We start from the raw sequence: 52407 nt of genomic DNA, 5'->3' as shown, positions 1-52407 counted from the left end.
GGACACGAATGCATATCGCAGCCACTTATGGCTACCTGTATGACTGGGTGTCGGGCAGAGATTATCGCCTGCTAGATGCCTCTATCACCGAGAACCTTGACGCCGCCAATCTGTTTGGGCTGACTTTCAGTTACCGCCGCGGCCAGCTTGAAACTACCGGCGCGAATGTCGACATTTTCAAGATTTCGCTTTCTGGCAAGTTCGGTGAAGACGCAAAGTAAGCGGCGAACTAGACGGCATCCAAATTCCAATGCAGGATTCCATGCCGTGAGGGACGGTAGAAACATCTTTACGCGCGCGCAAACTCCAACAACGGGCGGAAGTCGTGAGCGTCGGCAGATCGCAGCGCGCCGATGTAAGCGTTACGCAACGTACCTGTGTCTTGAATGCTCCCGTTGCCCCAAGCGAAGGGTTCGCACTCAAACTTTTCAATCAAGAGATCCGCCATCATACGAGAGTGCCGTCCGTTACCGTTGGGAAAGCCATGGATTTGCGTGAGGCGATGATGAAGCCGAACCGCAATTTCGTCGGGCGGGAAAGTCTTGTTCTCCACCCAGAATCGCGCGTTGTCGAATAGCGCCGGAACTTCCGCAGCAACCAGATGAGGCTCAATGCCAATATTGAGCTCGTTCTGCCGGTACACGCCAGCCCATTTCCAAACCTCTCCGAACATTCGCTTGTGCAACGACTTCGAAAAATCCTCGGTCAGCAACGTGTTTATGCCGCCTCGCCGACCGCGAGCCCAGGCATAACCGCTCAGGATATTTTCCTCTTCAACGGTGTTCAGGTCGGCGCGAGTTGTAACCCATGTTGGAATCAAGTCGCCACGTAACGCTGGATCAAGCGGTGTTGCATCAGGTGGATCTTGGAATAAGTCCGTCATGGCTTTTCCCAAATATCCCGCTCTCTGATCTTGTCCCGAATATACGTTTCGAGACGGTCATCGCCGCTGCCATCGGGCGTTTCTTGCGCCTCGAGCTTCATCGTATGTGAAACTCGCCCGAGATCACGCAAAGCGAGAGCGCGCGCGCGCGCGTGTACTGCGCCTTGAAGGGTGTCATTAGGTACGAGCGCATAAACCAAGGTGCAGTCGAGCGCCTCGGCTGCGCGACGCAGGGTTTTGAGTTGGATCGTCCCGTTTTCCTCGGAAGCCTCGAGCGACGCAACACTTGGCGGCCGCACGTTGAGCCGGCGCGCGAATTGAACTCCGCTCATGCCTAGCGCATCGCGGATCGCGCGAACCCATCCTTTGGCGGGGGCGCGGAAGCGCTCTTCAGGCTTTAGGAGCGCAAGGCGCTCATCAAGGCGCTCGCGCGCACGTCTCCGAGCTTCTGTTTTCATAGCGTGACCTAATCTTAGCTTTCAAGAACTAGTCCATAGACTAATTTTATCAACAAAATATAAGGCTACAGAATAATTATTGCACGATAAATTTAGGCCATAGCCTTATAAACTAAACATCGAACGCGAAAGATAAAATTATGAAAGCGATAAGCGGGAACAATGAAGAATATATAAGTATTTAGATACCGTCATTCTAGTCGATCCATCTCTTAACTTACTGATTTCATTTAATAAAATAAGATTTTCTACTAGAGGTCAGCCGAAATTTGGAATTATGAAAATCTTGGTCGATCCCGTTCACGAGCCGGCGCCGCTTCCTGCCAAGAGCGTTTGAAAGTCGCCAGCCGCGCATCGAGGCTCCAAGAGCCTTTATATTCACGGCGCAGCTCCTCCTCGAGCGCAATCCGCAGGCTCTTTATCTTCCGACGGTATTGATATTCCTCCAGCTCCCAACCGCTGTGAAATGCACCTAGCTTGCCGCTTTTAAACGCGGAGAGCACTGACAGGTCCGAGGCAGCCAAGCGTCGGGCACCCACATCAATTCCGCGAGATACACCGCGCTGTTGCGCCGTTACCTTGCTCCCAATGGAATGACTGAACCGCCTATTACCGAGTAGCCCCAACAAACGCGCTCCTTCAGGGTCAGATTTGTCCAGCGATCCGCAAAGCAACCGAATTAAAGTGAGATGGCGTTTCCAGGCCTGATTGCGACTTGGATTCTCGCGCACAAAACGCGAAACCTCTACTGCGGACCTTGCCACCTCTCGCCCAATTACGCGCCTCGCCAGAAATTTGTCTCGAATCCACGAATCGACATCCGTTCGATAATCCGGGAGATGCGCTACTATGTCAGTGATCGGACCATCTACCTGACTATATCCATGCACGTATAACCAATGGGCTTGATCTTCCGCACCACTCGATCGGATTCGCAATTCCCGAAAAAGATCGGTTATGAACGCCGCAGGCGCTTTCTCATTCTTCAAGGCGAAATCATCATGTCGAATGACAATTCTCGAATTTAAGAGGACGCCATAATTCTGAACCATGAAGGACGCCGCATTCCATAGCTTAACGACATCTTCGACCCCTAGAAATCCGGCTTCTGCGTGCGCTACGACCCTCTGCGGTTCGCTTCGGGTCGGCGCAATCCTTGCTGCAGCGTCAGCTGAACGTCTTCTCTTTGCGGCCCACCCCCTCACCAGCGTTTCGGGGGCAGCCCCCTCGGATACGCCCGCACTTAATAGCTCTTCAAACTGGGACGCACGAAGCAAGAGGCTTGCACGCGTCTCGATCAGTTCAGGGCGCCAGATTTCCAACATCGAAGCGAGTAACTTTGCTCGGGACGCCTCCTCAAATTGAGAGATGCGCAAATATTCAGAAATTACACGTCGATCTTAGAGCCGGTCCCGGTTGTCTGAACAGAATCTCCGCCTCGATAAGTGGAGCGTCTGCCGGGTTTAGGCCGCCAAGCGGAATGGCGGCTGGTTGAAGTAGGCTTGATCGGGTGTGGCGTCGTCAAGGCTTTGGTGCGGTCGGCGACCATTGTAGAAGTCGAGGTATCGGCCGATCGAGTCGCGCGCCTCGCCGACGCTTTCGTAGGCCCGCAGGTACACCTCCTCGTATTTGACGCTGCGCCACAGCCGTTCGACGAAGACGTTGTCGCGCCATGCGCCCTTGCCGTCCATGCTGATGGCAATGCCGTTGCTGGCGAGCAGGCCGGTGAAGGCCGAGCCGGTGAACTGCGAGCCTTGGTCCGTGTTGAATATCTCCGGCTTGCCGTGACGAGCCAGAGCATCCTCCAGGGTCTCTACGCAGAAGGCCGCCTCCATCGTGATCGACAGCCGCCAGGACAGAACCCGGCGGGTCGCCCAGTCCAGCACGACGGCGAGATAGACGAAGCCACGCGCCATCGGGATGTAGGTGATGTCCATCGCCCAGACCTGGTTCGGCCGCGTGATCTGCATGCCGCGCAGCAGATACGGATAGATCTTGTGGCTCGGCTCGGGCTTCGTGGTGCGCGGACGGCGATAGAGCGCCTCTATCCCCATCCGCTTCATTAGCGTCTTCACATGCCGGCGGCCGATCTTGCACCCCTGCAAAGCCAGCAGGCCTCGCAACATACGCGAACCGGCGAAGGGATACTCCAGGTGCAGCCGATCGAGACGCTGCATGATCGCGAGATCGGCGTCCGGCACCGGACGCGGCAGGTAATAGACGCTGCCGCGGCTGATCCGCAGAACCTCAGCCTGCCTGGTGATCGACAGATCGTGCTCACGGTCGATCATCGCTTTGCGCTCAGCAATCCCGCCTTGGTGAGCGCTCCTTCTAAAAAATCGTTCTCCAGCGTCAGCTCCCCGATCTTGGCGTGCAGCGACTTCACGTCGATAGCAGGCGCGGCCGCCGCCATGTTCCCCGATCCGAAAACTCCGGAAGCACCGCCCTCCAACTGGGCCTTCCAGGCGGTAATCTGATTGGGGTGGACGTCAAAATGCTCGGCCAGTTGGGCTATCGTCCGGTCACCCTTGACGGCGGCAAGTGCCACCTTCGCCTTGAAGGCCGGGGTGTGGTTCCGGCGCGGTCGTCTGTTCATGGTCTCTCCTGATTCGCAGGCTCAGCGTGCCCGCTGTCAGGCAGAAATTCCACTTATCGACCTGTTCAAATTTGCGGAGCCGGCTCTGAATTACCAAACTGGCCGAAAACTATGCAACGCGACCTAGTTTTCGATCTCGGCCTTTTCGAGGGACAAGATTCTCGGTTTTACTTGGATAAGGGCTTCCGCGTTGAAATTCACGGGGCGAATGTGGTTAGTGGCGCAGGGCTGGACCGACACTCACGCCTGCCACCACACCTCGCTGAGTTGATCCGAACCTCAGAAAACGCTGAGTAACAACCTTGCCGCGACGATCGTGCTCGTTGCAGGATTGGTCTGGCACATGCGCAATCCGCCAGCCCCGGTCCGTTCGTCTCAGGTGCTCAGCAATCCAGGCCTCGCTTAAGGGACATCCCATGACCAGCACGTCGCAGCTCCAGCCGGATCCGCCTGCCATGATTGACGGTAACTTCTACTGTATAGAGAGTTCTTCGGAATCCAGTTACAGAGAGTGATGATGATTTTAGTAACGGGCGGAGCAGGATATATCGGGTCTCATGTTTGTTTGGAGCTTTTGAACGCAGGCAATGAGGTTGTCGTTCTGGATAATTTTTGCACCAGCAGCAAACTTTCGATTTTGAGAGTGCAAGAAATATCTGGCAAACCTGTCTTGGTCGAAGAAGGCGATATTCGCGATCGAGCGATGCTTGAGCGCCTCTTCCAGCTACACAATGTGACCGCCGTCATTCATCTGGCGGGCCTCAAAAGTATCAAAGAGTCGCATGCCAATCCGCTGAGCTACTACGATTGCAATGTCAACGGCACGATGCAGTTGCTGATTGCGATGGGCAACGCGGGCGTCAAAAAAATTGTCTTCAGTTCGTCCGCTACCGTTTATGGTTCTCCCCGCTCACTACCCTTGTCGGAAACCCATGCTCTTGCGCCTATCAATCCATACGGACGAACCAAACTTTTTGTGGAACAAATTCTAGCCGACCTGTCGTTGGCCAATCCAGATTGGCGTGTCGGTATTTTACGGTATTTTAATCCCGTCGGCGCGCACGAAAGTGGATTGATCGGTGAAGATCCAATTGGCAGCCCAAACAACCTAATGCCTTATGTTGCACAGGTCGCAGTTGGACGAAGAGATCATTTGAATATTTGGGGAAACAACCATCCGACGAGCGATGGCACGGGCGTGCGAGACTACGTTCACGTTGTCGACATAGCAGCGGGCCATGTCAGTGCGATCAATTATCTCGACCACGGACAATCTTTCGAGGTCAACCTCGGGACGGGAAACGGCTTTAGCGTGCTCGATGTGGTGCGTGCCTTCGAATCCGCCAGCGGCAAAAAAATACCCTATATTTTTGGACCTCGGCGAGAGGGTGATGTTTCCTCATGTTACGCCGATGCGAGCGCCGCCAAAAAGCTTTTGGGTTGGAAAGCTCATCGAGACCTTTCCGCGATGTGCTTAGATCATTGGCGGTGGCAGAAAGCGAACCCTGACGGGTATTCCGGCCGTGCCATTTCGGAATAGAATTCAAATTTTTCAGTGCAGTTATTCGCACGGTCCAGATTGAGCTGGCATTACAGGATTGCACGCTTTTGATTAGACACAGAACTTGCTTCTACGGTGTGTCAGCGATGGATGGCGCATGACCGATAATCCTCGCATAATCACTGAGGGCGTTGAACGATCGTGGGCTCTTCTTCGGCGCGTGATCAAGGAACAGGCTGCCGTCTTTTGGCGGCGCTATCTGCTGGCGTTCGCGTTGATGGCGGTGTCGGCGGCAACCACAGCCGGATCGGCCTATCTGCTCGGCGAAGTGATCAACCAGGCCTATGTCGACAAGAATGTGCGCGGCATCGTGGTGCTATCGCTGCTCACGATCGTGCTGTTCGCGCTGAAAGGTGCGGCGACCTATGGCCATTCCGTCATTCTTTCCCAGATTAGCAACGCGATTCTCGCCAATAACCAGCGCCGGCTATTCGCCAAGCTGATGAGTGAAAGCGTCGGTTTCCTTTCCGAGCGCCCCTCGTCAGAATTTCTGACGCGGCTCACCGTCGGCGCCGCGTCGGTGACGCAAGTGCTCAGCCTCCTTGTCAACGCGGTGGGCCGCGATCTGCTGTTGCTGATCGCGCTAATGGGCGTCATGCTGATGCAGGACCCGTATATGGCGCTATTCGGGTTGCTGGTTGCCCCGCCGGCGATGCTGGTTCTGCGCAAGCTGGTGCGCCGCATCAGGGGGCTCGCCGGCAATCAATTCACCGGCAACGCCGACATCATGGAAGTGATGCAGGAATCGCTGCAGGGCATTCGCACCGTGAAGGCGTTCACGCTCGAACAGACCATGCGCGATCGCATCGACGCCAGCGTTGCCGCCGTCGAGCGCAACGCCAACAAGATGGCGCGGGTGTCCAATCGCGCGAGCCCGCTGATGGAAACGCTGGGAGGTATCGCGATCGCGGCATCGTTGATGTACGGTGGCTACCGCGTGGTGGCGATGGGCGCGACGCCCGGCCAGTTCTTTTCGTTCCTTACCGCGTTTCTGTTGGCCTATGAGCCGGCTAAGCGTCTGGCGCGCCTCAACATCGAGTTGAACTCAAGCCTGATCGGCGCGCGGATGCTGCTTGAGATCGTCGAAAGTCCGGCCAGCGAGCCCGATGACGACCACAAGCCGTCGCTGCAACTGACCGAGGCGCGGGTCGAACTTCGCGATGTCAGCTTTAGCTATCGCGACAACGAACCCGTTCTCAATCATATGAGCTTCATCGCAGAACCCGGACGGGTCACCGCGCTGATCGGGCCATCCGGCGGCGGAAAATCCACCGTGCTGGCGCTGCTACTGCGGCTCTATGAGATTCGCGCTGGCGAAATCCTCATCGACGGCCAGACTATCTGGGCCGTCTCGCGCCGCTCGCTTAGGCAGCAGACCGCCTATGTCGGACAGGACGTCTATCTGTTTCGCGGCAGCATTCGCGACAACATCGCTTTCGGGAAGGACGGCGCCTCCGACGCAGAAATCGTCGCGGCGGCCAGGGCGGCCTACGCCCATGACTTCATCATGGCGTTTCCGCAGGGTTACGCCACGCCGGTCGGCGAGCACGGCGCGCAACTGTCCGGCGGCCAGCGCCAGCGTGTCGCGATCGCCCGGGCGCTAGTGAAGGACGCGCCGATCATTCTGCTCGACGAGGCGACCGCGGCGCTCGATTCTGAATCGGAAAAGCTGGTGCAGGAAGCGATCGAGCACCTATGCCGCGGCCGTACCACCATTGTCATCGCCCACCGCCTACATACGGTGATGCACGCTGACGCTATTCTCGTGGTCGAAGGCGGCGAGATTGTCGAACGCGGTCGTCATGACGACCTTCTGCGCCGCGCCGGCCGCTACGCCTCGTTCTTCCGTCTGCAGCATCGCGACGCCGGCTCGCCTATTGGCTCGTCGCTAGTGGGTGCCGATCTCCTTATTTCTGCGTCCGACAATGCGACGCCTGCAATGCACCCGAGAGGCAGCAGAAAATAGAGCCATTGCCAATTGGTGAGCTCTACAAGAAGAATGCCCTCGAAGAGCCCATGCACAAAAAGAAAACATACGAGGCTGAGCGCGAGGACATCGGCGCTGTCTCGCGCGCGAAAATATGCGACCCATGTCATCACCGCAAACAACGTGATCCAGGCCAAAAGCGAAAGGATACCGCCGTAGAGAAGGGAGACTAGGAACATGTTGTGCGGATTGTCGATGCGCATTCCACCAATGTTGAAGCTGTATGCAAATTGCACGTCGATGCCTACGCCGGACCAGATGTTTTCCAAGATTAAGTGCGAAAATGAATACCAGACGGCGAATCGCGTCGAATCGCCTCTCGCGAGCAACTGGAGGGGTTCAATCGCCCCTGTGACTGTTCCGGCTGCGCCCACGACGGTAACCACCGTCGCAAATGTCCAGAGACCCTTCCACGACCGTTGGGCTGCAACGCACGCAACTAGGCTGACTAACACCGCAGCGAGAGTAGCTCTGCTTTCGGACAGAATCATCGCGACAACGAGTACGGCGAATATCGCGGTGATAGCGACGCGGAGAGCAAACTGCCTGCACTGAAACCAACTATTCACCAGCAGCATCGCAGCCGCGCCGGCCACCGCAGCGCCCGTGTTCGGGTTTGACCACGTCATCAGGGACATCCTCTGTCCTGCAATTCCGATCTGAGATCGGAAATGCCAAAGCGCCAGGACGCACGCCACGAACGCGACTATTCCAAACGATAGTCCGATCTTGACTTCATTGTCCCGTCGATTCCGCGACAGATGCCAGGCAACAAAACTCACGAACGAAAGCTCGACCAGCAAATGGCGGGCGAAATAGGCCAGTGTTCCCACGGACGAATGTCCGTTCCAGACTAGCGATAGCCAGAGCGACGCCAGATACGCCGCAAATGCCCGCAGCACCCAATTCTCAGTAAGCCGTTTCCATTCCGATGGACTAACCGCCAGCAGGAAAGGCAACAACACGAAAAGATATTGAAAATTTTGCGTTATCGTCCGACCGTAAAAAACGATCAACCCGATCAGACCCGCTAAGGCTAGAGAGAACGGATACTTTTCTCTCAGAAATGCCCGCACCTCAGTGATTTTTTGCGAAAACATCGATATCAAAGCCGATGGTGCTGTTGCAACAAAGCAAGGAATCGATCGATGATCGCTTCGAGTGCAAATTCGGGTCGCGCTGAGTGCGCAAGCGCGGCCGCCGATTTTGTCTCATAAAAGTGAGTGTCAGACCATAGCGCGTCGAGTGCTTTGCTCCACTCCGATATTGAAGCATCCCTAGCAACGATCGTGCCGCCTTCACCGACAGCTTCCGGCAACCCTCCGCTGTCGCTGGCCAACGCCGGAATGCCGCTGACTTGGGCTTCTGAGACTACCCGCCCCCAAGCTTCAACCCACAAGCTCGGCGCAAGAATCAGGCGACTCTTGTGGTAAACGGGCCTCATGTCTTGGGACGGGCCGACAAGCGAAATATTGCCGTAGTAAGCAATTCGTTGGCGGAGGTAATTCCGCACACGGCCGCGTAAGTGCCAGGCCTCGATGAACTGGAATCGAATATCAGGGCGGCGTGCTGCCAACGAAAAAACGATTTCAATCCCTTTTCTCGGAATTGGATTGACGAATGTGACATAGTTTCCTGTGCGAGGTACTAGGTAAGCCTCCCTATCAATGAGAACAGGCATCACGACAGCATCGACCGACAGTGCAGAATGGAGCGCAGCGGCGACTACGTTCGAACACGCAGCGTATGCTGCCGCTGTTCGATCGACCGATGGAACAGAAAACGTATCATGAAGATAAGCAAGCGCTGGCACGCCGCACCTGTTGAGTGCATGAACCATTCCGGCGACATCTCCAAACTGAACGACGGCGATGTCTGGGCGGAAGCTCCGGCATATGGCGTCGACTGCACCTAACGGATCACGAGCCCGCGTCACCGGGTAATCGAAAACTTTGTCGTTCAATCCGAGCGGCCTCGAAAAGAAACTCGATAGCGCCCGATTTGCGTCTTGGCAGAGCACGGCAACTTCGCAATTCCGGGATTTTAAGGCGGTACAGAGGGCGTGGGTGTTGGTCAAGCCGCCGCCGTGATCTTGAGGCAGATACGGAACGGTCTGACAAAATAGGATGCGCATCGGTTTTCTCTTACGTCGCAATTTCAAAATTATGCTGGATCGGCTATGCTGTTCGCATGCTCGTTTGGGACGCTGAATCTGCTATGTTCAAAACACAACGTGGTGGAGGGCTGTGGGTTGATACCTCATCTGTCGGTATTGATGCCGGTGCACAACGGCGACCATTGGCTTGTAGAAGCAATCGAAAGCGTCCTAGCACAAACCTACCGCGATTTTGAATTTATCATTGTTGACGACGGTTCCGACGACAGATCGCCCGAAATTATTCGAGAATTTAGCGCAAAAGACGCCAGAATCGTCCCTATCTTTCAGCCGAGAGCCGGACTCGTCGCAGCTCTAAATAACGGCCTACACGCGGCCCGTGCGGCATTAGTTGCGCGTCTTGACTCGGACGATGTCGCAGAGCCAACGCGGTTTGCCCGGCAGGTTGCCTTCATGGATCAAAGACCGGATGTTGCGGTTTTAGGAACGTGGGCCAACGCTATTGACGCTGATGGAAATCAAATTGGCGTTCGACGTCCGGAGGCAAATCCCGTGCGTTTGAAAGCGGTACTGGCAACCGGCAATCCGCTTATCCACTCGTCAGTTGTGTTTCGCAAGCGCTTTGCGCTCGATCTGGGAGGCTATCGGGCGCCGTTCGCTGCCGCTGAGGACTACGACCTGTGGCTCCGGATGGCGGAAAGAGGGGCAATTGCGATCCTGCCTCAGAAACTGATCAGATACCGAGTCCACAGCGAAAGCGTAACGTCGCAAAAAGCCTTGCAGCAACTTTTCTCCACGCGCATCGCGCAAAAATCCGCAGCAATCCGAAGATGCTCTGGAAAAGATCCAGCCGATGAAATGCCGGGGCCGCCTGATCTGTGGTCGGGAGATTCGGGCCCCTACGGTGATGAAATCCGCGTGTTTCGTATCTTGGCCTGGGCCGAGCCTTTGCATATTCCCGCCTTGCAGAGAAATCAAGCGCCCGACATCGCAGTGCTTGACCAGTTCAACCTTAACCGTCGAGAGCAAAAAATTGCTCAGCAAGCAATGGCCCAACTCATGAAATATCATCCCGACACATACAATGTCTCAACGTGGTGGCGCCTGATCAAGCTTCGTCCTTTCCGCGCGACCGTATTTATCTATCGTCACCTTAAAAGTAAACGGCAGTCAAAGAAGGGGTGAGCGGTGCCGCCGAGATTACAGGACTACACCCTGAACGACTGGCTGCATTTGCGGCCCTTCACCCATACAATGAAGACGCGGCGTTATCGTGCAATCGATCGAGATTATTCCAGGCTTCCCGCCACGTCGCCCTTGCCGCCCGGATTCATTTCATCACTTAACGCGCGGCGCGTTCTGGTGAGCATTGCGTTTGCGGATCCGCAAACGATTGACTGGCAAGCCCAATTGGTCAAACTCTATGTACCAGACGTGCTCTATGTGGTCGCTGACAATACGACGAGTGATCTGCAAGCGGCCGAGATCGCCTCCGTTGCAGAAAAAACAATGTTCCCTACGTGCGTTTACCGCGGAATCCATGGAATCAACCCAGCCGCTCGCATGGATTGGCGCTGAACTGGGTGTGGCGTAACATCATCCTTCCAGGCAAGCCGTATGTTTTTGGATTCTTGGACGATGACATCTATCCGACGGCGCCGGCCGATCCTTTTACTGCCTTGACTTCGCAGGACTGGTTCGGGGTTGTCAGGCCTGAAGGTCCAATGACCGCCGATTCGATGTCGGAACCGAGTTTTGAACGATGGTTTCTCTGGGCAGGCTTCTCAATGTTCAGATTTGACGCCGTGCGTCATAAACCCCTGGATTTTTCTCAAGATTGGTTTTTGCAGCTCGATACCGGCGGCGCCAATTGGGACGTCATCTACAGTCAAGTCGCCCGCGGCGATCTCACCGAACAGGAGACGATTTTCGTCCCGTTCAAGGAGGGCCTGGACGTGAGTGAAGCGCCTTTTCAATGGTGCGGTGATTGGCTTCATGAAGTCGGTGTGATGGGCCGCGCTGAATTTTCTGCTGACAAGCGCAATGTTGTCAGCAACATTTTGAAACCTCATCTTGAACGAGCAAAAGCCAAAGCGAGCGGAGCCAACGCTGCCGACTAGCTGTGCACAATTGCCTCGGTTGCCACATCCAGCCCCCCGAAGAGGTCGACGGATTTTGCATAGCTCAGTGCGTTGTCGCGCCATCGGGTGCGCAGAGTCGTGCTACTGGACCTATGCAACGCTGCAATCAGTTGCTGTTCTTCAAATGCCTCGTCGATCACGATGCCCGCATCCGCAAGAATGACATGGGGCGCATAACCGCAGACTGCCGTCGTCACCACGGGCAATCCGTTCGCAACCGCTTCAAGGATAACCGTACCGGTGACGTCATGCCGCGCGGGATGAACGAGAAGATCCGCACCAGCCATGAGATCGCTTACATCGCTTCGGACGCCCAACCATAAAACCTGATCGTGGACCCCGAGTCGTTCCGCCAACGACTTGAAACGAACGGCATCTTTTGGGCTGCAACCAACGCAAAGGAGCTTATGGCCGGGGAAGTTCGGCAGGACGGAGATCAGGCGGTCGAGCCCCTTCGTTTTTGGGAAACTTCCAATAAAAAGCCAAGCCTCATCGCCTTCGGCGAGCCCTAAGGTCTGGCGAATCTTGCGTCGGATATCTAGACGGGCCTCTGGCGCTACGATCTGGGCCTTTTCGATCGTCGGAGGAACGAGCGTGACTCGTGATGCATCCATATGCCATCGGCGTTCGTAGCCTTCGCGCTGCACTCCGCTCAGTAGAAGTAGGCGTGTCCGACTCTCGTTTCCGAAGCAAGCTTCTTCCAATTTCATGAACGTCCGTTTTCGTGGATTTAGACCGTCCAAAAACGTCCCATAACGAACGGGAGGATTGGCGCAATAAAGAAGGTCGAGCCCCTCCAACGCATCGAAACCAGCAACGACGTCGAAATCAGTGCCGACGTACCGCCTTAAATCATCCGAAAACCTCTGGTTGCGGCCGTGGTTTGTCATGGCGCTGTTGTTGAGAACAACAACGTTGAGGTCTTCTTCATGGCCAACCGCTGACGTACAGACGATTTTGACTTGATGCCCGCGAGCAGACAGGCGGCGCGAAATTGCGATACAGTCCCGCTGAAGTCCCCCGTTGGGGAATAGTTCAACAATAGCTAAAGCAATACGAATTCGAACACCCATAGAAATTTTTTTGAAACTTCAGCGCATCAGTATTTCGATCTTACCAGCAATCGCTGTTGCCGTTTCGCTCCAGGTTGTTCGCCTGTAGTTGACGTCTATTTGCTTCGAAAGTTCTGCGAGCAAGGTCGGATCATCCGTCCACTCAATGATCTTATCGTGCCACGCCTTGAAATCAAGCGGGTCCAAGTGAACCGCAAGACCGGCTCCGGCCTCCGGCAATGACGATGCGTTCGACGACAGACAGGGCTTGCCAAACGACAGGCTCTCGGCCACTGGCAAGCCCCACCCCTCTGCAAAGGACGGGTAAAGAGTGAAGCAGCAATTTTGGTAGAGCCAGGTTAGTTCAGCATCCCCGGCGCTGTGTATGACCAGGATATTATCTCGAACCCTTGGATCGTTCGCTATTTGCCAAAGCAAGTCGGCGCTTCCGAACCCCTGCTGGCCGACAATTACCAAACGTGGAACGTCGGTTCGCCCTTCCTCAGCAAAGCGACGCCAGAGCCGATAGAGAAGATCGAAGTTTTTACGTGATTGAATGGTGCTTACGGAGATGACGAATTTCCCGCTCACAAGCGGTGGGCTTGCCGGCGGCCTTACGACTTCCCTCAGTCGCCCAACATCGGACCCCAATTCGACAACTGAAAGATTTGCCAAGGAAATGCCGAGCTTTCGTGTTTCTGCCTCGAGATCGGCGCGTACTGACTGGGAGTGGGTGATCAGCAGATCTACATCCCGCAATAAGAATTTGGTATACTCCTCGTAGCGCCTAATAAATTCAGCGGACTGAAAAAATTGCGGGAAGTTGATGGGGATTAGGTCCTGGCATATTGCCGCAACCTTGACATGACTTTGGTGGCGAATCCGGCGAATAACTTCGAAATCGTATCGCTGACTCCATGTCTCACCACCGAGAAATAGGACATCTCCCGGCATGGATTCCGGGAACCCACTCGCACCGGCTTTTGTTTGAAATAAACTGTAAACATGACGGATCAGTTTACGGATCGATAAGCGCAGAATTCGCTCCACACGCTTACCAGCCGTCTCTTTTCGTCGTGCGCCGGGGCCTGATCGTTGATCAGGTGGAGTTGCACGTTGCTCCTTGAAGGAATAATTGACGCGTTCGAAGCGAGTTTTGACCGGATTGTACCGGCAAAAAACAAGATGCTCGCCCAGCAGCGAAGACAATGCTGAAGAGAGCTCACGCTCCACGCGTAAGGTTCCCGTTGCGTGACTGCCGCGGTTTCGCAGGCTCGTCGTCACATCTATCCAAACACATGGTGCGCGCGGGGCAGCTCGGACTTCGTTTCTATCGCTCATCGTTCATGCTCAGTCATGAACGTGTCCGCGGCGCTGCGCGAAGTCAAAAAAGCATCCCCAAGGGGCGCAGCACCGCGCAATTTCTCGCGTAAGCCTCCTGGGAAACCGAGTGTGTTCCAGTACCTAGCTGCAGCGAACCACATGTTACTCGCATTCTTGAGGGACTTGCCATTGGGTGAGGTTGTTGTTCATAGTCGTCTCCTCAGCTCAAACTCATTTATTTAAATAGCGCCTTTTAGTCCAGGTATTTTTCTAGCAGACTTTTTCAATCTTGGCACATTGTGCATGATCGAAAAGACTCCGTCCTATCCACTAAAATCGATTTTCACAACTTGCTCCTTTGCACCGAAATCTCGTTGCGGCCAAGAGTTTGCAATTCGATATTGCATTTCGTGGCTTTAAGAACTGGCATTCCCAGCCGCTGAAGCCTGAGTGGATGCTTTGCAGCGGACGGGAGCATGTACTGTAGTGTGAGTTTTTTCAGTCATTGAAAACCAGACCGAACCGGTCAATGCAGAAAAATGTTGCCTCGCAAGAGTCACCGCGACGCGGTTATCTCATTCGCCGAGACGGTCCCGAGTTTGCCGGCAGGATGCTCGATCAATGGGGTCGTCTGCGCGCAGAGTGTCTCAACGCATTCTGTTCCTGTCGATGGTCGACGCCATCGATCGACTCGAAGAATGAGGCACCATTACAACAACGACAGGCCCCATACCTCGCGCGGCAACTTGACGCCAAACTCATACAGTCCAAGAAATTGCCTAGAACCCGGACCACAAAACGGGGCAGCTCCAAAACAATCTCTAAATTAACATTCCAATCGGACCACCCCGTGGGGGCCGGACAACAACACTTGGGCCGATAACGGTGATTACGATGGTCCGGATGAAGCAATTTTTCTCGGCTTCAAAGATCGTCGCTTCATGGTTGCCGTCATTGCGAGCGGTGATCGTGGCGTCAATTGAAATTGCGGACTGTGTGTACCGAAAACCTTATCCGAGTTGAAGACGTGATGGATTCGCCTAAGCTGGCGGAATGATCGGGCTGCTCTGTTTCATTCTGGCCGTCCTAGTCTCGCCGTTCAAGTCGAAGGCCCGGCTTGAAGCAGAGAACGCAGCGCTGCGACATCAATTGATCGTTTTGCGGCGCAAGATGCCCGGCCGGCCCCAGCTCACCAACAACGATCGCTGGTTCTTAATCCAATTGTATCGATGGTTCCCGTCAATCTTGCCCGTCCTCACGATCATCCGTCCCGAGACCCTCGTGCGTTGGCATCGGGCGGGATTTCGCTGCTACTGGCGGTGGAAGTCACGATCATTGGGAGGACGGCCGCAGATCGAGACGGAGCTGCGCGCGCTGATCCGGCGGATGAGCGTCGAGAACCCGCTTTGGGGAGCGCCGCGTATCCACGGCGAACTGCTCAAGCTCGGGTTTGCGGTCGCGCAGTCAAGTATCGCCAAGTACATGATCTGTCCGGCGTCAGCACCAATGAGACAGAATTGGGCTGATTGAGAGGGGAGGATTTCTGGTTCATCGTAGCCTTTCAAAGGAACGACGGTGAGACAGAAAATGGAAGCGACCAATCCAGGATCCTTGGAGATCTCAGCAAGCGTGAACTTTTCCTTTGCCAGATCATCATCCTCGTCGATCATGCGCTGCATGGCGGCTTTATCAGCCATAACCTCATTCATCAGCGTGTCGCTCAGGTAGGCTTCCAGGGCCGTGACCTGATGAGAAAAGACCATCCGATTTAGCAGATGGCCGCCGCTATCCCTTCCGTGATCGGCGAGAAGATCACCGGTGTGGTGATAGGAGCTCATGAAAATCGTGAACGGGTTGTCCGGGACGGTGTAATCGATCCAATCGTCAGGCTCCGGTGCGCTATGCTCGAGGCCATAGTCGAAATCCTCGATCACCTCATGCGGCCCTGCCTTCGTCTCCTGATAGTTCTCAATTCCTACCGGATACTCCCAAAGGCCCCAGGTCAGTTCCCCAAGCTGGGGATGCTCTACAACCGCTTCGTAATGAATTTCCGGCCCCATTTGGCGCTCGTCGCCGCCGACCGCATCCCAATCGAGCTCGTCGCTCTCTATTTCGTAAATCTCGCCGGTCGCGCCGTGTCTGATCCGGGCTGTTCCTTTGCAGTAGACTTCCATCACGCCCCCCTTTAACGCACGGCCCTGCGCCGAGCGACACATATTCGACGCGCTCATCCGGTTCGAGAATGTGCGGTAGACACAAGAGGATGCCGAGCGAGTGAACCGTGACATTGATCTGGCCAGCCACCCGCTTCTTCTCCGCGGCCGCCGCCAAAACCTCGCGGCCCGCACCTGCACTATCGAGGAAGGTCGCGCAGCCTCTTGCGGTGACGCCGTGAACCGAGCCTTCCATCCGTGACAACGCCTGCGTCAAGTTGGGATCGGTCAACCGTCCGACCAGTTTAACTATCTCCGCTGGCTCCGCTGTCATTCCGTTCCTCCAGCTCTGAATGCATCCATTCCGTCAGACCTGTGTCCAACTCGGCATCAACATAGACATTGCAACGGGGCGCGACACCAGCCTTAACGTCAATCACCAGGTGAAGGCCGACCGAATAGCCATAGGGGCCCGCTTGCTCCGTCATTCCCTTGAGCTTCCAAATATCGCCGTCGAAGTCTTTGTTCGTTGACTTCTTAACCTCCACCACCAGCAAGTTCTCTCTCTTGCCGACCCGATGTACGATCAGGTCGGGTACGATGGCATCTCTGCCAATCAGTTCATCCTCACTGAGCCCGTATCGGAGACGTTTGATGACATCTTCTCGACGATTCCATTCAAGGTCGATCGACCAACCGCCGTAATGGCCGTGCAGAAGATCACGAATCCGGCCCACAAGCGCGCGCTCGGCTGGATCGGCATATGCAAGCTCCTTATCCTGCAGCAGCGCCCGAACCGCTGATGCGAATGTCGAAAGCGTTGTTTTTTGCTGGTCATCCATGTGAATTATCTATCATGAAATATTTCAACGAACATCTTGAGTTCTAAGGTCAATCTATGCCCGAAGGACACGCACTTTCATCGGATTGGATGACCTGGATGCGCGATTTCGTCGACGCCGCGCGACGGTTTGTTGCCGAGGCCCCCGTCGCGGTTTCGTTGGAGGAGGAGCGGGAGCTTGTAGCGGTGAAGGCCGCTCTTTACGCCCGCGCCCTTACGCTTTTCGAAGGCGCCCTGCTATTGATCCAGAACGACCGGCAGCTCGATTTTCGCATTCAGTCGCGCAGCGTCATCGAGGCCGCCATGTACCTCATCGCGCTGGACAGAAACCCCGCTTTCGTCACACGGATGAAGGACGACGACTTCAAGAGCCGGCAATCACGCGCAGCGCTACATCTTGGTGCGAAAAAGTTCACTGGCACGGAAGACGTGAGACAGCAGCTTGAGGAGTTTGTCGCCCAGGGCCTGCAGGGCGCGAAGGCGATCCAGCTCGGTTCACTCCTTGAGGGCAGCGATTTCGATCGTCTCTATCGCAGCTATCGAGATATTTCGGGCGACGCCGCGCACGTCAGCATGACGGCTCTCAACCGGCACTATGTCGAAAATCCAGTCGACGGCTCAGCAACCCTGATCATCAACCCCGAACTCGACGAGATCGACTTTCTCGTAACCTTGACGGAGCTCGGCATCACCATGACGATCGCGACGCTTCTCATCATGAAGATCAAGCAAAAAACCGAAGTCTGGGATACGTTTCAGGCGCTGTTGCATCGATATCGGGCACTGGCGCGCGATACGCGCGGCTCGCCCGAAATCCAGAGCTCACGCGAAGACGGACCATCGGAGCTGTAAAGCCTACGCCCGGACAAGCTCATTGAGCCACGGGAATCGTCCTATCGATTCCGACAATTAGAAAACATAGCTTGGATGGGAGCCCAAGGAGATTTTCACGAACGGCGAAAGACGTGTCGCCATTGCGAGGGAACGCGGACATGGAGTGCTTTCGCATCGACGAAAGCGGATACACAGGGTTTGACCTCCTCAACCCCGACCAGCGCTTTCAGGGCGCCGCGGCGGTTGCCATCAGCGATGAAGATGCCGCTCGCCTGATCAAGGAACACCTCCCTCGGCTCCAAGCACCGGAGCTCAAGTACCGCTCGCTGTCACGTCGCCCGGGCAATCACGAGCGGTTGATTTCGCTGCAACGCGATGTTCTCACCCATTTCAAAAGCGTGACCTATGTCTGCGATAAGCGCTTCCTCCTGGTGCTCATGTTCGTCGATTACGCTGTTGAACCCTTCTACTACGAACGAGGCATCGGCTTTTACGAGAATGGTCAGAACTACGCGATGGCGTCGTTGCTTACGATGGCGGCCCCCACACTGCTCGGGCAAGCAGCCTTCGACAACCTGCTCGTGGCGTTTCAACATGCCGCCAAGGAAAAGACCCCGGAGGCTTTGAAAGCGCTAGTCGCTGCTGCGCGCGCGACACGATGGCAAGAGTTTCCAGAGGGCCTCGGACCCCTTGCCCAATATGCAGCGCCGGAATGTCTCTCGGCAATAGCTACGCCCGGTGTGAACACTGACGCGGCCCTCGTTGTGTTGCAGTCGCTCATCAGTCGAATGGAGGTGATGGCTGACGGCGCGTATCGGGTCGAACACGACCAGTCGAAGAATCTGCTTACCTATCACGACCTGCTGCAACGGTTCATCGATCACGACCAAGAAATCGAGTTTCGCCAAACCGAAATTGCATCCTTGAAATTCCCGCTCAAGCTCACAGAAGTCTCGCAAGTTGATTCCAAGACGAGCCCCGCGGTGCAACTGGCCGACGTCATGATCGGCACCGCGATCGAAGCGGCGAATAATATGACAGGCCTGCGGTCCGGTGGGCTAGACCCAGAGGCGGTGATGTCACTCTACGCCGATCACCAGTTTATACACCTGATCCCATCCCTCAACTTCGAGGAGCAACGGCGTTTCAGGCAAGGCACCCAAGCGTCTGAGCTGATCGACTATTTTTCTACAAATTTTGCCGGCCCACGCAAGAGCTGACGCGAACTCCCACGCGGTGGGAAGGCCTTCCCCTGCGACCGAGCCTTGGCGTCTCGATCGCCCCCTTCTGCGGAGCCCGCTGCCGCAACGCCCCGCTGGGAGGGAAGTGCGGACCGGTTTGCCGTGACGGGTTGAGGGCTGGACGGAACGCTTCCGGCGTCCGTCGTGGCGACCTGCGATGTCCAAGCATCGCCACCAGAACGCTCCCGCCCGGAGAAGCCTCTATCATGACCTTGCCAACAGATCATCGCCGAACTGGAGTGTGAATAGGCATGGAGCAACGTCAGCTATCTGAATAAAACGGGAGAATACCGCCACGCCCACGCGCCGATGTTGTTCGCAGTTTTATTCTGAATGGTGGCAATTTGGCGCGCCATTCAGAATAAAACTGCGAACTCATATGTAATTGAAATTGCTATATAATTTCTTATGCTGAGAGCGGGTGAAGATCGCGCATCACCGGCCCCCGCCATCGCCGATGATGGAATAGGGCGCCCAGAACAAGGGGTGTGCGTAGGCGAACTCGGTCTTGCCGTCGGCACCGATATATCCAGGACCATCCGCCAGCGCCATCATCGCCGTCCGCAAGGCCTCACCGCGGGTCAGCTTCGCATCATCAACCTGCCGCTTAAACAAATCCGTCACGAGTTCACGCGCCGACTGCGAATGGACCGACCAGTTGGTCACGAGAAGCGCGCGGGTTCCGGCGTAGAAGAATGCACGTCCAAGTCCTGACGCTGCTTCGGCGCCGACTCCCGCCCCCGCGCCGGTGTTGCAGGCCGAAAGCAACACCCAGTCGGCATCGAGCTTGAGCGCGAGGATTTCTTCCATGATCAGGAGACCATCGCCGTCGGTGTCGGCGACATCGGGAGCGGACAACGCCAGCGCTGGCTGCGTCAGGCCGTCGAGCTCACCTGGCACCAACCCATGCGTGGCAAAGGCGATGATTTTGAACCCCGACAGGTCCATGGTTTTGACCTTCTGCTCATTGGCGTCCTTGCCGAGGTTGAGAACCGTGGCTGGGTTAGCCTGCAGCGCGAGTGCGATTGACTTCAACTCATCCGCGGTATCGGGAAGTCGCGGAAGCTGGGCCAACTGCGCAGTATCGGCCCCCTCAAGCTGAGGACTATTGCGGCGCTTCAACGGCAACCCAGACATGATGCTGGACGCATCGGCCACCTGAGCCAGCTCGTCGTCCTTTGCTGCCTCATCCGCTTGATCCTTGCTGAAATATGGATCGCCGAATGCGATAATATCCTGCCGCGAGGGCTTGCCTGGCGGGAGTTTGCGCAAGGTCTGCAGCGTAGATGCCGACGGCACCAGCGTGACGGCATGGGTCCGCGCGAGCCACGGCACTTTTCTGTAGTTCGCGAACAATGGATCGTCGTTCGCGTCCAATACCGTCGGTGCAGTTGGCAGCAGCGACAGCGGCAGAAGCCCGAGCGCGCCATTGGTCACGACGATCAGATTCTTTGCGGGCTTCCACCCGTCCTCAACCGGCTTCAGCAGGCTGTGGTAAAGCTCCAACGCAAGCTTTACATCGAACGCCGGGATATCAGAAATCATCGCAACCTTCGGTTCAAGAGCTTCGCGCAGCTTACGAATTTGAGCTTCGATCCTTTCACTCGTGGTTGGGATGACGGCAAAACTGAGCTCGCCGTTCTTAGGAATTGCCCATACAAAGCTTGCCTCCCTGCCGAAATAGAATGATAGGACCGCCTCATCTGCTCGAAGGACGTTTCGGACGTCGGCAATCGTCGGAGGCTTTGGATTGACGAGGGCGGCATATTCTGGAAACTCTCGTTCAATCTGGCGTTGGGTGAATTTCCGCTCGCCGCGCATCCTTTCGATTTGGTCGCGGAGTTTCTTCACTGCCGTGTCGTCGCGATCGCCGGGAGGAAGGGCAAGCGCATTGCTAAGTAAGCCAAGCTGTGCGCTGATTTTTATTCCTAGGTCCTGTTCCTCTCTAACCAAAGAAGCCAGTACGGGATCGTTCGCAACAAATCGCGCGCCGGATGCGGCCAGCGCCATTTTGACAGTGCTGCCACGAATGAACTCAACAAGCTGAAAGGACTCATTGTCGATCTCGGCGGTCCCAAGTCCCTTAGCGCGTTCCTTTGCCAGCAGCGCAACATAGGCCTCCACAACATTGCGCAGTTGTTCAACGCGAACTGCAGTTTGAGCACCATCATCAGTCTCATCATCTGATGGCAGTTGCGACCGCAGCACCGGGATTGCGGTCCTGAACTCGCGCAAGGCCGCCACGTGCTGACCGGTGTTCGTAAGTCCAATCGCAACGTAGCCGCGTGCCATCGCGACAGCGAAATGGTGTGCGCCAAACCTTGTCTGACTGGTTTGCAGAAGCTCTTGTGCGAGTGTCAGTCCACCAGCAAAGTCCCCTATCCTATAGCGGGCTACTATACGAATTGGATCCAGTCGAAACTGGTTGCGTAATGTTGGCTCCCAATTTTCCGTTATGACGTCGATGTCATCAAATATCTTGGCAGAGTCACTCCAGCGATTCTCGAGTCCGAGTGTTATCGCAAGACGTCTCTCGTCGCGCAAATATCCGGTCGCCTCATGCGACACCCCAAGCGTCTCATAGATATCCAAAGACGCCCGTATCAATTTCTCCGACTCAGCATGCCGGCCTTGTTCAGTCAGAATTTCACCTAACAGAGAAAGAAAGTTCGGGATTTCTGGATTGAATTTGCCGACCGCTTTCAACCGATTGAGCAAGACTTGACGCGCGTTAACTTCAGCCTCCACAAGACGGCCCTGAAGCATCTTCATCCGGCTTTCTTGAGCAATAGCTAGGGTCAGGACTCATTGATTAAAGCCAGAAAATGACGGCGGCTGCGATGCAGATGGCCGACATGAAGGTATGGGCGCATCGGTCGTAACGGGTGTGGATGCGCCGCCTTGAATCAGTGCACTAACGAAAATCTGCGCCTTTTGAAAGGAAAGCGCCGCGGAAGCATAGTCGCCCCGCGCCGCTAAAACTCTTGCTCGCGCATCTTCAACAACCCAATTTGCGCTCGGTGGTAGTGGGACCGCATTCGATTTTGCGTCAGCCAGAATTGACTCCGCGGCATGCAAAAACGTCTCCGCATCATGGATGCGTCCCAGCGAAAGACTACTAATGACGCGCAACCTGTAGATGGCAATTAACCGTGTCCGCTTTTGGGGCGTTTGATTGTCCCGAACCATGTCATCGAGCACGGCAAGCGTTCGTTGCGGCACGCCGGAACCTTGGTATAACCGCAGTAAAAGGACCTGTTGCTCATAGGGGTCGGCCGACGCCTCTCGTGCCAAACGAATGGCTTCTTCGCAATCGGCAACCGCTTCTTTGAACCGTCCAAGATCCCATCGGGCAATAGCGCGCCTGGACAGGAGCCGCGCAAGCTCGACACCGTTCACGTCAATTGGCAAATTGACGCCGGCCAAGGTCTTGGTTGCTTCTATTTGCGACACCTTGGGTCGTTCGTTATCCAAAATAGCGGCGATGTCAGAAATTGTCCGCGGTGGCGCGACGAAGCTCGACGTTTGCGCGTTGGCCGAGGTGGGGTGACAATATAAAGCTGTCGCGAAAATCACGCCGGGGAGCGAGAAAGTATGCTGAGCGAAAGGGGCGCGCATTTAAGCCTCCCGCGATCGTCGCGCATTACATATGACACGAAAACTTAGCGCGACTTGCCGAGCGCAGCGATTACCTGAGGCAATACATGAGACGCCAAAACGGCGTTCCCTTGGGCCGTCAAATGGAGGTTGTCTGCTTGTCGATATTGTCCTGGAAGAGTCGTAGGGTTTACTCGAATGGGCACGGCGCACCGGCCGCCTGATGCCGGACTTCAAAACGATAGCCGATTTCCGCAAGGACAATGGTGAGGCTATACGCAAGGTCTGCCGTGAGTTTGTGGTGCTGTGCCGGCGCCTTGAACTGTTCAGCGCGGCGAGCGTTGCGATCGACGGCAGCAAGTTCAAAGCTGTCAACACGCGGGACCGGAACTTCACGCAAGCCAAGATGCAGCGGCGGCTGGCGCAGATTGACGAGAGCATCGCCCGCTATCTCTCCCAGCTTGATAGCGCTGATCGCCAGGGCGAAGCGGTCCCAGGGGCCAAGATCACCCGGCTCAACGAAAAGATTGCAACGCTGCGCCAAGAGATACTGCGCCTGAACGCGCTGAACTCCCAGATGATGCAGACCAAGGACCAGCAGATCTCGCTGACCGATCCCGATGCGCGCTCGATGGCCACAAGCGGCCGAGGCAGCGGGATGGTCGGCTACAATGTGCAAAGTGCCGTAGACACCAAGTATCATCTCATTGTTGCCCATGAGGTGACCAACGTTGGGTCTGATCGGAGCCAACTATCTCACATGACCGAGCGGGCGCGCGCAGCGATTGGTTCTGAGACCATCGAGGCTGTTGTCGATCGCGGGTACTATAGCGGAGAGGAAATTCTGGCCTGCGAGGAAGCCGGCATCACGGTCTATCTGCCGAAGCCGATGACCTCGGGCATCAACGCCAAAGGACGCTTCGGCAAGCAGGACTTCGTCTATGTCGCCGAAGACGACGTCTATCTTTGCCCCGCCGGTGAAAAGCTAACCTATCGCTACACCAATGAAGAGGACGGCAAGACACTGCGTCGCTATTGGACCACCGCCTGTCAGGCCTGCGCACTGAAGGGCCAGTGCACAACGGGTAAAGAGCGGCGGATCTCACGATGGGTCCACGAAGCCGTCCTTGAGGCCGTGCAAGCGCGGCTCGATCGGAACCCGGATAAGATGCGCGTACGCCGCCAGACTGTCGAGCATCCATTCGGCACGATAAAGTCGTGGATGGGAGCGACGCACTTCCAGATGAAAACGCTCAAGCACGTAAGTACCGAAATGGCGCTGCACGTCCTGGCCTACAACATGAAACGGGTGATGCGCATTCTGGGCGTTGGCGGACTGATGGAAGCGATCCGCGCGTGAGGCCCGTCGCGCGGACCAGGTCGCGATTGCCCAACCATAAGCGTCCGCGTTTTTACACAACCTGGGTCAAAATGCGACGTGGAGGCGTTTCCATTCCTCGTCTGCTTTTGGCCGGTGATCGGCCATTTCCTAGCGATCCACCGCCCGTTCGCTACGTCAAAGTCTCCAGCACCAGTCGCTGACTTCACGACCGTCGCTGTCCGAATGCTTATGTATCGCGGCTGTTCGTCGCGAGGGCGCCGATGCGTCAGAGGCTACGTACTCCTATCGCTAGTACCACCGCTCCAAAATCAAGCCGATCTCGGTGCGCCCATCTGATGCGGTAGCGCTATATTGAAAAGCCCCCACCAACTAACGAGCCAACCTACCAGCCATCCGCCGCCCAACCATCACCACTCACCTGCCTTTCAGAACTTCCCTTCTGCGCTTTGCGCAGAATTGGATCTATGGCTTTCCGTTTGTCTCTCGCCCGAAGAGAAGATAAAGCGCCGGCAAGACAAACAGCGTGAGAAGTGTCGCGGTGACGAGCCCTCCGATGACCACTGTCGCCAGCGGCTTCTGGACTTCGGCACCTGTTCCCGTTGCAAGCGCCATCGGAATGAAGCCCACCGATGCCACCAAGGCGGTCATGACGACCGGCCTCAGCCGAGTGATGGCGCCCTCGACCACTGCATCCCCTAACGAAAGTCCCTTCGTCATCAATTGCTTGATGAAGGTCAGCATCACCAGGCCGTTCAGAACAGCAACACCCGACAAAGCGATAAAGCCGACGGCCGCGGATACTGAAAACGGCATGCCGCGCAGCCATAGCGCGACGATGCCTCCCGATAGCGCGAGCGGTACAGCACTGAAGACGAGGAGAGCATCGCGACCAGACCCGAGGGCTGCGAACAGGATCAGGAAGATCATTGAAAAACAAATTGGCACGACGATCATCAGCCGTTGCCGCGCCGAGGCCAGATTTTCAAACTGGCCGCCCCAGACCAGCCAGTATCCGGGCGGCGGTTTGATCTCCTGCGCAATTCGGGACTGAGCTTCCTGAATCAGGGAGCCGATATCCCGGCCGCGTACGTTCGCGGTTACGACCACGCGGCGCTTGCCGTTTTCCCGGCTGACCTGATTAGGGCCCTCCGTGAACGCCAGCGATGCGACATCCCGAAGCGGGATCGTCATGCGGAACGGCTGACCGCCTTCCGCCGGCAAGGGCAGCGGAAGATTACGGATTACATCCATATCTGTCCGCGCCGCGTCAGCGAGACGGACGATGATCTGGAAACGGCGGTCGCCTTCAAAGACCAGGCCCGCGTCTCGCCCGCCGATCGCAGTCCCGACGACGTCCTGCACAGCGGCGATACTCAACCCCCGCCTCGATATCTCGTTCTTGTCGATATTGATCTCAAGGAACGGCAGCCCTGTCGCCTCCTCGACCCTGACGTCGGCAGCACCCTCGATACTCCGGAGAATGCCCGCCACCTCATTCGCGACCTTCAGCATCGGTCCGAATTCCTCGCCAAAGACCTTGACCGCAACGTCCTCGCGAACGCCCGCGATCAGCTCGTTGAAGCGCATCTGGATCGGTTGAGAGAAGCTGAAATTAGTGCCCGGCAGCTTTTGCAACTCGCCATCGATGCGCTCGATCAATTGCTGTTTTGACAGGCCGGGATCGGGCCAATGCTCCTGCGGTTTGAGGATGACATAGGCGTCCGCTGCGTTCGGAGGCATTGGGTCGGCGGCGATGTCGGGAGTACCGGCGCGCGAAAACACAAAAGCGACCTCCGGAAACTTTGATACGACGCGCTCCAGTTCCAACTGCATGGATTGCGATTGAGTCAGCGAAGAACTCGGAGCGCGCCTCGCCTCGATCACGATGTTCTTCTCGTCCAGCGTCGGATTGAACTCCTGCCCCAGCGACAGGAACACCATCACACTCAGGGCAAAAATTGCCGCGCCAAGGCCGGCGATGACACCGGGCACCCTGAGCGCACGCGCCAGCGCCGGCCGGTACATGCCGATCAGATTCCGGACCAACCTGTTCGGCTTTTCCTGTACGCGTCCCGTCACGAAGATCGCGACCATGGCCGGCACAAAGGTGAGCGAAAGCACGAACGCCGAGAGCAGCGCGATGATGACCGTGAGCGCCATCGGCTCGAACATCTTGCCTTCCACGCCGGAGAAGGTGAGCAGCGGAACGTACACGATGATGATCACAGCCTGGCCGTAGACGGACGGCTTGATCATCTCGGTGGCCGCAAGCTTCACGGTGCCGAGACGTTCGGACAGATTGAGTTCACGGCCGAGGCCATGCTGTCGGGCGGCCAGATGCCGCAGACAGTTCTCGGTGATGATCACGGCGCCGTCGACTATGAGGCCAAAGTCGATCGCGCCAAGGCTCATCAGGTTTGCACTGATCCTCGCCTCCAGCATGCCGGAAACGGTCAGCAACATCGAGACCGGGATCACCAGCGCCGTAATGAGCGCAGCACGCAGGTTACCCAGCAATGCGAAGAGGATAATGATGACGAGGGCCGCTCCCTCGAGTAGATTCTTCGCAACCGTACTGATCGTTGCATCCACCAATTGCGTTCGATTGAGAACGGTTTTCGCGACGATTCCCGACGGCAGGGTGGCATTGATCTGTTCGATCTTGGCCGCCGCAGCGGCGGCGACCGTTCGGCTGTTGCCTCCGATCAGCATGAGCGCGGTGCCGAGCACAACCTCGTGCCCGTCGAGACTTGCGCTTCCGGTCCTCAATTCGCGACCGATCGTCACGTCGGCGAGCTCCTTGACCCGCAGCGGCATCCCGCCCCGCGTCGCGACGACGATGTCACCGATCTGGGAGATGTCTTCGATCCGTCCGCCTGAGCGCACGACGTAATTCTCGCCGTAACGTTCGATAAAGCTTGCGCCCCGGCTGACGTTATTTGCCTGCACGGCTTTAACGATGTCGTCGAAGGAGATCTTGTAAGCCACCAACTTCGATGCGTCGGGCTCGATCTGATACTGCTTGACGTAACCGCCGATGGCGTCGGCCCCGGCGACACTGGGTACGCTCCGCATCTGCGGCCGAATGATCCAATCCTGAACCACGCGCAAATACACCGAACGCTCGAAGTCGCTCCGCAAACGCTGACCTTCCGGAGTCAAATAACTGCCATCGCTCTGCCAGCCCGGCTTGCCGTCGATGATATCGGCACCCTTGCCAGGCGTCTGATACTCGACGGCCCACCAATACACCTCGCCCAATCCAGTCGAAATTGGGCCTAACTTCACTTCGGCTCCGGGCGGAAGCGCTTGCCTGATCTCCTGCAGACGTTCATTGACCTGCTGGCGGGCGAAATAGATGTTGGTCTTGTCGTTGAAGACCGCCGTAATCTGCGCAAAACCGTTGCGCGAGAACGAGCGGGTGTATTCCAGGGTCGGGGTGCCAGCCAGAATGTTTTCGATCTGAAAGGTGATCTGCTTTTCCATCTCCACTGGCGTGAGGGCCGGTGCGATCGCATTGATCTGCACCTGATTGTTGGTGACATCAGGGACGGCATCGATGGGGAGCTTGTTCAGCGACCATAGGCCGAACGCGCAGGCGACGGCAGTTAGCAACAGAACCAGCCAACGATTGGCAATCGATAGAGCGAGGACTTTTTCGATCATCACTCGTCCGCCTTTGACTTGGCGAGGTCGGACTTCAGGACGAACGTATTCGTGACGGCAATCACGCTGCCCGGGCGCAAGCCCGATACGACCTCGGCGGCTTCCTCCGTCATGGTTCCGGTCTCGATCGCGCGAGCCTGAAAGCCTTCCGCCGTGCGTTCGAACACGACCGCTTTTCCGTCCACGGTCTGGAGCGCACCTCTGGGAACGAGAATCGCAACGGCACGCTTCTCTACCGGCAGATTCGCCAGCACGGCGGCTCCCGGCCGCCACCGGCCTTTTGGATTTTCTAATGCAGCGATCAGCCGGACCGACCGTGTTTCCGCATTCACGGACGGGCTAATAAAGATGAGCGGGCCCTGCGCCTTCTCCTTCGTCGATCCATCACCAATCGTGACACCGTCACCTTCGCGAACGATGGCAAGATCGCGCGGCGAGGCAATGAGCTCGACCCAAACCGACGAGAAGTCGGCGACGACGTAGATTTCCTTTTCCTGCTGGTCGCCGCCGACAGGCGCACCGAGATCGACCTTGCGATCGATGACCCGACCGGCGATAGGCGAACGCAGGGCGTAGCGGCGAAGGTTTGAGACCGGCTGCTTCGGCAGATCAGCGATCTCGCTCTCGTCGAGGTCGAGTGCTGACAGCTTCTGGCGGGCAAGATCCTGCCGAAGTTTGGCGACGGAGAAGGCATTCTCCGCGCGAAGGAATTGCTGTTCGGCGGAAATCTTTCTCTCCCAAAGTGTGCGCTCACGCTCAAAGAGAGTGGTCTGAAGCTCAAGATTGGTGCTTGCCGTCAGGAATTCGCTCTTGGCGTCGGCAACCTCGCGGCTGTCGAGAAACGCTACGATCTCACCCTTCTGTACAGCGTCGCCCAACCGCTTTCGCAGTTCGATGACGGTTCCGATGACCTTCGACGGAACGTGACCGATGCGGTCCGGGTCCATGATCACATTGCCCGGAACGGTGACAGTCCGCGCCAGTTCGCCGGGACCCGCCGGGGCCACTTCGATCTTCGCTCCTGCGATTTGATCGGCGGATAGCGTAATCGTGCCACCCCCGGCGCCGCTTGTGCTGGTCTTGCTCTCTTGCGCCGCGCGGACCGATTGTAGCGGCGCGAGCGCCAGCATAAGCTCGATGACGACGAATGACATTCGTATCGACATTCCCTTTAACTCCTGCATATGGAGCGGCGGTCATCGACCGAAGCCGGCGTCACATGCCGACGGTTGACGCGCGCCCTCTCGAATCCGTTCGGTGGCGCGAAATTGCGCCGGCCGAGATCAGATGCAGGTGGTTCTTGGGGGGCGATCGGGAGCTTGTTGCTTGAGCCCCTCGACTAGCAGGGACGTCGCAAGGTTCACACTCCCCGCAACGCGATACTGGATGGATATCGGGCTGTCTGCCGCGGGTAAACCGATGACGCCGGTGTCCGCGGTATGGAGGTGCGGAACAACGTGGTCATGATCATGATCGGGAAGGTCGCACGATCGATCATCGCCCGAGCAATAGACGATCGCAGCGGTCGACCCGGCTTGCGTGATTTCCAGTTCGTGATGAGTACTTTCGCTTGCAGCGATAACTTTGCTGGCACCGAGCGATAAAGTCAGCGCAACGCACAGTACGGCCAGAACACGCGACCGAAAATACGCCAGCCGGGCTATCTTTGCGCAAGCAACCATGCGCCCCTTATATCTGCTCGATGGGAAACGAACAACCGCCCGCAGCGGTGGAAAGCCCGGGCGCATGCTTCATGCGAACAATTCGCGAAATCCCAGAAATATTAATAATAGCCCGCTATCGAGCCCACGCGTCAGGCGCTCTATGGATGTTCCATGCCGGGACAGAACGCTCATGAGCCGATCGCGGGCGAATATCGCCAATACGGCAACCGCTATTAGCGTCGAGGCTACGTCGAGCATCATCGCGAGGGAAAATGTCAGCCCCGCTTCAGTAACCCCACAGGTGATCGCGAAGAACATGACGAAGAGGGTCAGCGGACACGGAACGAGACCGGCGATAAACCCGACAAACACCCCTTCGCCGGAAGAATGGCGATGCGCGCCTCGCATTGCCCGATAGAGCAGCCAGGCACCGAGCATCACGAGAATTCCTCGGCTGACGTCTTCGAGAAGGGGCGCGCCGCCCGCGCCACCCAGCGTGCGCGTGATCAAAGGCGCCGCAGCCAAGGCGATAACGACAGCGGAAGCGACATGCGTCAGGGCAAGAACGCCCGCTACAGCCATTCCACGCAGCTTCTCAAGACGCGATCCGACGAGATAGGACGCCAAGATCGTCTTGCCGTGGCCGGGCGTCATGGCATGAATTGCGTCGAACAAAATGCCCAGCGGCAGAATTGAAACAAGCGTTTCCATTTGTCAGGCGTCGTTCGGCCAGCGCCGGTGATGGTCGTCGATCACGAACACATGCGCGTGCCGCTTTGAAGGGGAGTTTGTCAGGTGAGGATCGTCAGGATCCAGACCCGGGTGGTCATGTTCAATCACATCCGGATCGTTGGCCGGCCAAACCGTCTTCGCCATCACCACTCCCGAAAGCGTGATCCCCGCCAGAACAAGCACCGTGACCGACAGTCCAGCCGAGCCCCCCAACCAGCCGGCGAGCGGATACGTCAGCAGCCAACATGCATGCGACAATGCAAATTGCGCAGCGAACACTGCGGGCCGGTCGGCAGGCTGTGCGGATCGCCGCAACAGTCGGCCCGTCGGAGTTTGGACGCCGCTATAGCCGATTCCTATCAACGCCCACAGCGCAAGCAGAATCGGCCAAACGCCATCGTAGCTACCTACGCGCAAGACAATCGCCACAACGAGCAGCAGAACCACCAGCAGGCCAGCCGCGGAAATCATCACACCACGATCCGGCAGGCGGTCAAGCACACGCGGCAACAACAGCGCCGCGAGCATCGAACCGGCACCGAAGCAGACAAGCGCCACCGCGACATCGCTATCGGGACGCCCCAGCAGCGCGCGCACCAACACGATAGTGTTGACGATGACCATGGCGCCAGCGGACGCCACGGACAGGTTCAAGGCCAACAGACCGCGAAGTCGCGGCGTTGCAAGATAGATACGGATACCCTTGGTGGTCTTGTCGAAGAACGTTTCACCGCCGCTTGCGCCTGCAGCCGATCGAGGGAGCTGCACCGAGACGACCAGCAGCGCAGAACACAGAAAACCAACCACCGTTCCGGCAAACAGCATGTTGAAGGAAATGACCGTCAGCAATGCTGCTGCAAGCATTGGACTGAGCAGATTTTCAAGATCGTACGCCAGCCGGGACAGTGACAAGGCGCGTGTATAATCGCGCTCGTCGGGAAGCACGTCGGGAATGGTCGCCTGAAATGTCGGCGTGAACGCCGCAGACGCTGCCTGAAGAAGGAGGATCAACATGTAGACCTGCCAGACCTGATCCACGAATGGCAATGCGATAGCGACTGATGCCCGCACAAGATCCATCGCGACCAGAAACGCCCGGCGCGGGAGGTAGCCCGCAAGACTGCCGACGATCGGAGCGATACCGACATAGGCGACCATTTTGATGGCAAGCGCAGTCCCAAGAACTGCTCCGGCCCGGTCACCCGCAAGCCTGAAGGCAAGCAGCCCCAGCGCAACCGTCATCAGACCTGTGCCGATGAGCGCTATAACCTGAGCTGCGAAGAGATGGCGGTAGGTTCGATTGGCGAGAATGGCCAGCATGCGGCAAACTTCCAGTCACTGACGTGAGATAAGGACCCAACAGGCAGCACCAGACAACAGACGCGAATTCTAGCCGATCCCGACGATGGCGATTACCAGCTATAGGCGACGATCATCGTCATCAAGCGGCCGCGATTGCAATTCTTTGAACGAATCGACTGCACGTCGGCAGCCTTAACGAAACCGCTTGCCATTCCATTGCATCTGATACCGGCAAAACGAACCGCCTCGGCTACAATCGACGTCGACCGACGGCACCCCTGAGTCGATCGACATATCGATCTCGAATACATCTCCTCGCCAAACCTCGCGGTGCTTGCCTCCTCTGGAAACGAAGACGCGATGAAGACAACCGTTCGGCGAACAGAGAGCATCTCGATTAGAACACCCGAACTGGTCGAAGTGTATTGCGACAAACTCTTCGCCCCCCGACCCTTTCAAGTATCGCAGAAACCCCGTTCGAACATTTATTGTGTCGTCCCTGCACAGAAGCTGCGCGGACTTGAACGCCTTGTGAATAACCGGCGGCAGCCGTTGCAGGCGTTCGTTTGAGAGCGGGGAAAATTTGCCCTGCGCCATTCCCGACGCTCGCGCGTTTGCTCCAGTTGCGGTCAGACACACCATGAGTGCGATCAGTAAGTGCAGCATTGTATCCTCCTATAGTCTGCCAAAATCAGGCTCCCTGAGTCAGATCGGCTCGAAAGCCACACCGAGCCTTTCTTCAGTCCTCCAAATAACTCGACAAGCCCGCCGAAACTCGTCAGTGGCAATTAAAAGAGTGAATTTCTTCGGAATTCCTGCTGCGTCCTCAATTTCCAGCAGTGCTCTAGAAAAACTCAGACTCCGAACTGTGCAAGATATCCTCGCTCCGCCAAAGGAGGCTACGCCAGCCTTAAAAACTTTCCTTCGTTCATGATATCCCAAGACCAAGCCTCAACGTGTCTGGCTACGAATAACGACTTCAGTTTTTAGCGGTCTGCAACAAACGCAGCGCGTTCAATGTCACCAATACTGTCGCGCCCGTGTCAGCAAGAATGGCCGGCCATAAGCCCGTTAGGTCGATCACGGTGGTTACGAGGAATACGGCTTTTAGACCGAGCGCGACCGCGATGTTCTGCCGGATATTGACCATCGTCCGCCTCGACAGATCGACCATGGCGGCCACGTCCGAAACACGCCCGTGAAGCACGGCAGCATCGGCCGTTTCCAGCGCGACGTCGGTGCCTCCACCCATCGCGATGCCGACGTCGGCGGCAGCCAGCGCAGGCGCGTCATTGATGCCGTCGCCGATCTTGGCAACCGACCAGCCAGCTTCTTTGAGTTTGCCAACGATCCGCTGCTTGTCTTCGGGCAGCAATTCCGCTTCGACATCGATACCTAATTGTTTTCCGACCGCGTTCGCGGTGCGGCGATTGTCTCCGGTCAGCATTATGGTGCGGATCCCGCCATCCCTCAGAAGCTTAAGTCCCTTCAGTGCGTCCGGGCGGGGCTCGTCACGCATCGCGATTGCTCCGGCGATTTCATTTTCGACCACAACGATGGAAACTGTTTTTCCCTCATCATTGAGGGCTGCAATCTTTGCTTCCTGCTCGGCCGTGAGGGGCGACAATTCCGCAACGGCCTTGGGAGACCCGAGGAATATCTGTTGTCCCTCGACCGTCGCTCGGATTCCCTTTCCGCCGATCGCCTTCGAGTCGGAGGTCGGAGGCGCCGAAATCTGCTGCTCGTTTGCTTTAGCCAGAATCGCGGTAGCGAGCGGGTGACTTGAACCCGACTCAAGCGCCGCAGCGAAACGCAGGACATCTACCTCCCTGCACGCAAAGCCGATGATGTCCGTGACCTGAGGCTTGCCGGCCGTCAGCGTGCCGGTCTTGTCGAAACATGCCACGGTGATCTTGCCGATCTGCTCCAGAACCGCGCCGCCTTTCAGGAGCAGTCCCCGGCGGGCGCCTGCGGACAGGCTGGCCGCAATTGCAGCGGGCGTCGAGATGACGAGTGCGCATGGACAGCCGATCAGGAGAATGGCGAGACCCTTGTAAATCCAGGCGCTCCAGGCCCCGCCGAACAGCAGCGGCGGGACGACTGCCACCAACGCGGCCACCGCGACCACGCCCGGCGTGTAGAAACGGGAAAACCGGTCTATGAACCTTTCCGTGGGAGCTTTCGACTCCTGCGCTTCCTCGACGAGACGCACCACGCGCGCAATAGTATTGTCCGCGGCGGCAGCGGTGACGCGCACGCGCAGCAAGCCATCGCCGTTGACGGTGCCGGCAAACAGGTTCTCGTCAGGCCCTTTTCGGACGGGCGTGCTTTCTCCGGTGACCGGAGCTTCGTCGATCGCGCTTTCTCCGGAAAGAATGACCCCATCGGCGGGAATGCGGTCGCCGGGTCGTATCTGGATCGTCGCTCCGACAGCAAGGGTGTCTGCCTGGATCTCGCTTACCTGCCCATTTTCTTCCAGCCGAGCTGTCTTGGGAACCAGCTTGGTTAAGTTTTGGATGCTGGCTCGGGCACGACTTGCAGCCACGCCCTCCAGAAGTTCGCCAATCAGAAACAGGAAGACGACGGTTGCTGCCTCTTCGGTTGCTCCAATGATCACCGCGCCCACGGCAGCGACTGACATCAACATTTCGATCGAGAATGGCGTGCCGGCCCGCGCGGCGGATATCGCGCGCCTTGCGATCGGAATCAGGCCGACCATCATCGCAAGCAGAAACGCCCAACGCTCCGTCGCCGGAATGAATTTGCCAATTAGATAGGCAATCGCCAGCGCCAGCCCGGATGCGATGGTGAGAATGCCTTTCCGGGTTTGCCACCAGGGCTGACCGGCGGCAGCGTTCCCATGAATGTGGGTATCCGTTTCGTCTTGCGTCGACGACGTTCGCTCACCCTGATCATGGTTTGGATGTTTGACCCCGATCTCCTCCCTGGCTGTTACCCGGTAGCCCAGATCCGAAATCTGCTCGCGGATGCTGTCATCACCCGCCCTTCCGCCATGTGTGATAGTCACCGTGCCCGCAGGTACCGATACGACCACATCGCTAACGCCGGGCATCCGGTGCAGAGCATTTTCAATCTTTGTGGCGCAAGAGGCGCAGTCCATCCCCTCGACGCGGAGGCGTACTTTGGCGGTCTGTGCCGTGTCAGTCATGGATGAAACTTCCGTGGTGCGGATGAATTTTGCAGACTGAGTCCGGGTCACGTTTTGCCTTTCTGCCGAAGCCGCTTGTAGAGCGCTTCGACTGCGTCGGCGAAATCCACCGAATTGTTTCGAGCGCAATGATCTTCTAGAAAGTGTAATTGATTGATGAGGTCGAAGGTCACGGGATCGAGATCGAGACCCTCGTCTACACCGGGCGGCCTACTCAACAAGATGCCGCTCATGAACCCTTGGGCCCACGCGAGGTAGTCCCGCCGAAGCACGGGATTGGCTTTGACGTCATCGTTGAACCGCTGGCAGGTGGTGGCGCCTAAGCCGACAATCTTGGCTTTGGCGGACTGTGCCTGAAGCTCGAACCATGAACCGCTGACAACAATGACAAGGAACAAGACGGCTGCTAGGAAGCGCAAACGACGGGCGCAGCGGATAGCGCTGGCCATAATGAGATGAGCCGCACTTTCGAGCTTGGCGTTGCGCGATCCGATCAGCATTCGATCCGTCCCATGCTTACAACCGTTGCTATTTCTTGAATTTGGCTTGGCCAGATTTGCCCTCGGCCGTCTTGATCGTCAGCGTGATCGTCGCGCCGGCGCCGATCGCGCTTTTTGAATCGCCTTTCAATGCGTTCTCGCCAGAAGGCTCTAGCGCGACCGTTTCGCGAGCACCGGTCCCTGCGACAAGCACAGCGCCGATGAAACCCTTTGTGGGAACCGGCTTCCCGTTGCCAGGGTCGAACACATTGATCGTGACGGTGTTGCCGGACGTGATGAGTTCCGCGTCGATACCGGCAACGTCCTCCATCTGGCCGCCATTCGGCCCCTTCTCGCTTCCATGAGAATGCTGCGCGAACGAAGGCGCCGACCAGATGAGCGAAAGAACAAGGATAGCTATGTACTTCATGTCGCGACACCGTTGGATGTGGATTGAGACAGTTCGTCCCTCTCGCCATTTTCACGCCGGAACAAAACGTAGAGCGCCGGCAGGACGAGAAGCGTAAGTAATGTCGATGAAATAATTCCGCCTATAACGACGGTCGCGAGCGGCCTTTGAACTTCTGCGCCGGCGCCGGTGGCAATCGCCATCGGCACAAAGCCCAGAGATGCGACGAGTGCCGTCATCAGCACGGGCCGCAATCTTGTGAGCGCGCCCTCACGAACTGCGTCAATGATAGACTGCCCTTCCTTGCGCAGCTTTTCGATGAAGGTAATGATCACCAGGCCATTAAGCACAGCGACACCGGACAGGGCGATGAACCCGATGCCCGCGCTGATCGACAGCGGGATCCCGCGCAACAGCAGCGCCAGAATACCCCCGGTCAGCGCGAGCGGAACGCCGCTGAATACCAGAAGTGCATCCGCTGCCGAGCCGAGACTGAGGAACAGCAAGATGAAGATCAAAAGCAGCGCGATCGGGACAACAATAGTCAGCCTCTGCGTTGCGGAAACAAGCTGTTCGAATTGACCGCCCCAACCGATCCAGTATCCGGCCGGGAGCTTGATCTTCTCTACGACCTGGCGCTGCGCATCGCCGACGAATGAGCCAAGATCCCGCCCGCGAACGTTAGCAGTCACGACGATCCGCCGCTTTCCATCTTCGCGGCTGATCTGATTTGGGCCGGGTGCTACGTCGATTTGAGCAAGCTCGGACAACGGAGCATATCTAATCTGAGTCAGGGGAGAGTTATTCAAAAAGGCCGGCATCGCCTTTGCCCGATTTTCAAGCAGCGGCAGTGGCGGCACGGGATGTGATCTGATAGCTTCGACATCCGACCGAAGATACTCGGGAAGCCGGACCACAAGTTCAAAGCGCCGGCCACTTCGGAGGATTCCACGGCGGTTTCGGCCACGGCGGTTTTGGCCACGGAGGCTTCGGCCACGGAGGCTTTGGCCACGGAGGAGGGCATGGCCACCACTGATGACTATTGTGGTTCGGCTGCGGGGCTGCCGCGCAATGGGCCCTGCCAACAATTGCGGACCAATTGCGGGCTCGCGCTACGGCATCTGGTTTTCGCGACAACCCTCGTCGCAACGCTCGCCGGAGCGTCCGCCGGGGCAGGCCCTTGCACCGATGAAATCGATCGAATCGAGGCGTCGTTCCGAGCCTTGGGTTCCGGTTCCGGCCACCAACTGCCTAGCGTACGATCTGATCGTCAGCCGACTCCAGCTACGGTCGCCAAGGCGCAACGCGATGCCATAGTTGACAGGGAACGTCATCAGCGGGTCGTGGAACGCGCCCGCGCCGCCGACGCTATCGGCGACCGCGCGGGTTGTCTCGAGGCGCTCAATGAAGCGCGCCACGGGCCTCCTCGCCGATGAGCGGAATCGGAACTGGCAAAACTCAGCTCGTCATCGCGCGAAGCTCCGGCGCCCACGGCCGGCTCTACAACGCCGTTGATGTCGTCAAGCTTCTCTATCAACCTTGATGGAAGAAGTTCACAAACAGCCACATGCCGCGTGTAGCTCCGCCAGCGTTCGCGCTGCTGCCATTCCTTCAAGACAGCGGTAGCCAACCAGCTGGCGCGCCACTCGGAATAAAACTGCGAACTCCTATACTATTGAGATTACTATGTAATTTACCATCGGCCTGGCCGCTTGACGGGACCCAACGACATCCTCGAATCCTCGGAGGATCGCTATGGCAGCCGCTCCACCGTCGTCACCAGTCAGTTGACCGTCGGTCAGTGGCACGCCAGCGGCGGAGGCTGCGACACCGGATCGGAGCGCCGCACCATGGCCAGCCCGCTTCGTCGAACGCCGCGGCGCTGGATTCCCTTGACGATGCTGGTCGAGAGAACATGACCCATCCGGTCCAGCGCGAAGCCGACTAGGATCTCGGCGCTCTTTTGCGAGGCGTAGCGACGGATAGCGCTGGTGCTTGTCCAGATGGACGATCAGTTCCTTCTGCCAGGTGGCACGCACGCGGACCGGACGGTAGATCGCTCGCTTCGAGCCTCGGTACATCAGTTCCCGTCCGATCTCGATCGCCAACGCACCGAGGGAGTTGTCGAGTGATCCCGGTCCGTCCCGGCAGTGACATCAGTAATTGCGCATGACAGCCTGTCTTCGTGTTCACTAGGGTCTGTTGAGAATCAGGATTCCACCTGAGGCTTGGTTGTGATTCAAGCTTTGGATGGAACGATTCGTACTGACAGACGCCCAATGGGCGAAGATGGAGCCGCATTGTCTGGGTAAGCCGACGGACCCCGGGCGCAGCGGAAGCGACAACCGCCGCTTCATCGAAGCGGTACTTTGGATCGTGCGGACGGGAAGCCCCTGGCGTGATCTTCCGCCGTTCTTCGGCAACTGGAACACTGTTTTCAAGCGCTACCGCGACTGGGTCAAGGCGGACGTTTTCACCAGGCTTTTCGAGGCCTGCTCGGACGCGCCAGACATGGAATACGCCATGGTCGACGCCACCATCGTCAAGGTCCATCGCCACGGACAGGGCGCAAAAGGGGGACACAGAGCCAGGCCATCGGCCGCTCCAAAGGCGGCATGACGACCAAAATTCTCGCGCTGACCGACGCGCTCGGCAATCTGGTGCGCTTCGTTCTCCTGCCCGGCCATCGTTTCGATACGGTGGGCGTCGCTCCGCTCATCGACGGTCTCGCTTTTGAGGGCTTCATCGCCGACAAGGCCTTCGACAGCAATTCCATTATTGCAGACCTCAACGAGCGCGGCGCTAAGATCGTCATCTCACAGCATCCACGGCGCGCCTCGCCCCTGCCGATCGACGCTGAGATCTACAAGTGGCGCCACCTGATCGAGAATTTCTTCTGCAAGCTCAAGGAATTCAAGCGCATCGCCATGCGCGCAGACAAAACCGATCAGAGCTTCGCCGCAAACATCCATCTCGCCGCAGCCGTGATAAACTCCCGATGAATCTCAACAGACCCTAGAAAAGCTAGGTCCGTCCAGGCGGTTAAAAACGGCACGGTGGGTGAATTGCACAAAATACTCTTGACCCTGTAGTGACTACAGCCTCCACTGTACGGCTCGCATAAACCCTCCTCGATCGAGAACCCGAAGTTCCGAAAGGCCCTTCCATATGCCCGTCCAAAATCCTCTCACGCGCACTGCCGACAAAGCTGGCCTCATCGGTGTCATCGTTTCGGCCATGGGTTGTGCGGCATGCTTTCCTGCCATCGCCAGTCTCGGTGCCGCCATCGGGCTGGGCTTTCTCAGCCAATACGAGGGAGTGTTCATCCACTACCTGCTGCCCCTGTTTGCCGGCATCGCCTTGCTTGCGAACGTGATCGGCGGGCTTCGCCATCGGCAGCGGCCGCGGATGCTACTTGGGGTGACCGGGCCCATACTGGTGCTGGCACCGCCTTAGTCATGGTGACCTTTGGTTGGCCGACGGCGCAGCTGCTTTATATCGGACTAGTGTTGATGATCGCGGTATCGATCTGGGACCTGGTATCTCCCCCGGTAAAAGTTCACGTCGGAGCGAACCAGAGCTCAACCTGTTGTTGAGTGGTCGGCATGATCTTCCATTACCGTTCTTGGATCACGGCCTGCCAATCGCAAGAGATCAGCGATCTACAGCATCTCGTTGGCAGCTTGCCAGGAAAGACGACCTCCTAACGATGGCCATCATTGCAGGCATCGTGATGCTCTTTATTGCGGCTCGATTTGCCAGCTTCACGGTGTGCGCTTTACGGGAAACCATAGCGACTGCACGCCTACAATTGCGAGAAACATTATGAACGAACTGACGCTCTCCGTGACCGGCATGACCTGTATCGATTGCGCCCGGCATGTCGAAAAGGCGCTCTGGGCACGGCCCGATATCATCGCGGCCGACGTCGCCTACCCACAAGGATAGGCGCATAAGGTTTGCGATAGGGACAAGGAGACATATGCGATGACAAACGAATATTCTAAGAAAGACCTCGAGGAAGGCAATGTCCTTGCGCCGAGGTTCGACAGCGCGGGACTGATTCCTGCAATTGTCACGGACGTTTTATCCGGGGCCGTGCTAATGCTCGCATGGATGAACGCGGACGCGCTCAGGAAATCGATCGAGACCGGTGAGGCTTGGTTTTGGAGCCGATCCAGGCAACGCATCTGGCACAAGGGCGCCACGAGCGGGCAAGTTCAGCAGATTCAAGAAATTCGCATAGACTGCGATCAGGATGCCGTTTGGCTAAAGGTGTGCATGCCTGCTGAGAGCGGGTGCTGCCACACCGGCCGCGCGAGTTGCTTTTACCGGCTTATTTCGAACGAGCCAGGAAGACCCGTTCTCCAAGCAGAATATAAAAACTCACATTCTAAGTAACGAGGACCGGACCGAAGATCGCGCGGCCGAGCTGCAAAGCTTCGGCCAGGGTCAAGCGGACTCCCACGCGCCGGGGCTTCTTGGCGTTCAGCCACTGTCGCAGATGTTCGTCCGAACAGAAAAATGCTATAGCTGGGCAGCACGAGGCGGCAGCGCTGTCGGAGTATGCGAGGTCGTACCAGACGACGGCCTCAGTCCGGGAGAGATCGCTCAGCGCCCGACCTTTGTCGGCCGTCGTGAAACGAATCTTCTGGCCGCACTGACGGCAGGACGACTCAACCGTGATATCGGTGCCGTACATACTGGCGACGCCGAGCGCGTCGACCGCGCACAGGGCGTTCAAAGCATTTGCCTTGAGTTCAACCCGGTGCCCGGTCGGAGTTTCCGTAAACGGATAGGCGTACCGAATAACCTCGCCGTCGGGATCGAGTCCAATGAGGTCCCGCAATTGTAGATTGCGCAAGAGCGCCACAACACGAGCGGTCGCGATTCCGGTCTGATCGGCGACGTCGCCAGGTCGCGGCGGCTGTCCTTTCCTTTGTCCGCATAAAGCTGCAGGACGATCCGCCACACAAGATCCTCGCCGGCTTCGAGGGCGTGAGACCATCTATCCAGCAGCCCTTCACGTGCCGCCATCCGTCCGCTCAGCGCCTCTCGCGCAGCAGGCGCCGTCACAACCGACCAGTCTGGACGGAATACGCCCGGCCTGATCTCCGCTGCGAGGTCTCTCACCGAGCTTGTCCCTGTTTCCATCGCTCCATCGTGATGCAAGTCGTTAGCCAGCGCAGCAGGACAGCATCTTCACGTCCTTATCGAAGGTCTGGGCCGCGAGCTTGAGGCCCTCGACGGTGGTCAGATAGGGGAAGATTGTTTCCGCGAGGTCGTCGATGGTGAGTCCGCACCGGATTGCCAAGGCCGCCGTCTGGATGCTGTCGGCACCCTCAGGGGCCAGGATGTGTGCTCCGAGCAGTTTGCGGCTCGCTCGATCGGCCACGAGCTTGATCAACCCTCGCGTGTCGCGGGCTGCGAGCGCACGCGGTACATTGTCGAGTGAGAGCACGGAGATCCGAACGTCATGCCCGGCGGCACGGGCTTGTGCTTCAGTGAATCCGACGCTGGCCACCTGCGGGTCGGTGAATACCACCGCCGGCATGGCGGAGTTGTCGTAGCGCAGGCTATCGCCGTTCAACGCGTTCTTGGCAGCCAGCTTCGCGCCGTAGGCCGCCATGTAAACGAACTGGTCCTTGCCCGTCACGTCGCCGACCGCGTAAACGCCCTTCTTTGAGGTGCGCATGCGGTCATCAATCAGGATCGCGCCGCCAGTTGCTTGACCGACGCCCGCTTCCCCGAGCCCAAGGCCTTCGGTGTTGGGCGTGCGCCCCGTCGCGACGAGGATCCGGTCAGCCGTGATCGTCTGAGGATGACCGTCCCGGAGAACAGTGAGCGCAACTCCACTCTCCGTTTTGCGAACGGAATCATAAGCCAAGCCACCCACGATCGCGATGCCCTCGTCCGCCATGTAGCCGGCAAGCGCCGCACCGATCTCAGGCTCAGCCTCGGGCAGAAGACGGCTGCGGAAGACAAGCGTCACCTCAACGCCGGCCCGTGCAAAGGTCTGCGCGAGCTCAGCCCCAATGTAACCGCCGCCGAGCACGATCATCGACCGCGGCAGCTCAGTCAGGTCGAGCGCCGTCGTGCTGTCGAGTGGCGACACGTTTGCAATGCCGGGGATCGCCGGTACGGCGGGACGTGCCCCCGTCGCGATGATGATGCGATCCGAGGCGAAACGCTTGGCGCCGGCCTCGACACCGCCTTCAACGAAGCGTGCACGGCCCTCATGGTAGGCCACGTTGTTGTAAGCGGGCAGAAGGTTGGCGTATTTCGCCTGCCGCAGGCCTTCGACCAAGGCATCTTTCTGCGCAACCTGCGCGCTCCAACTGACTACTCGCGCCTGACTTTCAATTCCGTTGAATCGAGTCGGTGCGATGTTGGCGTGATGAACCGCCTCAGTCGCCCGTATCAGCGTTTTTGACGGCACGCAGCCAACGTTGACGCAAGTGCCCCCGATCGTACCATGACCTATCAGGGCGACCTGCGCTCCCTGTTCGGCTGCGGTGATCGCGGCTGAAAACCCAGCCGAACCGGCGCCGACAACGACGAGATCGTAGCGGTCATTTCCGTTCTTTGCATTCGAAGTAGCGCAACAATCGCTCATGACTTTAACTTCCGTGTTTCGGTCAGCCTCACAGCAAGCAACGGCAGCAGAAGAGGCAGGTCTGTTGCGCAGATATCGATACCCATTGCCCGACCCAGGCTAGTACCGGGATCGGGATGTAGTCGGCCTAGGCGTCCGTTCCAAGAATCCACTGTTCCCAGCGCAACCCGCAGCAGGCGTGGCAACAAACCTCCATGGACGCCCGCCAGCATAGTCCAGCGAACGCTCATGATGGGCTCGCTCCTGCCTTTAGCGCGCAACCACAGTTGCGCCCGTAGCGGACCCCATTGCTTCCTTCACGGTCGAGGGATAGCCCGCATTGGTTGTAGCCTGGGCGAGAGCCTCCGCTGTAACCGTGCTGTCATCGAAGTTGACAGTTGCCGTCGCCGTACCGCCGCGTTCGACGACCGCGACCTGGTTCACGCCGGGCATGCGAGAGAGCACCTTCTTCACAATAGGGGCGCAGGTCACGCAGCTTACGTTCTCGACCTGGAGTGTAGCGGTACGTGGAGCAGCGATTGCTGCACCGGCGATTAGCAAGATTGAAGCGGTCACAGCAGCTCCAAGTGCGGTCTTCATTATCTATTCTCCTTGTTGTAAGAACGATCGGTCATAGGATCAGAAGTGCGATGTAGGGAAAGGTTGCGGCCGCAATGACGAGGAGCGCCGCCGTCCAGAGGCCGATCTTGGTCATCCGGCTCGAACCTGGGCGGGCACAGGCACTTCCGTCCGCACAGTCCGCGACCGGTTGGCGGTAAACCCGCCAGAAGCCGAACCCGAGGAACGCCAGCGCGGCGATCAAGAAGATCGGCTGATAGGGCGCGAGCGCTGTCAGATTGCCGATCCAAGCCCCGCTCACCCCAAGGCTGAAAAGTGCCAGCGGTAGAATACAGCAGGACGACACTCCAAGCGCGGCGAGGAGACCTCCTGCGGCCCACAATCCCTGCCTCCGCCGGGTCGTCTCATCTCCGAGATTACTCGTCACACCCGACGGCCTTGGTCTCACTAATTCATTCATCCCGATTTCTCCTTCGATGGATACAAGATGGGGCCTGTACCACCTACAGGATCAAGCTCGATTTTATCACATGCCCGTGACGGAGTTCGCCGTGCGCTTTGCTGCTAGCACGCACGTTTAATTGCTGTAGCTGCTACAGGGTCAAGCGAGAACTTCTTACGGGTTTGTGAGGTCACAAACGAACCAGGCCCGAAGGGCCTGTTAGAGCTGTGGTGTGAATAGCCCACTGGCTTTAACAAAGACGCCGAGGATGCTGGTCGCCAATGAAGAGCTATCGCCAAATTTTGGTGACGGCCGGGCTGGTCAGGCGGCGGCGGTTGTGGGCTGATGGTCGCTCGGCTTGGCGATGACCTCGATCCCATTGCTGAATGTCACACCGAGAACGAGTTTTGGCAACTGGTTGTCTCCGTCGAGTCGGCGCCAACTTTTCTGCGCGCCCTCGACCAGTTTGAAGACCATTGCGAGCGCCGTCTTGTTGGATATGCAGCCCTTCGATCGGATCGTATGCGGGGTCCGCTGTGCTGAACACATGTACGAATTCCTTGAGGCGCCGTCTCAAAAAACCGTGTTGGTTGTTCCGAAATTTTCCCTTTGATCCTGTATTTGCTACAGCGACGCGGCGGTCGTAGAACGTATCAGACAGCGAGGTTGGTCGTAGACCCGACGTCCCTAGCCGAGATTGGCAGAGGAGTCCGCGTCGGCCATGTCGTGCCGCCACGGCGTTGCTTCAGCCGCCGTCATGGAAGCCTGGATAAAGCGACATGCCGCCGTCGATGAACAAGGTCGTTCCAGCGACATAATCGGACGCGTCGGAAGCCAACCACACAGCCGCTTTCCCGACATCTTCAGGCTGCCCGATTCGACCATAAGGGATCAGCTTCAGTAGCTTCTGCTCCGCCTCGGGCGTCTCCCATGCATGGCGGTTGATACTTGTTTTGATGGCTCCAGGAGCTATGCCGTTCACCCGGATGCGCTTTTCGGCAACTTCCTGCGCGAGGCTTTTCATGAGGAGCATCACTCCACCTTTGGACGCGGCGTAGTTCGCGTGCCCCGCCCAGGGTATCAGCTCATGGACAGAACTGATGAATATAATCTTCCCCGCGGCAGGTGAGACGTCGGCATCGATCTTTTGGTTTAGAAAATGACGAACTCCCTCACGAGCCGTCAAGAATTGTCCGGCGAGATTTATATCCATTACGCTCTGCCATTGATCGATAGTCATTTCGGCAAATGGGGCATCTTTCTGAATGCCAGAATTGCCGACAACGATATCGACCCTGCCGAAAGCACGAACAAATTCGGAAAACATCTCACGAACCTCAGGCTCCTTGGAAACGTTAGCCTTGAGTACGATAGCGTTGCCTCCTTGTTGCTGGATTTCGTCGACAATGCTTGCGGCCTTTTCCGGTTGGGAATGGTAATTAATTCCAACGGCGGCGCCGGCAGTAGCAAAGCTTCGGGCGATGGCTGCCCCAATGCCCGATGCCGCACCTGTGATGATGGCATTTTGACCCGCCAACGGCCGAGAAGGATCGTGTGTCAAGATCACTCCTGTCATTCGCCTAATCCGATCGCGCGATCGATGCTTACAGCATGTCGCCGATGTCCGAAGCGCCCGTCGGATAGGCGAACATGGTGGTTTTCAAATCAGCAGCCGTGAGGCCATGGCGGATAGCCAAGCCGAATATATTGATCACCTCATCCACATGCGGACCGACCAGATGGGCCCCAAGAATGTGCTCGGTACCCTCCTCGACCAACAACTTATAGCCGTACACGCGCTCAGCAACGCGCCGGGCCGTATACCAATTTGATGTCTTCTCGCTTTTCACGCGGAATTTCCTGCCGCTCTCGCGAGCCCGCTGCTCACTCATTCCGACGGCCGCGATCGGCGGGATCGTGAATGCGACGCTGGGTACACCGCGATAGTCCGGACGGTGGAGATTGCCTTCCAGGAGATTGCCGACAACCACCTTGGCGTCGTGACTCGAGACCGGCGTAAGGGGCGGACCTTTGGCGGCGGCATCCCCTGCCGCATAAACGGCAGGATTTGAGACGCTCTGGAGAAACTCATTAAGTTTGAGGTGACCGTGCTCGTCGCGATCAATTCCGGCCGCTTGAAGATTGAGGTGCTCGAAATCCGGAATGCGCCCGGCCGCATGCACGACGAGATCGGCTTCGAAGGTTTGCTCGCCGTTCTTGGTGTTCGCGCGGACAACGAAGTTCGAACCGTTCTTCTCGACGGATTCAACAACATGCTTGGTCCGAACGTCGATTCCCACGCGATGAAAGCTCTCCATTAACCCGCCCACCAGATCAGCATCGAATTGCATGAGCATGCGCTCGCCGCGCTGAAGAACCGTGACCTTGGCGCCGGCTCGCGCGGCAATATGGGAAAACTCCGCTGCAATGTAGCCGCCACCGACCAGCACGATTCGGTTTGGCAATTCGTCCATCTCGAGAAACTCCTCGTTCGTGATGAGGTGCTCCTCTCCGGGAAATCCGAGCGGGACGGGTCGCGCTCCGGTCGCGATCAGGATGTGCTTGGCTTCTAGCCGATTTCCGTCCACCTCGACTGCGTTCTGGGATACGAACCGGGCCGCGGCACGATAGGTGTCGATTCCACTAGCTTCGTAGCTCTTTTGCTGTTTGCTCGGAACAGGACCGGTGAAAGTGCGCTTGAACTCCATTAGGTCGCGCCACGCGATCCGCGCGTCTTCTGCAACAATGCCGCGCCCGCTCATGCGTCGAATATCGTCGATGACCTGAGCGCCCGTGATCAGCATCTTCTTCGGGTCGCAACCGCGAAGAGCACACGTGCCGCCAAACGGCCTGTAATCAATTACGGCGACTTTCCAGCCGGCGGAAGCAGTGCGGTGACTGGCGACCATCGCGGCTGTCCCTGTGCCGATGACGATCAGATCGTATGCTTTGGTCATGCGAAAACTCCTAATCTGTTGATGTTGATCGATCGCCGTCATTCCAGAAACGAGGCAGCACGGAACGCCTTGATGTCTGATGCGGTTTCGTGGCGCGACGCGCAAGGTTTTGCAGTCCGCCCGTTACTTCGGCGGCGCGACGGACGCGCTCGGCATAGATGCTTGCAAGCGCACCCTCTCCGCCCTTTTCATAGACCTTGAGATTGACCGCGCTTCCGATCAAAGCGAGATGCGTGAAAGCTTGAGGGAAGTTTCCAAGAAAAACATCGGTGGCAGGATCAATCTCTTCCGGGTATAGACCTACCTCGTTAGCCTTGATCAGCAGACGCTCGAACAAGGCTCGTGCCTCATCAGCGCGTCCTGTAAAAAGCAGCGCGTCCACAAGCCAGAAACTGCAGATGAGAAACGCACCTTCGCCGCGCGATAGCCCGTCGCGCGCCAGATAGCGCCAGACGTAATCGCCATTCCGAAGCTCTCGTTCGATTGCTTCCACGGTGCGCGCGATGATCCCCCGGTCAACCGGTAGCCCGATCGTGGGGGTCAGCAGCAAGGCAGCATCGGTTGTGTCAAAGCCAAAGGCTTTTGCGACGACGGACATAATCTAAGCCCTGTAGCCGGTACAGGTTCAAGGACGAAATTTGTCGCCGCGAACACAGTCATGTGAAGCGGACTCGCACCTGACCGTAACCCAAGGAACGAAATCGCACCGGCGCGCTCGGCACGGCGGTTCCGACCTCGTTATCGGAGCGGACGGTGATTCGGCGGAGCCGGAATGCCTGCTGCTTCCTTGCCGGGCAACCCCGACCCTCTGCCAGCGAAGAAGCGCGTAAGCGGCAAGCGCCAGTAACGGTCGCGCCTGCCACCTCGGCGAAGTTCAACCCACCCAACCAGCCCGCATTCCACAAGAACCGAGCCGAGGACGACCGGATCCAAGTTGGCGCAGGGCGACCAGCGGCACAATCAGTGCAGCAGTAAAAGCCGGCAAAAGGATTTTTGTCTATGACGAGATAAAGTGCCTATCGCCCGCTGGAGCGAATCAATTCGGGACAAGCTTCAGCAGCGGCACGGTATCCTCGACACCCCGAAGCCTATGCGCGCCGACCGATTGAAGACCGGCAACCGCAAATTGTCGGGCAAAGGCCTCGGTAAAGAGATAGTCGGCCCCAAGCACGCGCGTATACTCAAGACAGCGCTGCGCCACGTTCACGGCGGTTCCAATGATCGTGAAGTCGAGGCGCTCGCTAGAGCCGATGTTGCCATAAAGAACTTCACCGAAATGCATACACAATCCGTGGTGTAGCGGCGATTCGTTCCTTGCCGTTCGGACTTGATTAAGCTCTGTTAATCGGCCTCGGATAGCGTGCACAGCGGCCATTGGCGCCGGTTCGGGGTCGTCCGGCACATCCACGGGAAAAAAGCCGAGCACGGCATCGCCGATGAACTTCAGGACGTAACCGCCGTGCTGCTCGATCGGAACGACTAGGCAGTCGAAGTAATCGTTGAGCAAACCTACGGTCTCCTCCGGTCCAAGGCGTTCTGTAAGCGACGTAAAGTCATGCAAGTCGGCGAACAGGATCGCAGCCTTCACCAACTCGCCGTGGCCGGCGCGGATTTTCCCGCGCAGAACCTGCTGGCCAGCGTTCCGCCCGAGATAGGTGCTGAGTGCCGTTTCCACCGTCTCAAGTGCCGCGGAAGCGCTCTAGGACAATGGCAAAGAGGCCCGTCAGCCGTTGAAAGTCCCTGATGGCTGCGTCTTGGAACCCACCGGCTCGCCGCGTTGCGACTGACTGCGTATTGACGGTGCCGTCTTTGAATAACAGCGGGACAATAAGATAGTCGGTGTACCCCGCATCTCGAAGTTCGCCATATAGGTCGCATCGATGAGCGGAAACAGCCTGCAGATCTCGCACTCGCAGCTCGGTACGCGATGAGTGAACGCGATGGTCGGGAGAATCGAAGTAGCCCGGGCGGTTCTGGAGGCCGTGCGGCCACTCGACGGTACGGACTTTGTCCTCCGAGGCCTCCCAGAGGTAAGTCCGGGCTCTGAACGCGGGATGCAGCGTCTGCAAGCTGACGAATACCCGCTCAATTTGTGGTGCCGTGCGCGCGAGAAGCGCTCCGGCGTCCTGCAAAAATGTTTGCGCGTTCGATCCTGGTCCCGCACTGGAAATCAAAGCGAGGACGATCTCTGCCATGTCGAGTGAGCACGCATCCTCAGCCATCGCACCTCTAAACCTGTTGTCAACTCCTAACCCACGCAATTGATGCCGGTTATTAGCTCGTCTGCAACGGCGGTCTTCGAGGGTTCAGATCTCGTTATCGGAGCGTGCGGCGATCCGGCGGAGTGGATGTCTGCTGCTTCTCTGCTTGGCAAACCCGGGTCCTCCGCCAACGAAGAAATGCGTAAACGGCAACGGCCGCGCCTGCGGTCGCGCCTGCCACCTCGAGGAAGTTCAGCCCACCCAACCAGCCGGCCACTCCACCAAGAAGCGAGCCGAGGACGAGCGGACCGAAGCAACAGAGGGCAACCAGCGGCGCAATCAGAGCAGCAGTTACAAATCCAGCATAAGTTTTCTCACTCATGACAGCATCACCATCTTCCTGACGAGCATCTGGGCTAACCGCCAGTGGCGCCGGTAAATACCCGGCACTCATTGAAAGGATTTCGGCGCGGTCGACGCAGCCTCAAACGTCATGCTAGACTCTGTAGTAGCTACAGGTGCAAGCTATTTTGTCGAGGTTTGCTCGTCCCGTTGCAGCGCATTCCTTGCCAGCTCACGCTCAAATGATTATGATCTGTATCGACTACAGGTTATAGGAAAAGGCAGAATGTCCGACAAAACCACCACGCGCGACCAACTTCTGACCCGGGGCGGACTAGCCGTCCGAACCGGCTGCAACATTGAGACGATCAGGTATTATGAGCAGATTGGCGTATTGCCGCCGCCGCGCCGCACCGAGGGTGGCCATCGGCTCTATGGACCAGAACTCGTCAAACGGCTGAACTTCATTCGGCGAAGCCGGGAGCTGGGGTTTACACTTGACGAAATCCGCGAACTGCTTCGCCTCGTGGACGGCCACAAATACACATGCGCGCAGGTCGAGACGCTGGCACTTGAGCATATTCGCGAACTCGGTCGCAAGATTTCCGATTTGAAGAAGCTTAAGAGGGTGCTTGAGATCATGGCTGCGCAGTGCACCGGCAGCAAGGTACCCGAATGCCCCGTGATCGACGCGTTATTCGAGACGCGGACGCGGGCACCACTTCAGAGCCAGCGCTCCTAATCGTGACCTATCATCGCGCGATCGACGCAGAAGGACGGGCGACCAGTCTTTCGTCAGGACGGTATTAGAATCTGTCCTCGCGGGATATATGGCGACCGCCACTTACGATTCGAGTCGTGTCGCGGGGGATGAGCGCTGGCTTCACAACGATGGACGAAGCCCTAAGTGATGGCCTCAACCTGCCGTGCCGGCGATGCCCTTCAGGCTTGGATCGCGGCCGGCGCCCACCATGCAGCCCATCGCCATGAGGCCGGGATTCCCGCTGCATCAGTGATGGTGTGGATGACGCCCACTCCCGGCATCGATGTGCCAAAGTGTGATCGTTATCAGATCCACTGATGGGAGCCATCCACAATGCATCCTACCATAATCGGTCTCGATCTCGCCAAACACGTTTTCCAGATTCACGGTGTCGACGGCACGGGCCACGTCGTCATCCGCAAGAAGCTTCGACGATCGGAGTTAGTCGATTTCTTCACAAAGCTCCCGCCCTGCCTGGTCGGCATGGAAGCCTGCGGGACTGCGCACTATTGGGGACGCGAATTGTCTGCACTCGGGCACGAAGTGCGTCTGATGCCGGCGGCTTATGTCAAACCTTACGTCAAGCGCGGCAAGAACGATGAAGTCGACGCCGAGGCGATCTGCGAAGCGGTCACCCGGCCGACGATGCGTTTCGTTTCAATCAAAAGCGCCGAACAGCAATCGATCCTGATGCTACATCGGACACGCGATCTCTTCGTGCGCCAGCGCACTATGCTGGTCAATTCGTTGCGGAGTCAGCTTTCCGAATTCGGCCTCATTGTGCCTCAGGGAATATGGCGTCTCAACGAACTGCACGAGCTCGCACAGCGCGCATCTCGCTCCGTATTGCCGGAAACTGCCTGGGAGTGCTCGGAGTTGATTGTGGCTCAAATCGAAGATTTGCAAATGCGCATCAAGGCGATCGAAAAATCGATCCTCGCCTGTCACCGTGCCAGCGAAATTAGTCTCAGGCTTCAAACGATCCCCGGCATCGGTGTCATTACGGCAACCGCTATTGCCGCCACCATTGCCGATCCCGGTGTGTTCAAGTCCGGCCGTCACTTCGCGGCCTGGATTGGCCTGGTACCGCGACAGTTCGGATCCGGCGGCAAGGTGCATCTTGGTCGGATATCCAAGAAGGGCGAACCATACTTGCGCAAGCTGCTCGTTTTGGGCGCTACGGCCGTGGTCCGCTACGCAAAGAACAAGCCAGCGTTGGCGGCGTGGATCAATGCGCTGCTGGCGCGCCGACCGGCACGCGTCGTGACCGTCGCGGTTGCCAACAAGCTCGCGCGCATTGCCTGGGCCGTGATGAGTCGGGGAGAGACGTTCCGTCAAGCCTCTTCGGCAATCGCATGAGCTGATTGAGCAAGCGCATCCGAGATAGTCGCCGCAAACGAATTGGTAGGAGCGATGACGACGTAATGGTAAGGGGTCGAGCCCGAAGATCAGGAAAACCCGAACCTGTGCTTGCGCATTGAAGCGCGTCACTGTTATTGGGACTTGGTCAGCGGACTGCCATTAGGGCCATGCGGTCAAAACGTGCCGCAATCAAAGGCCGGAGAGATGACCGCAACCGACCAACACGCCGAAACGTCGAAAAAAGTTCTTGCCATGCGGACGCCATCCATCGATGCACAGGTGTGCCCCTCACGGAAGTCAACAAGGATCAACGTTTACATCTGCTGACTATTGTTGACTTCCGTCAGCTCGCTCCAAGCTCTGTCGTGAACACGTGGACAGCGAAGGCGAAGTTGACCGAAGACGCGCCGACTTTGAGTGAGGGCAATTTTGACATTCTGGCATTTTGGCGAGTTTAGACTCCCCGCTTCTTCAGCGAACCGAGTGTATGGTCGGAGTCCTTCTATCAGCGAGCGGGTCCGGCAATAGAAAGCCGGATTGGCAAACAAGAACGACGTTGCCGTTCAATCATTCGATACTCCATTGAAGCACCAACTCGATGTCTTCAGAACCGAGTTCAGGCCACACACGATCGTAAGTTCGGTCGAACGGCCGGCCGCGGACGAACAGGTTGGCTCAAGATCAGTCCGGTTTGCACCCGCTATCGGGGTTTGGCATTTTGGCAGTTGAGGGAAGATCGCTGCCTGGCAATGAAAGAAGGCAGATGCGGAACTTTCTCGACCAATCTTCCCTGCCTAAGCCCTTATCTCGGGGTGTTGCCCGGTAGGGTCGGGTCCCAGCCAGGTAGCTATGGGTTGTCGCGCGAATGGCGCGTGACCACACCAGGGACCGCACAGCTGCGGAAAGCACGATGAAAGTCCTTTACTCTGCTGGCACCAACCACGACCCCATTTACCGACTTACCGACCGCGGCTTCGTTTTCGCCACCGAAATCGTCAATCTAACTTCGAACGCCAATCTCAACATCTCTCAGTGCGCTGCCTTGGCCGCAAAAGTCGGGCGGTACTTGCCAGGTCCAATTCACGTATTCGCGGACCGACTGACGCGGAATCTGGCCTGCGTCCGCACCAACCCCGGTCTCTTTGCTTTTGCGCCGATGAACTTATTCGAGGCGGAACACTGCTGCGCAGATGCCTCCACGCCGCGATTTGCAATCGGACCCTCGCTGTCGCGATACGGCTTTCATGAGGTCTTCGAAATCGTTTTGCAAATCCAAGTTGAGATCAGCTGTACCGCCGGCGAAGGTGACTTCATGCTGCAGATTGATCAGGTGGAGTATTGGATCACGATGAATAAAAGTGGGCTCAGCATCGTCGCTGACAATCGCTTAGCGTGTCATGACCAGTCAGGCGTTGAGGCCAGCCGCATGTGGTTGAAAGCAAAGCTCGAGGCGCTCGCGTTGAAGGTGGCGGATTAACCCCGAATGGAAAGTAGATTGATGCGCGCGGCGTCCCCTGCTAACGGCCGGCACATCCCAAATGGCATCTCTTTAGTATCAGGCGCAGCCTGGCTGCGATTTACGGAAATCCGTGGATGTCAAACGATCCCGCGTAGTTGCCG

The 52407-nt window shown here is 57.5% G+C and carries 45 protein-coding genes and 5 pseudogenes; 18 read left to right on the top strand and 32 right to left on the bottom strand.

The features are described 5' to 3' along the window. The coding region (locus BN32_RS00925; protein WP_210164653.1) for a hypothetical protein at nucleotides 1-221 on the top strand (221 nt) is incomplete at its 5' end. 68 nt (nucleotides 222-289) lie between these two features. Here the strand turns inward: BN32_RS00925 and BN32_RS00920 are convergent. The 4 genes from BN32_RS00920 to BN32_RS00905 form a co-directional block, all read right to left on the bottom strand. Beyond that, a complete protein-coding gene (locus BN32_RS00920) occupies nucleotides 290-883 on the bottom strand; it encodes a mobile mystery protein B (protein ID WP_019195358.1) in 594 nt (197 codons plus the stop codon). Continuing rightward, a complete protein-coding gene (locus tag BN32_RS00915) occupies nucleotides 880-1341 on the bottom strand; it encodes a mobile mystery protein A (protein ID WP_019195357.1) in 462 nt (153 codons plus the stop codon). The genes BN32_RS00920 and BN32_RS00915 overlap by 4 nt, the downstream gene beginning before the upstream one ends. 275 nt (nucleotides 1342-1616) lie before the next feature. Continuing rightward, complete coding sequence (locus BN32_RS00910) at nucleotides 1617-2393, bottom strand: hypothetical protein (protein WP_156946937.1); 777 nt, start codon at nucleotides 2391-2393, stop codon at nucleotides 1617-1619. Between the two features lie 411 nt (nucleotides 2394-2804). Beyond that, a protein-coding gene (locus BN32_RS00905; protein WP_156946936.1) for an IS3 family transposase occupies nucleotides 2805-3937 on the bottom strand; the annotation gives its coding sequence in 2 pieces (ribosomal slippage) (nucleotides 2805-3682 and nucleotides 3682-3937; 1134 coding nt in all). A gap of 514 nt (nucleotides 3938-4451) precedes the next feature. Here BN32_RS00905 and galE point away from each other — a divergent pair. Next, nucleotides 4452-5477 (top strand): UDP-glucose 4-epimerase GalE, encoded by a 1026-nt coding sequence (gene galE, locus BN32_RS00895; RefSeq protein ID WP_040425299.1) that lies wholly within the window; start codon nucleotides 4452-4454, stop codon nucleotides 5475-5477. 118 nt (nucleotides 5478-5595) lie between these two features. Next, complete coding sequence (locus BN32_RS00890; RefSeq protein ID WP_084494542.1) at nucleotides 5596-7464, top strand: ABC transporter ATP-binding protein; 1869 nt, start codon at nucleotides 5596-5598, stop codon at nucleotides 7462-7464. Between the two features lie 158 nt (nucleotides 7465-7622). Here the strand turns inward: BN32_RS00890 and BN32_RS27510 are convergent. Together BN32_RS27510 and BN32_RS25850 are read right to left on the bottom strand one after the other, a co-directional pair. Beyond that, a pseudogene (locus tag BN32_RS27510) lies at nucleotides 7623-8063 on the bottom strand (O-antigen ligase family protein); the annotation flags it as partial. Nucleotides 8064-8590: 527 nt separating this feature from the next. Then, nucleotides 8591-9619 (bottom strand): glycosyltransferase, encoded by a 1029-nt coding sequence (locus tag BN32_RS25850; RefSeq protein WP_084494541.1) that lies wholly within the window; start codon nucleotides 9617-9619, stop codon nucleotides 8591-8593. Between the two features lie 45 nt (nucleotides 9620-9664). Here BN32_RS25850 and BN32_RS00875 point away from each other — a divergent pair, with 45 nt between their 5' ends. The 3 genes from BN32_RS00875 to BN32_RS27500 are packed head-to-tail and all read left to right on the top strand — an operon-like array spanning nucleotide 9665 to nucleotide 11721. Continuing rightward, nucleotides 9665-10786, top strand: a complete 1122-nt coding sequence (locus BN32_RS00875; RefSeq protein WP_019195350.1) for a glycosyltransferase — start codon at nucleotides 9665-9667, stop codon at nucleotides 10784-10786. A gap of 3 nt (nucleotides 10787-10789) precedes the next feature. After that, a complete protein-coding gene (locus BN32_RS27505) occupies nucleotides 10790-11179 on the top strand; it encodes a hypothetical protein (protein WP_244438074.1) in 390 nt (129 codons plus the stop codon). Between the two features lie 53 nt (nucleotides 11180-11232). Further along, a complete protein-coding gene (locus tag BN32_RS27500; protein WP_244438073.1) occupies nucleotides 11233-11721 on the top strand; it encodes a hypothetical protein in 489 nt (162 codons plus the stop codon). Here the strand turns inward: BN32_RS27500 and BN32_RS00865 are convergent. The 4 genes from BN32_RS00865 to BN32_RS00850 form a co-directional block, all read right to left on the bottom strand. After that, entirely contained in the window at nucleotides 11718-12815 is a 1098-nt protein-coding gene (locus tag BN32_RS00865; RefSeq protein WP_019195348.1) for a glycosyltransferase family 4 protein, read from the bottom strand. The genes BN32_RS27500 and BN32_RS00865 overlap by 4 nt on opposite strands. A gap of 18 nt (nucleotides 12816-12833) precedes the next feature. Continuing rightward, nucleotides 12834-14027 carry a glycosyltransferase family 4 protein gene (locus BN32_RS00860; RefSeq protein WP_244438072.1) on the bottom strand — a complete coding sequence of 398 codons (1194 nt, stop codon included), beginning with the start codon at nucleotides 14025-14027 and terminating at the stop codon, nucleotides 12834-12836. Nucleotides 14028-15427: 1400 nt separating this feature from the next. Then, nucleotides 15428-16291 (bottom strand): hypothetical protein, encoded by an 864-nt coding sequence (locus BN32_RS00855; RefSeq protein WP_244438071.1) that lies wholly within the window; start codon nucleotides 16289-16291, stop codon nucleotides 15428-15430. 284 nt (nucleotides 16292-16575) lie between these two features. After that, nucleotides 16576-17112 (bottom strand): hypothetical protein, encoded by a 537-nt coding sequence (locus BN32_RS00850; protein ID WP_019195344.1) that lies wholly within the window; start codon nucleotides 17110-17112, stop codon nucleotides 16576-16578. 98 nt (nucleotides 17113-17210) lie between these two features. Here BN32_RS00850 and BN32_RS00845 point away from each other — a divergent pair, with 98 nt between their 5' ends. Together BN32_RS00845 and BN32_RS00840 are read left to right on the top strand one after the other, a co-directional pair. Beyond that, entirely contained in the window at nucleotides 17211-17963 is a 753-nt protein-coding gene (locus BN32_RS00845; RefSeq protein ID WP_244438070.1) for a DUF5677 domain-containing protein, read from the top strand. Nucleotides 17964-18103: 140 nt separating this feature from the next. Then, nucleotides 18104-19165: a DUF3800 domain-containing protein gene (locus BN32_RS00840; RefSeq protein WP_040425293.1), complete on the top strand. Its 1062-nt coding sequence runs from the start codon at nucleotides 18104-18106 to the stop codon at nucleotides 19163-19165. Nucleotides 19166-19621: 456 nt separating this feature from the next. On the opposite strand, the gene BN32_RS25510 is transcribed toward BN32_RS00840, so the two are convergent. Continuing rightward, complete coding sequence (locus BN32_RS25510) at nucleotides 19622-21958, bottom strand: CHAT domain-containing protein (RefSeq protein ID WP_084494540.1); 2337 nt, start codon at nucleotides 21956-21958, stop codon at nucleotides 19622-19624. 40 nt (nucleotides 21959-21998) lie between these two features. Next, nucleotides 21999-22085: pseudogene (locus BN32_RS26635) on the bottom strand (IS5/IS1182 family transposase); the annotation flags it as partial. A gap of 909 nt (nucleotides 22086-22994) precedes the next feature. On the opposite strand from BN32_RS26635, the pseudogene BN32_RS00830 reads away from it, so the two are divergent. Then, nucleotides 22995-24143: pseudogene (locus tag BN32_RS00830) on the top strand (IS1182 family transposase); the annotation flags it as partial. A gap of 444 nt (nucleotides 24144-24587) precedes the next feature. Here the strand turns inward: BN32_RS00830 and BN32_RS00825 are convergent. The 10 genes and pseudogenes from BN32_RS00825 to BN32_RS00785 all read right to left on the bottom strand — a co-directional run bounded on the left by BN32_RS00825 (nucleotide 24588) and on the right by BN32_RS00785 (nucleotide 36964). After that, on the bottom strand, nucleotides 24588-27791 hold the full coding sequence (locus BN32_RS00825; protein ID WP_019195338.1) for an efflux RND transporter permease subunit: 3204 nt from the start codon (nucleotides 27789-27791) through the stop codon (nucleotides 24588-24590). Beyond that, nucleotides 27791-28957 (bottom strand): efflux RND transporter periplasmic adaptor subunit, encoded by a 1167-nt coding sequence (locus BN32_RS00820; protein ID WP_162161295.1) that lies wholly within the window; start codon nucleotides 28955-28957, stop codon nucleotides 27791-27793. The genes BN32_RS00825 and BN32_RS00820 overlap by 1 nt, the downstream gene beginning before the upstream one ends. A 117-nt stretch (nucleotides 28958-29074) precedes the next feature. Further along, nucleotides 29075-29473, bottom strand: coding sequence for a hypothetical protein (locus BN32_RS26630; RefSeq protein WP_156946933.1), 399 nt, complete (start codon nucleotides 29471-29473; stop codon nucleotides 29075-29077). A 69-nt stretch (nucleotides 29474-29542) separates the two neighbouring features. Continuing rightward, a complete protein-coding gene (locus tag BN32_RS00815; protein WP_019195335.1) occupies nucleotides 29543-30166 on the bottom strand; it encodes a hypothetical protein in 624 nt (207 codons plus the stop codon). A gap of 3 nt (nucleotides 30167-30169) precedes the next feature. Beyond that, nucleotides 30170-31507 (bottom strand): MFS transporter, encoded by a 1338-nt coding sequence (locus BN32_RS00810; RefSeq protein ID WP_019195334.1) that lies wholly within the window; start codon nucleotides 31505-31507, stop codon nucleotides 30170-30172. A gap of 961 nt (nucleotides 31508-32468) precedes the next feature. After that, nucleotides 32469-34658: a heavy metal translocating P-type ATPase gene (locus BN32_RS00805; RefSeq protein WP_040425291.1), complete on the bottom strand. Its 2190-nt coding sequence runs from the start codon at nucleotides 34656-34658 to the stop codon at nucleotides 32469-32471. A gap of 47 nt (nucleotides 34659-34705) precedes the next feature. After that, nucleotides 34706-35158 carry a hypothetical protein gene (locus BN32_RS00800; protein WP_019195331.1) on the bottom strand — a complete coding sequence of 151 codons (453 nt, stop codon included), beginning with the start codon at nucleotides 35156-35158 and terminating at the stop codon, nucleotides 34706-34708. Nucleotides 35159-35186: 28 nt separating this feature from the next. Continuing rightward, complete coding sequence (locus BN32_RS00795; protein ID WP_019195330.1) at nucleotides 35187-35567, bottom strand: hypothetical protein; 381 nt, start codon at nucleotides 35565-35567, stop codon at nucleotides 35187-35189. Continuing rightward, nucleotides 35564-36589, bottom strand: a pseudogene (locus tag BN32_RS00790) (efflux RND transporter permease subunit); the annotation flags it as partial. The gene BN32_RS00795 and the pseudogene BN32_RS00790, both read right to left, overlap by 4 nt. 69 nt (nucleotides 36590-36658) lie before the next feature. Then, nucleotides 36659-36964, bottom strand: a complete 306-nt coding sequence (locus BN32_RS00785; protein WP_019195328.1) for a hypothetical protein — start codon at nucleotides 36962-36964, stop codon at nucleotides 36659-36661. 294 nt (nucleotides 36965-37258) lie between these two features. Between BN32_RS00785 and BN32_RS28025 the strand changes: the two genes are divergently transcribed. The 6 genes from BN32_RS28025 to hisI all read left to right on the top strand — a co-directional run bounded on the left by BN32_RS28025 (nucleotide 37259) and on the right by hisI (nucleotide 39947). Next, nucleotides 37259-37465 (top strand): hypothetical protein, encoded by a 207-nt coding sequence (locus tag BN32_RS28025; RefSeq protein ID WP_019195326.1) that lies wholly within the window; start codon nucleotides 37259-37261, stop codon nucleotides 37463-37465. 331 nt (nucleotides 37466-37796) lie between these two features. Further along, nucleotides 37797-38548 (top strand): IS5 family transposase gene (locus tag BN32_RS25835; protein WP_156946932.1). Its coding sequence is split into 2 segments (ribosomal slippage): nucleotides 37797-38127 and nucleotides 38127-38548, totalling 753 coding nucleotides; the frame shifts between segments, so codons are not numbered across the junction. A 166-nt stretch (nucleotides 38549-38714) separates the two neighbouring features. Beyond that, nucleotides 38715-39002: an organomercurial transporter MerC gene (merC, locus tag BN32_RS00765; protein WP_019195325.1), complete on the top strand. Its 288-nt coding sequence runs from the start codon at nucleotides 38715-38717 to the stop codon at nucleotides 39000-39002. A 16-nt stretch (nucleotides 39003-39018) separates the two neighbouring features. Further along, nucleotides 39019-39375 (top strand): hypothetical protein, encoded by a 357-nt coding sequence (locus BN32_RS28185; RefSeq protein ID WP_430641870.1) that lies wholly within the window; start codon nucleotides 39019-39021, stop codon nucleotides 39373-39375. Next, nucleotides 39372-39494, top strand: coding sequence for a cation transporter (locus BN32_RS25830; RefSeq protein WP_019195324.1), 123 nt, complete (start codon nucleotides 39372-39374; stop codon nucleotides 39492-39494). The genes BN32_RS28185 and BN32_RS25830 overlap by 4 nt, the downstream gene beginning before the upstream one ends. Nucleotides 39495-39533: 39 nt before the next feature. Next, nucleotides 39534-39947: a phosphoribosyl-AMP cyclohydrolase gene (gene hisI / locus BN32_RS00760; RefSeq protein WP_019195323.1), complete on the top strand. Its 414-nt coding sequence runs from the start codon at nucleotides 39534-39536 to the stop codon at nucleotides 39945-39947. Here hisI and BN32_RS00755 read toward each other — a convergent pair. The 10 genes and pseudogenes from BN32_RS00755 to BN32_RS25500 form a co-directional block, all read right to left on the bottom strand. Next, the gene (locus BN32_RS00755) at nucleotides 39940-40395 is read right to left on the bottom strand and encodes an alkylmercury lyase family protein (RefSeq protein WP_162161294.1); all 456 of its coding nucleotides are present in this window, start codon (nucleotides 40393-40395) and stop codon (nucleotides 39940-39942) included. The genes hisI and BN32_RS00755 overlap by 8 nt on opposite strands. A 327-nt stretch (nucleotides 40396-40722) precedes the next feature. After that, nucleotides 40723-42162: a mercury(II) reductase gene (merA, locus tag BN32_RS00750; protein ID WP_019195321.1), complete on the bottom strand. Its 1440-nt coding sequence runs from the start codon at nucleotides 42160-42162 to the stop codon at nucleotides 40723-40725. A 249-nt stretch (nucleotides 42163-42411) separates the two neighbouring features. Then, nucleotides 42412-42741 carry a cation transporter gene (locus tag BN32_RS00745; RefSeq protein WP_019195320.1) on the bottom strand — a complete coding sequence of 110 codons (330 nt, stop codon included), beginning with the start codon at nucleotides 42739-42741 and terminating at the stop codon, nucleotides 42412-42414. Nucleotides 42742-42772: 31 nt separating this feature from the next. Beyond that, complete coding sequence (locus tag BN32_RS00740; protein WP_040425287.1) at nucleotides 42773-43180, bottom strand: mercuric transporter MerT family protein; 408 nt, start codon at nucleotides 43178-43180, stop codon at nucleotides 42773-42775. 303 nt (nucleotides 43181-43483) lie between these two features. After that, nucleotides 43484-43684 (bottom strand): annotated as a pseudogene (locus tag BN32_RS00735) (IS256 family transposase); the annotation flags it as partial. Nucleotides 43685-43907: 223 nt separating this feature from the next. Next, entirely contained in the window at nucleotides 43908-44738 is an 831-nt protein-coding gene (locus tag BN32_RS00730) for a glucose 1-dehydrogenase (protein WP_019195317.1), read from the bottom strand. 28 nt (nucleotides 44739-44766) lie between these two features. Then, nucleotides 44767-46119: a dihydrolipoyl dehydrogenase family protein gene (locus BN32_RS00725; RefSeq protein ID WP_019195316.1), complete on the bottom strand. Its 1353-nt coding sequence runs from the start codon at nucleotides 46117-46119 to the stop codon at nucleotides 44767-44769. Between the two features lie 10 nt (nucleotides 46120-46129). Further along, a complete protein-coding gene (locus tag BN32_RS00720; RefSeq protein ID WP_019195315.1) occupies nucleotides 46130-46717 on the bottom strand; it encodes a glycoside hydrolase family 15 protein in 588 nt (195 codons plus the stop codon). Nucleotides 46718-47155: 438 nt separating this feature from the next. Continuing rightward, nucleotides 47156-47794 (bottom strand): adenylate/guanylate cyclase domain-containing protein, encoded by a 639-nt coding sequence (locus BN32_RS00715; RefSeq protein ID WP_019195314.1) that lies wholly within the window; start codon nucleotides 47792-47794, stop codon nucleotides 47156-47158. Between the two features lie 4 nt (nucleotides 47795-47798). After that, a complete protein-coding gene (locus tag BN32_RS25500; RefSeq protein WP_019195313.1) occupies nucleotides 47799-48341 on the bottom strand; it encodes a hypothetical protein in 543 nt (180 codons plus the stop codon). A 607-nt stretch (nucleotides 48342-48948) separates the two neighbouring features. Between BN32_RS25500 and BN32_RS00705 the strand changes: the two genes are divergently transcribed. From BN32_RS00705 to BN32_RS00695, 3 genes are all read left to right on the top strand, one after another. After that, on the top strand, nucleotides 48949-49404 hold the full coding sequence (locus BN32_RS00705) for a MerR family transcriptional regulator (RefSeq protein ID WP_019195311.1): 456 nt from the start codon (nucleotides 48949-48951) through the stop codon (nucleotides 49402-49404). Between the two features lie 354 nt (nucleotides 49405-49758). Beyond that, nucleotides 49759-50784 (top strand): IS110 family RNA-guided transposase, encoded by a 1026-nt coding sequence (locus BN32_RS00700; protein ID WP_019195310.1) that lies wholly within the window; start codon nucleotides 49759-49761, stop codon nucleotides 50782-50784. A 913-nt stretch (nucleotides 50785-51697) separates the two neighbouring features. Beyond that, nucleotides 51698-52264 (top strand): hypothetical protein, encoded by a 567-nt coding sequence (locus BN32_RS00695; RefSeq protein WP_156946930.1) that lies wholly within the window; start codon nucleotides 51698-51700, stop codon nucleotides 52262-52264. The last annotated feature ends 143 nt before the right edge of the window (nucleotides 52265-52407 follow it).

Origin of the sequence: Afipia birgiae 34632 (assembly GCF_000308295.2) — a bacterium.
GTDB lineage: Bacteria > Pseudomonadota > Alphaproteobacteria > Rhizobiales > Xanthobacteraceae > Afipia > Afipia birgiae.
This window is presented reverse-complemented; position numbering and strand designations above follow the sequence as displayed.

Excerpts from the sequence above, each read along its gene's own strand:
- BN32_RS00845 (WP_244438070.1), top strand. The coding sequence starts at position 17,211 with ATGCGCGATTTCGTCGACGCCGCGCGACGGTTTGTTGCCGAGGCCCCC.
- BN32_RS00920 (WP_019195358.1), bottom strand. The coding sequence starts at position 883 with ATGACGGACTTATTCCAAGATCCACCTGATGCAACACCGCTTGATCCA.
- BN32_RS00820 (WP_162161295.1), bottom strand. The coding sequence starts at position 28,957 with ATGTCGATACGAATGTCATTCGTCGTCATCGAGCTTATGCTGGCGCTC.
- merC (WP_019195325.1), top strand. The coding sequence starts at position 38,715 with ATGCCCGTCCAAAATCCTCTCACGCGCACTGCCGACAAAGCTGGCCTC.
- BN32_RS00795 (WP_019195330.1), bottom strand. The coding sequence starts at position 35,567 with ATGAAGTACATAGCTATCCTTGTTCTTTCGCTCATCTGGTCGGCGCCT.
- BN32_RS00855 (WP_244438071.1), bottom strand. The coding sequence starts at position 16,291 with ATGGAAGTCTACTGCAAAGGAACAGCCCGGATCAGACACGGCGCGACC.
- BN32_RS00850 (WP_019195344.1), bottom strand. The coding sequence starts at position 17,112 with ATGGATGACCAGCAAAAAACAACGCTTTCGACATTCGCATCAGCGGTT.
- BN32_RS00695 (WP_156946930.1), top strand. The coding sequence starts at position 51,698 with ATGAAAGTCCTTTACTCTGCTGGCACCAACCACGACCCCATTTACCGA.
- BN32_RS00865 (WP_019195348.1), bottom strand. The coding sequence starts at position 12,815 with ATGGGTGTTCGAATTCGTATTGCTTTAGCTATTGTTGAACTATTCCCC.
- BN32_RS00890 (WP_084494542.1), top strand. The coding sequence starts at position 5,596 with ATGACCGATAATCCTCGCATAATCACTGAGGGCGTTGAACGATCGTGG.
- BN32_RS25510 (WP_084494540.1), bottom strand. The coding sequence starts at position 21,958 with ATGAAGATGCTTCAGGGCCGTCTTGTGGAGGCTGAAGTTAACGCGCGT.
- BN32_RS25830 (WP_019195324.1), top strand. The coding sequence starts at position 39,372 with ATGAACGAACTGACGCTCTCCGTGACCGGCATGACCTGTATCGATTGC.
- BN32_RS00720 (WP_019195315.1), bottom strand. The coding sequence starts at position 46,717 with ATGTCCGTCGTCGCAAAAGCCTTTGGCTTTGACACAACCGATGCTGCC.
- BN32_RS00800 (WP_019195331.1), bottom strand. The coding sequence starts at position 35,158 with ATGCTGATCGGATCGCGCAACGCCAAGCTCGAAAGTGCGGCTCATCTC.
- BN32_RS00700 (WP_019195310.1), top strand. The coding sequence starts at position 49,759 with ATGCATCCTACCATAATCGGTCTCGATCTCGCCAAACACGTTTTCCAG.
- BN32_RS00740 (WP_040425287.1), bottom strand. The coding sequence starts at position 43,180 with ATGAATGAATTAGTGAGACCAAGGCCGTCGGGTGTGACGAGTAATCTC.
- merA (WP_019195321.1), bottom strand. The coding sequence starts at position 42,162 with ATGAGCGATTGTTGCGCTACTTCGAATGCAAAGAACGGAAATGACCGC.
- BN32_RS00705 (WP_019195311.1), top strand. The coding sequence starts at position 48,949 with ATGTCCGACAAAACCACCACGCGCGACCAACTTCTGACCCGGGGCGGA.
- BN32_RS00805 (WP_040425291.1), bottom strand. The coding sequence starts at position 34,658 with ATGACTGACACGGCACAGACCGCCAAAGTACGCCTCCGCGTCGAGGGG.
- BN32_RS00910 (WP_156946937.1), bottom strand. The coding sequence starts at position 2,393 with ATGGTTCAGAATTATGGCGTCCTCTTAAATTCGAGAATTGTCATTCGA.
- BN32_RS00915 (WP_019195357.1), bottom strand. The coding sequence starts at position 1,341 with ATGAAAACAGAAGCTCGGAGACGTGCGCGCGAGCGCCTTGATGAGCGC.
- BN32_RS00725 (WP_019195316.1), bottom strand. The coding sequence starts at position 46,119 with ATGACCAAAGCATACGATCTGATCGTCATCGGCACAGGGACAGCCGCG.
- hisI (WP_019195323.1), top strand. The coding sequence starts at position 39,534 with ATGACAAACGAATATTCTAAGAAAGACCTCGAGGAAGGCAATGTCCTT.
- BN32_RS25850 (WP_084494541.1), bottom strand. The coding sequence starts at position 9,619 with ATGCGCATCCTATTTTGTCAGACCGTTCCGTATCTGCCTCAAGATCAC.
- BN32_RS00825 (WP_019195338.1), bottom strand. The coding sequence starts at position 27,791 with ATGATCGAAAAAGTCCTCGCTCTATCGATTGCCAATCGTTGGCTGGTT.
- BN32_RS26630 (WP_156946933.1), bottom strand. The coding sequence starts at position 29,473 with ATGGTTGCTTGCGCAAAGATAGCCCGGCTGGCGTATTTTCGGTCGCGT.
- BN32_RS00745 (WP_019195320.1), bottom strand. The coding sequence starts at position 42,741 with ATGAAGACCGCACTTGGAGCTGCTGTGACCGCTTCAATCTTGCTAATC.
- BN32_RS00730 (WP_019195317.1), bottom strand. The coding sequence starts at position 44,738 with ATGACAGGAGTGATCTTGACACACGATCCTTCTCGGCCGTTGGCGGGT.
- BN32_RS00875 (WP_019195350.1), top strand. The coding sequence starts at position 9,665 with ATGCTGTTCGCATGCTCGTTTGGGACGCTGAATCTGCTATGTTCAAAA.
- galE (WP_040425299.1), top strand. The coding sequence starts at position 4,452 with ATGATGATTTTAGTAACGGGCGGAGCAGGATATATCGGGTCTCATGTT.
- BN32_RS00840 (WP_040425293.1), top strand. The coding sequence starts at position 18,104 with ATGGAGTGCTTTCGCATCGACGAAAGCGGATACACAGGGTTTGACCTC.
- BN32_RS25500 (WP_019195313.1), bottom strand. The coding sequence starts at position 48,341 with ATGGCTGAGGATGCGTGCTCACTCGACATGGCAGAGATCGTCCTCGCT.
- BN32_RS00815 (WP_019195335.1), bottom strand. The coding sequence starts at position 30,166 with ATGGAAACGCTTGTTTCAATTCTGCCGCTGGGCATTTTGTTCGACGCA.
- BN32_RS00810 (WP_019195334.1), bottom strand. The coding sequence starts at position 31,507 with ATGCTGGCCATTCTCGCCAATCGAACCTACCGCCATCTCTTCGCAGCT.